47 protein-coding genes and 1 pseudogene (1 of these 48 running past the window's edge) are annotated in these 57,671 nt (G+C 67.1%); 20 read left to right on the top strand and 28 right to left on the bottom strand.

What is annotated here, in order from left to right; translation table 11 throughout:
• Positions 1-794: the 5' portion of a PBP1A family penicillin-binding protein gene (locus FHS82_RS02495; protein WP_166948328.1), read on the bottom strand. It extends 1,477 nt beyond the left edge of the window; the window shows 794 of its 2,271 coding nt (coding positions 1-794); its start codon is at positions 792-794; its stop codon lies off the left edge, out of view.
• 130 nt (positions 795-924) lie between these two features.
• Here FHS82_RS02495 and FHS82_RS02490 point away from each other — a divergent pair, with 130 nt between their 5' ends.
• On the top strand, positions 925-1,539 hold the full coding sequence (locus FHS82_RS02490; RefSeq protein ID WP_166948325.1) for a YcgN family cysteine cluster protein: 615 nt from the start codon (positions 925-927) through the stop codon (positions 1,537-1,539).
• Positions 1,540-1,588: 49 nt separating this feature from the next.
• On the opposite strand, the gene FHS82_RS02485 is transcribed toward FHS82_RS02490, so the two are convergent.
• Positions 1,589-2,104: a VOC family protein gene (locus FHS82_RS02485; protein WP_166948322.1), complete on the bottom strand. Its 516-nt coding sequence runs from the start codon at positions 2,102-2,104 to the stop codon at positions 1,589-1,591.
• A gap of 113 nt (positions 2,105-2,217) precedes the next feature.
• Complete coding sequence (locus FHS82_RS02480; RefSeq protein ID WP_166948319.1) at positions 2,218-2,619, bottom strand: DoxX family protein; 402 nt, start codon at positions 2,617-2,619, stop codon at positions 2,218-2,220.
• 166 nt (positions 2,620-2,785) lie between these two features.
• Here FHS82_RS02480 and FHS82_RS02475 point away from each other — a divergent pair, with 166 nt between their 5' ends.
• A complete protein-coding gene (locus tag FHS82_RS02475; RefSeq protein WP_166948935.1) occupies positions 2,786-3,706 on the top strand; it encodes a LysR family transcriptional regulator in 921 nt (306 codons plus the stop codon).
• 54 nt (positions 3,707-3,760) lie between these two features.
• On the opposite strand, the gene FHS82_RS02470 is transcribed toward FHS82_RS02475, so the two are convergent.
• Positions 3,761-4,105, bottom strand: a complete 345-nt coding sequence (locus tag FHS82_RS02470) for a DUF1491 family protein (protein WP_166948317.1) — start codon at positions 4,103-4,105, stop codon at positions 3,761-3,763.
• Positions 4,106-4,197: 92 nt separating this feature from the next.
• Here FHS82_RS02470 and galE point away from each other — a divergent pair, with 92 nt between their 5' ends.
• Positions 4,198-5,169: a UDP-glucose 4-epimerase GalE gene (gene galE / locus FHS82_RS02465; RefSeq protein WP_166948316.1), complete on the top strand. Its 972-nt coding sequence runs from the start codon at positions 4,198-4,200 to the stop codon at positions 5,167-5,169.
• A 28-nt stretch (positions 5,170-5,197) separates the two neighbouring features.
• Here galE and FHS82_RS02460 read toward each other — a convergent pair whose 3' ends face one another.
• Entirely contained in the window at positions 5,198-5,455 is a 258-nt protein-coding gene (locus tag FHS82_RS02460) for a hypothetical protein (protein WP_166948315.1), read from the bottom strand.
• Positions 5,456-5,608: 153 nt separating this feature from the next.
• Positions 5,609-7,147: a YifB family Mg chelatase-like AAA ATPase gene (locus tag FHS82_RS02455; RefSeq protein WP_166948314.1), complete on the bottom strand. Its 1,539-nt coding sequence runs from the start codon at positions 7,145-7,147 to the stop codon at positions 5,609-5,611.
• A 342-nt stretch (positions 7,148-7,489) separates the two neighbouring features.
• Here FHS82_RS02455 and FHS82_RS02450 point away from each other — a divergent pair, with 342 nt between their 5' ends.
• Complete coding sequence (locus FHS82_RS02450) at positions 7,490-8,023, top strand: Spy/CpxP family protein refolding chaperone (protein ID WP_166948313.1); 534 nt, start codon at positions 7,490-7,492, stop codon at positions 8,021-8,023.
• A 158-nt stretch (positions 8,024-8,181) separates the two neighbouring features.
• On the opposite strand, the gene FHS82_RS02445 is transcribed toward FHS82_RS02450, so the two are convergent.
• Both FHS82_RS02445 and FHS82_RS02440 read right to left on the bottom strand, forming a co-directional pair.
• Entirely contained in the window at positions 8,182-8,607 is a 426-nt protein-coding gene (locus FHS82_RS02445; RefSeq protein ID WP_166948312.1) for a universal stress protein, read from the bottom strand.
• Positions 8,608-8,709: 102 nt separating this feature from the next.
• Positions 8,710-9,030 carry a 2Fe-2S iron-sulfur cluster-binding protein gene (locus FHS82_RS02440; RefSeq protein ID WP_166948311.1) on the bottom strand — a complete coding sequence of 107 codons (321 nt, stop codon included), beginning with the start codon at positions 9,028-9,030 and terminating at the stop codon, positions 8,710-8,712.
• Positions 9,031-9,466: 436 nt separating this feature from the next.
• Here FHS82_RS02440 and FHS82_RS02435 point away from each other — a divergent pair, with 436 nt between their 5' ends.
• From FHS82_RS02435 to FHS82_RS02425, 3 genes are all read left to right on the top strand, one after another.
• A complete protein-coding gene (locus tag FHS82_RS02435) occupies positions 9,467-16,294 on the top strand; it encodes an apolipoprotein A-IV repeat region-like domain-containing protein (protein ID WP_166948309.1) in 6,828 nt (2,275 codons plus the stop codon).
• Between the two features lie 357 nt (positions 16,295-16,651).
• Complete coding sequence (locus FHS82_RS02430; RefSeq protein WP_166948307.1) at positions 16,652-17,062, top strand: NADH:ubiquinone oxidoreductase subunit NDUFA12; 411 nt, start codon at positions 16,652-16,654, stop codon at positions 17,060-17,062.
• Between the two features lie 14 nt (positions 17,063-17,076).
• Positions 17,077-17,709 carry a DUF2155 domain-containing protein gene (locus tag FHS82_RS02425; RefSeq protein WP_166948305.1) on the top strand — a complete coding sequence of 211 codons (633 nt, stop codon included), beginning with the start codon at positions 17,077-17,079 and terminating at the stop codon, positions 17,707-17,709.
• A 62-nt stretch (positions 17,710-17,771) separates the two neighbouring features.
• Here FHS82_RS02425 and aat read toward each other — a convergent pair whose 3' ends face one another.
• Together aat and FHS82_RS02415 are read right to left on the bottom strand one after the other, a co-directional pair.
• The gene (gene aat, locus FHS82_RS02420; protein WP_208394042.1) at positions 17,772-18,464 is read right to left on the bottom strand and encodes a leucyl/phenylalanyl-tRNA--protein transferase; all 693 of its coding nucleotides are present in this window, start codon (positions 18,462-18,464) and stop codon (positions 17,772-17,774) included.
• 171 nt (positions 18,465-18,635) lie between these two features.
• Entirely contained in the window at positions 18,636-19,640 is a 1,005-nt protein-coding gene (locus FHS82_RS02415; RefSeq protein ID WP_166948303.1) for an EamA family transporter, read from the bottom strand.
• A 366-nt stretch (positions 19,641-20,006) separates the two neighbouring features.
• Between FHS82_RS02415 and FHS82_RS02410 the strand changes: the two are divergent.
• From FHS82_RS02410 to msrB, 7 genes and pseudogenes are all read left to right on the top strand, one after another.
• Positions 20,007-20,723 (top strand): annotated as a pseudogene (locus FHS82_RS02410) (UDP-2,3-diacylglucosamine diphosphatase); the annotation flags it as partial.
• 227 nt (positions 20,724-20,950) lie between these two features.
• Positions 20,951-21,976, top strand: coding sequence for a glycosyltransferase (locus FHS82_RS02405; protein WP_166948299.1), 1,026 nt, complete (start codon positions 20,951-20,953; stop codon positions 21,974-21,976).
• Between the two features lie 118 nt (positions 21,977-22,094).
• Positions 22,095-23,240 (top strand): MlaE family ABC transporter permease, encoded by a 1,146-nt coding sequence (locus tag FHS82_RS02400; protein ID WP_166948297.1) that lies wholly within the window; start codon positions 22,095-22,097, stop codon positions 23,238-23,240.
• 136 nt (positions 23,241-23,376) lie between these two features.
• The gene (locus FHS82_RS02395; RefSeq protein ID WP_377592102.1) at positions 23,377-24,102 is read left to right on the top strand and encodes an ABC transporter ATP-binding protein; all 726 of its coding nucleotides are present in this window, start codon (positions 23,377-23,379) and stop codon (positions 24,100-24,102) included.
• 48 nt (positions 24,103-24,150) lie between these two features.
• Positions 24,151-25,266 carry an MlaD family protein gene (locus FHS82_RS02390; protein WP_166948293.1) on the top strand — a complete coding sequence of 372 codons (1,116 nt, stop codon included), beginning with the start codon at positions 24,151-24,153 and terminating at the stop codon, positions 25,264-25,266.
• 62 nt (positions 25,267-25,328) lie between these two features.
• Positions 25,329-25,895, top strand: a complete 567-nt coding sequence (locus tag FHS82_RS02385; RefSeq protein ID WP_166948291.1) for an ABC-type transport auxiliary lipoprotein family protein — start codon at positions 25,329-25,331, stop codon at positions 25,893-25,895.
• A 76-nt stretch (positions 25,896-25,971) separates the two neighbouring features.
• Entirely contained in the window at positions 25,972-26,373 is a 402-nt protein-coding gene (gene msrB / locus FHS82_RS02380; RefSeq protein ID WP_166948289.1) for a peptide-methionine (R)-S-oxide reductase MsrB, read from the top strand.
• On the opposite strand, the gene FHS82_RS02375 is transcribed toward msrB, so the two are convergent.
• Both FHS82_RS02375 and FHS82_RS02370 read right to left on the bottom strand, forming a co-directional pair.
• Positions 26,339-26,827, bottom strand: coding sequence for a DUF1284 domain-containing protein (locus FHS82_RS02375; RefSeq protein WP_166948286.1), 489 nt, complete (start codon positions 26,825-26,827; stop codon positions 26,339-26,341). The two genes, msrB and FHS82_RS02375, sit on opposite strands and share 35 nt — an antisense overlap.
• Positions 26,824-27,420, bottom strand: coding sequence for a biotin transporter BioY (locus FHS82_RS02370; protein ID WP_166948284.1), 597 nt, complete (start codon positions 27,418-27,420; stop codon positions 26,824-26,826). The genes FHS82_RS02375 and FHS82_RS02370 overlap by 4 nt, the downstream gene beginning before the upstream one ends.
• 181 nt (positions 27,421-27,601) lie before the next feature.
• On the opposite strand from FHS82_RS02370, the gene FHS82_RS02365 reads away from it, so the two are divergent.
• Complete coding sequence (locus tag FHS82_RS02365; protein ID WP_166948282.1) at positions 27,602-27,925, top strand: YnfA family protein; 324 nt, start codon at positions 27,602-27,604, stop codon at positions 27,923-27,925.
• Positions 27,926-27,937: 12 nt separating this feature from the next.
• Here the strand turns inward: FHS82_RS02365 and argE are convergent, their stop codons facing one another.
• Entirely contained in the window at positions 27,938-29,098 is a 1,161-nt protein-coding gene (gene argE, locus FHS82_RS02360) for an acetylornithine deacetylase (protein WP_166948280.1), read from the bottom strand.
• Positions 29,099-29,364: 266 nt separating this feature from the next.
• On the opposite strand from argE, the gene FHS82_RS02355 reads away from it, so the two are divergent.
• Positions 29,365-30,474 carry a 2'-deoxycytidine 5'-triphosphate deaminase gene (locus FHS82_RS02355; RefSeq protein ID WP_166948278.1) on the top strand — a complete coding sequence of 370 codons (1,110 nt, stop codon included), beginning with the start codon at positions 29,365-29,367 and terminating at the stop codon, positions 30,472-30,474.
• Positions 30,475-30,613: 139 nt separating this feature from the next.
• Entirely contained in the window at positions 30,614-31,627 is a 1,014-nt protein-coding gene (cysP, locus tag FHS82_RS02350; RefSeq protein ID WP_166948276.1) for a thiosulfate ABC transporter substrate-binding protein CysP, read from the top strand.
• 121 nt (positions 31,628-31,748) lie between these two features.
• On the opposite strand, the gene FHS82_RS02345 is transcribed toward cysP, so the two are convergent.
• The gene (locus FHS82_RS02345; protein WP_166948274.1) at positions 31,749-33,209 is read right to left on the bottom strand and encodes a hypothetical protein; all 1,461 of its coding nucleotides are present in this window, start codon (positions 33,207-33,209) and stop codon (positions 31,749-31,751) included.
• A gap of 142 nt (positions 33,210-33,351) precedes the next feature.
• Positions 33,352-34,770 (bottom strand): DEAD/DEAH box helicase, encoded by a 1,419-nt coding sequence (locus tag FHS82_RS02340; protein WP_166948929.1) that lies wholly within the window; start codon positions 34,768-34,770, stop codon positions 33,352-33,354.
• A gap of 379 nt (positions 34,771-35,149) precedes the next feature.
• Between FHS82_RS02340 and FHS82_RS02335 the strand changes: the two genes are divergently transcribed.
• Positions 35,150-35,740: an HdeD family acid-resistance protein gene (locus tag FHS82_RS02335; protein ID WP_166948272.1), complete on the top strand. Its 591-nt coding sequence runs from the start codon at positions 35,150-35,152 to the stop codon at positions 35,738-35,740.
• Between the two features lie 3 nt (positions 35,741-35,743).
• On the opposite strand, the gene FHS82_RS02330 is transcribed toward FHS82_RS02335, so the two are convergent.
• The 8 genes from FHS82_RS02330 to FHS82_RS02295 form a co-directional block, all read right to left on the bottom strand.
• Positions 35,744-36,907 (bottom strand): ABC transporter permease, encoded by a 1,164-nt coding sequence (locus tag FHS82_RS02330; protein ID WP_166948270.1) that lies wholly within the window; start codon positions 36,905-36,907, stop codon positions 35,744-35,746.
• 3 nt (positions 36,908-36,910) lie between these two features.
• Entirely contained in the window at positions 36,911-37,930 is a 1,020-nt protein-coding gene (locus tag FHS82_RS02325) for an ABC transporter permease (protein ID WP_166948268.1), read from the bottom strand.
• A complete protein-coding gene (locus FHS82_RS02320; protein WP_166948266.1) occupies positions 37,927-39,831 on the bottom strand; it encodes an ABC transporter substrate-binding protein in 1,905 nt (634 codons plus the stop codon). The genes FHS82_RS02325 and FHS82_RS02320 overlap by 4 nt, the downstream gene beginning before the upstream one ends.
• On the bottom strand, positions 39,828-41,741 hold the full coding sequence (locus FHS82_RS02315) for a dipeptide ABC transporter ATP-binding protein (protein ID WP_166948264.1): 1,914 nt from the start codon (positions 41,739-41,741) through the stop codon (positions 39,828-39,830). Before FHS82_RS02315 ends, FHS82_RS02320 begins: the two co-directional genes overlap by 4 nt.
• Positions 41,742-41,826: 85 nt before the next feature.
• On the bottom strand, positions 41,827-43,767 hold the full coding sequence (locus tag FHS82_RS02310; RefSeq protein ID WP_166948262.1) for a glycosyltransferase: 1,941 nt from the start codon (positions 43,765-43,767) through the stop codon (positions 41,827-41,829).
• Positions 43,764-44,975 carry a glycosyltransferase family 4 protein gene (locus FHS82_RS02305; RefSeq protein ID WP_343042483.1) on the bottom strand — a complete coding sequence of 404 codons (1,212 nt, stop codon included), beginning with the start codon at positions 44,973-44,975 and terminating at the stop codon, positions 43,764-43,766. The genes FHS82_RS02310 and FHS82_RS02305 overlap by 4 nt, the downstream gene beginning before the upstream one ends.
• A complete protein-coding gene (locus FHS82_RS02300; protein ID WP_208394041.1) occupies positions 44,972-46,282 on the bottom strand; it encodes a glycosyltransferase family 4 protein in 1,311 nt (436 codons plus the stop codon). Before FHS82_RS02300 ends, FHS82_RS02305 begins: the two co-directional genes overlap by 4 nt.
• Positions 46,279-47,562, bottom strand: a complete 1,284-nt coding sequence (locus tag FHS82_RS02295; protein WP_246224979.1) for a glycosyltransferase family protein — start codon at positions 47,560-47,562, stop codon at positions 46,279-46,281. Before FHS82_RS02295 ends, FHS82_RS02300 begins: the two co-directional genes overlap by 4 nt.
• 293 nt (positions 47,563-47,855) lie before the next feature.
• Between FHS82_RS02295 and FHS82_RS02290 the strand changes: the two genes are divergently transcribed.
• A complete protein-coding gene (locus FHS82_RS02290) occupies positions 47,856-50,555 on the top strand; it encodes an ABC transporter ATP-binding protein (protein WP_208394040.1) in 2,700 nt (899 codons plus the stop codon).
• Positions 50,556-50,679: 124 nt separating this feature from the next.
• Complete coding sequence (locus FHS82_RS02285) at positions 50,680-51,150, top strand: cyclic nucleotide-binding domain-containing protein (protein WP_166948258.1); 471 nt, start codon at positions 50,680-50,682, stop codon at positions 51,148-51,150.
• A 147-nt stretch (positions 51,151-51,297) separates the two neighbouring features.
• On the opposite strand, the gene FHS82_RS02280 is transcribed toward FHS82_RS02285, so the two are convergent.
• The 5 genes from FHS82_RS02280 to FHS82_RS02260 form a co-directional block, all read right to left on the bottom strand.
• Positions 51,298-52,488 (bottom strand): porin, encoded by a 1,191-nt coding sequence (locus FHS82_RS02280; RefSeq protein ID WP_377700230.1) that lies wholly within the window; start codon positions 52,486-52,488, stop codon positions 51,298-51,300.
• A 582-nt stretch (positions 52,489-53,070) separates the two neighbouring features.
• Positions 53,071-54,729, bottom strand: coding sequence for an arylsulfatase (locus FHS82_RS02275; protein WP_166948254.1), 1,659 nt, complete (start codon positions 54,727-54,729; stop codon positions 53,071-53,073).
• 41 nt (positions 54,730-54,770) lie between these two features.
• The gene (locus FHS82_RS02270) at positions 54,771-55,760 is read right to left on the bottom strand and encodes a formylglycine-generating enzyme family protein (RefSeq protein ID WP_246224977.1); all 990 of its coding nucleotides are present in this window, start codon (positions 55,758-55,760) and stop codon (positions 54,771-54,773) included.
• Between the two features lie 693 nt (positions 55,761-56,453).
• A complete protein-coding gene (locus FHS82_RS02265; protein WP_208394039.1) occupies positions 56,454-57,419 on the bottom strand; it encodes a helix-turn-helix transcriptional regulator in 966 nt (321 codons plus the stop codon).
• Positions 57,420-57,485: 66 nt separating this feature from the next.
• Entirely contained in the window at positions 57,486-57,626 is a 141-nt protein-coding gene (locus FHS82_RS02260) for a hypothetical protein (RefSeq protein WP_166948250.1), read from the bottom strand.
• Between the last annotated feature and the right edge of the window lie 45 nt (positions 57,627-57,671).

Raw genomic sequence — 57,671 nt, 5'->3', positions numbered from 1 at the left:
TTGACGTGGGGCGCGTACTTCGACGGCGCCTTGAACAGGCCCGCCAGCATCGCCGCCTCCGGCAGCGTCACGTCGCGCACCGACTTGCCGAAATAGAACTCCGCCGCCGCCGCCGCGCCGAACGTGCCGCCGCCCATATAGGCGCGGTCGAGGTAGAGCTTCAGGATGTCGTTCTTCGACAGGCGCGACTCCAGCCAGAGCGACAGGAATGCCTCGTTGACCTTACGCTCGATCGAGCGCTCGTTGCTCAGGAACAGGTTCTTCGCAAGCTGCTGGGTGATGGACGAGCCGCCCTGCACCACGCCATCCGCCTGCGCGTTCGCAGTCAACGCACGCATGGTGCCGATGACGTCGATGCCGAAGTGCTGGTAGAAGCGCCTGTCCTCCGTGGCGAGCACGGCCTTGATCAGCACATCGGGAAATTCGTCGAGCGCCAGCGAATCGTCGTGCAGGATGCCGCGCCGCCCGACCTCGTTGCCGTAACGGTCGAGAAAGGTGACGGCGAACTCGGGCTTTTTCAGCCAGTCGTCGCTCGTTTCCTGAAAGGCGGACTGGGCGAAGGCCAGCAGCAGCATGCCGCCGGCCACCGACAGCGTCGCCGCCTCGCTGGCGCACTCCACCAGCACGCGCCGCACGCCGGTGACGGCGAGCCTGTCCATGCGCGCGGAGATCTTCTGCCAGATTTCCCCGAACCCCGAACCGGCGCTGTAGAGGGAGGCGTCCAGCCACGAGTCAACAGCAAGCGCGGCGCGCTTCAGACGCTTGGAAAGGGATGGCCTGCCGAACCTGAACACCGCGATCGCTCCCCGGGGCGAGGCTGATGACTGCTCCTTTGGTAGTTCACATTTGGTCGCATCGCAATCGCATGCCGCCCATCAAAGATCGACATCCTTAACCGGGGTGTGCTTTGGCAAACATTGTTGTATGGAACTCACATCGCCGTCCCGATCCGCCGCCGGGCGCCCCGCGCCACGGCCGTCGCGACCGCCACGCCCTGTTCCCGGAGAAACCACGTTGAGCGGTTCCGACCTGCCTTTCTGGAAGACAAAGAAGCTCCACGAGATGTCGCCGGAGGAATGGGAACTGCTGTGCGACGGCTGCGGCCGCTGCTGTCTCGTCAAGCTGGAGGACGAGGACACCGGACGGGTCTACGCCACCGATGTTTCCTGCAAGCTGCTCGACGCCGGCACCTGCCGCTGCAGCGACTATGCCAACCGGCGCCAGAAGGTGCCGGACTGCATCCGCCTCACCCCGCAGGAGGTGGCGCGCATCACCTGGCTGCCGCCGACGTGCGGCTATCGCCTCATCCGCGAGGGTGCGGACCTGCCTTGGTGGCATCCGCTGGTGTCGGGCGATCCGGAAACGGTGCACAGCGCTGGCATCTCGGCGCGGGGGCGCATTTCCGCGACCGAGGAGGAGATCGCCGTCGACGACCTGCCGGCGCGCATCGTCGACTGGCCGATGGAGGATCCGGCGCCCAGTCCTTCTTCTCCCTCCGTCCGCAGGCGTCGCGCAGCGGCGCGGCACACGGACATGTGATCCCGCCGGCGCGCCTCTCCGCTTCGGAAAAACCGGAGAATGCCCGGAGTTACACCGCCGCCAGCAGCCCGCGCAGGTCGAGCGGCTCCGTCACCATGGTGAGCACGCCGTCGCGGTTGCGCGGCCATTCGTCCTGCGGGTGGTCCCAGTAAAGCTCGACGCCGTTCTGGTCCGGATCGCGCAGATAGAGCGCCTCGCTGACGCCGTGGTCGCTCGCGCCGTCGAGTTCGATGCCCGCCGCGATCAGCCGGCGCAGCGCATCGGCGAGGGCGGCGCGCGTGGGATAGAGGATCGCCAGGTGATACAGGCCCGTGGTGCCGGGTGCGGGCGGGCGGCCGCCGGCGCTCTCCCAGGTGTTGAGCCCGATGTGGTGGTGGTAGCCGCCGGCGGAGACGAAGGCCGCCCGCGTGCCATAGCGCTGGATCAGCTCGAAGCCGAGCACGCCGTTATAAAAGGCGAGCGCGCGGTTGAGATCGGCGACCTTGAGATGCACATGGCCGATACGCACGCCCGGATCGATGGGCCGTGGCGTCAGTTCGGGTTCGATGACGGGAAGTCTGGTCATGATCGTGGCTTTCTGTAACGTTGTTGTTGCCTTTGCCCCCCGGGACGCCGGGCATTCCGGAAAGGAAACGCCCGGCGAGATGTCATTCGCATTCTGTCACATCACGGCGCGTATCACGCCTCGCCGCGACGGCCGTCGAGGCTCCAGGCGCCGGGGCCGGCGAAAATCAGGTAGAAGAACACGAACGAGAACAGCGCCACCAGCTCGCCGCCGTTGAGGATCGGGAAGAAGCTGTGCGGGCTGTGGAACTGGAAGTACGCCACCGCCGCGAGGCCGGAAAGGACGAAGGCGGCCGCGCGCGTATAGAGACCAATCAGGATCAGGACGCTGCCCACTACCTCGATGATGCCGCCGATGCCGAATTGCGACAGCAGCGGGACATTCGCAAGCTGCTCGACATAGGGGAAGCGGATAAGCTTGGCGAGGCCATGCTGCAGGAAGAACAGGCTCGACGCGATGCGCAGGACGGCGAGCGCCTTCGGACGGAAATTGTCAAGGGTGGCGATCAGTGACATGGGTTGCTCCTTGCGGTGTCGGAAATGCGGCCGCCGGAGACCGGTGACGGAAGTGGCCGCAATGCTGCAAAGCAATATCGTTAATTTCACCCATGGTGTTAATCACGTCTGCGTGCATTATAATTATAACCAGGGGTGTGAGATTGATGACGACGAGGGGTGGACGATGCTCGACCGGCTGACGGGCATGAGCGTGTTCGCGAAAGTGGTCGCCTCCGGCAGCTTCACTGCCGCGGCGCGGCTTTCCGGCATGTCGCAAACCATGGTCACGAAACATGTCGCGGCCCTTGAGGCACGGCTCGGCACGAAATTGCTGCATCGCACAACCCGCCGCCTGACCTTGACCGAGGCGGGCCGGCGCTTTCACGACGCCTGCCTGCGCATCCTGCCGGAAGTGGACGAAGCCGAGGCCGAGGCGGGCGCCGGCAACGTCGAGCCGCGCGGGGTGTTGCGCCTCAACGTGCCATTTTCCTTCGGCATCCGCCAGATCGCGCCAGCCCTGCCGGCGTTCCTGTCGGCGCATCCGCAGCTCGACATCGAACTCGGGCTCAACGACCGTGTGGTCGATCTCGTCGACGAGGGCTGGGACGTCGCCGTGCGCATCGGCACGCTGGCGCCCTCCCGGCTGATTGCGCGCAAGCTCGCGCCCTGCCACAACCTGCTGTGCGCCGCTCCGGCCTATCTCGACCACCACGGCACGCCCCGCTCCATGGCCGACCTCGCCCGCCACAACTGCCTGGGCTACACGCTGTCCCAGCGCCTCGGCGCCGACCGCTGGCCGTTCGGCGATACAGGCGAGACGGTGCGCGTGTCCGGCAACCTGCGCGTCAACAACGGCGACGTGCTCGTCATCGCGGCGGAAGCCGGACAGGGCATCATCTACCAGCCAACTTTCCTTGTCGGCGACGCGATCCGCGCCGGCCGGCTGAAGCCGATCTTCCTCGACCGGCCGCTGGTGGACACCGGCAACGTCTACGCCGTGTTCCCGCACGACCGGCAGCCGCCGGCCAAGGTGCGCGCGCTGATCGATTTCCTGGGCGAGCGCTTCTCCCCCTCCCCGCCTTGGGACGGGGAACTGCCGGTCTGATGCGAAGACAGACGGGTGGAGCGGCGGGGTGCTTCCGGCTTCGCTTTCGCTACCCTATTCCCGCGCCAGATCGAGGAAATGTCGCCCCTCGCGATCCTCGACATCGACAATCCACAGATCGGAATCGAAGTCGATCTCGCGCCGCAACCGCTCTTCCGCGGCAGCCGGCGTCGGCCCGGACTTCAGGGGAACAGGCGCGAAGAGGCGCACGCCCGCATCCTCGTCCGCCAGGCTCTGCGGCGCGGGACCGAAAAGCCGGGCCGTGCCGTCGAGCCGGTCGACCAGCACGAAGATCGCGCCCGCCTCCGCCGCGCCGCGCCGGCGCAACACCGCGAAAGCCCCCTCCACCGCGCAGCGGCGCAGATAAGCCGACACCCAGATTTCGCTTTTCAGCCGCATGGCGCACCCTTCACAAACCTGCTGACTTTCGGGAACCTCCGACATATATGTCGGAGATTCGCCACGTCATCTATCCTGGACATGGAGTTCAAATGGCCGTTCTCGTCACAGGCGCAGCTGGCTACATCGGCAGCCACATGGTGCTCGAACTCGCCGACCGCGGCGAGGCGGCCGTCGCGCTCGACGACCTCTCCGTCGGCCGCCGGGAGGCCATTCCCGGCGCCACGCCCTTTTACGAAGGCAACGCTGGTGACGCGGGGCTGGTCGCGCGCATCGTCCGCGACCATGCCGTCGACACGATCATCCATTTCGCGGGCAGCATCAGCGTGCCGGAATCGGTCGCAGATCCGCTGGGGTACTATCTCAACAACGTGGTCGGGACCCGCGCGCTCATCGAGACCGCCGTCCGGCAGGGTGTGAAACGCTTTATCTTCTCCTCCACCGCCACCGTCTATGGCGATGCAACGGTGTCGCCCATTCCCGAGACGACGGCGCTGGCGCCGATCAACCCTTACGGCTGGTCGAAGCTCATGGTCGAGCAGATGCTGCGTGACACGGCGGCGGCGCACGGCCTGCAATTCGCCATCCTGCGGTATTTCAACGTCGCCGGGGCCGACCCGCTGGGCCGTGCCGGCCAGTCGACGCCGACCGGCCATCTCATCAAGGTCGCACTCGCCGCGGCGCTCGGCCGCCGGTCCCATATCGATGTGTTCGGCCAAGATTATCCGACGCCCGACGGCACCTGCCTGCGCGACTACGTCCACGTCTCGGACCTCGCCGGCGCCCATATGCTGGCGCTCGCGCATCTGCGCGACGGGGGCGGCAATCTGACGCTGAATTGCGGCTACGGGCACGGCTCGTCGGTGCGGGACGTCGTCGCCACGGTGCGCGCCGTCACCGGCCAGGCCGTCGAAACCCGCGATGCGCCGCGGCGCGACGGCGACCCCGCCTCGCTGATCGCCGCCAACGGTGGCATCCTCGCGCTGGGATGGGCGCCGCGTTTCGACGACCTCTCCACCATCATTCGCCATGCATGGACGTGGGAACGGCGGCTTGCGGGCTGAGAAGCTTCCCTGAAAACGCACCCGGCCTTCAGTGGCGGGGGCGGGACGAGAAGCAGCCGGCGCGGACGCGGTCGGGCAGGCGCTCGGCGAAATCCGCCACGGCTTCCTCGCCGTAGGTGGCGACCAGCGTATGAAAAGCGGCGAACAGCGCCGCATGCGCGATGCAATCCTCGTCCAGACCGTCGAGTTGCGCCTCCGCGAACGCCTCCTTCAGATAGAAGAGCGCTGCCCGCTTCTCGTCCATCACGTCATGGAGATCGCCTGTTTCGTTTACGTCTATGATCATGCTCACGCTCACCAGACTGCGTCGACTGTCCCTTGCCTGTTACCATAGGGCCATGACGCGCCCGCCGCCAGCAAGTTATTGCAATGCGGTTAACACCGGGCGGAATATGCATGTTGATAAAAAACTGTTGCATGCACGCAACAACCATTCCTCTCACGCCGCCGCCGCGATCCGCCCGACGCCGCCGCGATAGGACAACGCTTCCGCCAGATGCCGCCGGCCGACTCTCTCCTCACCGTCGAGGTCGGCGAGGGTGCGCGCCATGCGCAGCACGCGGTGATAGCCGCGGGCCGACAGGCGCATGGAGTCGGCCGCGTCACGCAGCAGGACGAGGCCCGCGCCGTCCGGCTGCGCCACCTCCTCCAGCAGCGGCGGCGGGCAGTGGGCGTTGGTTCCGCCGGCGGCGAGGCCGAGGGCGCGATAGCGGCGCGCCTGCATGTCCCGCGCCCGCGCCACCCGCGCGGCGACGGCGGCCGAGCTTTCCGCCGCCTGCGGCTGGATGAGATCGGCGGCCGTCACCGCCGGCACCTCTATGGCGAGATCGATGCGGTCGAGCAGCGGGCCGGAAAGGCGCGCCTGATATTGCGCCATGCAACGGTCGTTGGGCTGGCGCCGGCAGGCGAAGCCCGGTTCCGTCGCATGGCCGCAACGGCAGGGGTTCATCGCAGCGACGAGCTGGAAGCGCGCTGGATAGACCGCCCGCCTGTTGGCGCGGGAGATCAGCACCTCGCCGGCCTCCATGGGCTGGCGGAGGCCGTCGAGCGTCTGGGGCGCGAACTCGGGCAATTCGTCGAGGAACAGCACACCATTGTGCGCCAGCGACACTTCGCCGGGCCGCGCATGCACGCCGCCGCCGACAAGCGCCGCCATGGAGGCGGAATGATGCGGGGCGCGGAACGGCCGCCTGTCCGTGAGCGCGCCTTCGGCAAGGAGACCCGCGACCGAATGGACCATCGACACCTCCAGCAGTTCGCGCGGCGTCAGTGGCGGCAGGATCGACGGCAGGCGGCTCGCGAGCATCGACTTGCCGCTGCCGGGCGGGCCGTGCAGCAGCAGGTTGTGGCTGCCGGCCGCGGCGATTTCCAGCGCGCGGCGCGCGCTCTCCTGCCCGCGAATGTCGCCGAGATCGGGCATCGGCGCGCCTGCCCGCTCCACCGCCGGCGAGGGACGCGCCAGCACCTGCGTGCCCCTGACATGGTTGGCGAGCTGCACGAGCGAGGCAGGCGCCACGATGTCGAGATCGCCGCCCGCCCATGCCGCCTCCGGACCGCAGGCCGCCGGGCAGATGAGGCCGAGCCCGCGTTCCGCCGCGGCCATGGCCGCCGGCAGCGCGCCCGCCACCGGCGCCAACGTGCCGTCGAGTGCCAGCTCGCCGAGCACGACGTAACCGGCCAGCGCATCGGCCGGAATGGCGCCGATCGCCGCCATGACCGCCAGCGCGATCGGCAGGTCGTAGTGCGAGCCCTCCTTCGGCATATCCGCCGGCGCGAGATTGACGGTGACGCGCTTCGCAGGCATCGCCAGCCCGGAGGCCGCAAGCGCGGCGCGTACGCGCTCCCGCGATTCGCCGACCGCCTTGTCCGGCAGGCCGACGACGGAAAACGCCACCACCCCCGACGACACGAGCACCTGCACGTCGACGGGGCGCGCCTCGATCCCCTCGAAAGCAACCGTCGCAACCCGCGCAACCATCCATCATCCCCGAAAACCGCACACCGGCGCTCCATGTGCGAGCACAATAGTACAGGCATCAGCGCCACTCAAGAACAATTAATGAACATAATTCAAAATTCCTTTATTTTATTATTTAAAGAAAATCAAAATACGTAATTAATAAAAAAATTCTATATTATTTGATGATTTTTTAATAAAAAATTTAGATATTTAACTACAATTTCTCTTTATTATTTCATATGTTACATAAACTTAATAATGGCTTCTGCCACCTTAAGGAAAGTTAACTTGAATGCGGGCCGGGGCGGCGGCATATTTTTTTGCATCGCAACCGAGAGTGATCCGAAAGGACGACCGGATATGAAAAAAGCAATCGTTGCCGCTTCCACCGCCCTGCTTCTCGCCGGCCTGACGCCCGCGTTCGCCCAGGCCGACCAGAAGGACGGCAAGCCCGCGGTGGAGAAGGTCGAGCGCGACCGCCAGCAGGGTCCGCGCTTCTCCGCTGAGGACCGCGCCGCTTTCGTCGCCGCCCGACTCGCGGCCCTGAAGGCCGGACTGCAGCTCACGTCCGAGCAGGAGCCCCACTGGACCGCTCTTGAAACCGCGCTGCGTGGCATCGCCGACGAGCGTGCGGAACGGTTCGCCGAACGTCGCGCCGGCCGCGACGAGGATGACAGCGAGGCGGATAGCGGGGAACGCCGCGAGCGCCGCGATGTGCTGCAGGTGCTCTCCTGGCAGGCCGAGGGCCTGCGGGCGCGTGCGGACAATCTCACCAAGGTGGCCGAGGCGGCCAAGCCGCTCTATGACAGCCTGAACGATGCCCAGAAGCGGCGTTTTGGCGTGCTGCTGCGCGATGCGCTCGGCGGCCCCGGCGGGCCTCGCCACCAGCGCTGACCGCCTCTTCACCCTGTTCATAGGAAGGCCGGCGCCCGCGAGGACGCCGGCCTTCATCGTTTCCGAGTCGCTTACCGGCTCGGCGGCTGGCGTGTCAGATCATGCCTCAATTCACGGAAACCGGAATCTGTCCTGTTTACGTTGAAACAAGGCAGCCTCTAGTCGCGCAGCACCAGCACGGAACAGGTTGCATGGCGCACGATGGTCGCGGCGTTGGAGCCGATGAGGTAGGTCGAGACGCCCGGCTGGTGCGAAGACACGACGATCAGGTCCGCGCCCATCTCCGACGCCTCCTCCAGCACCTCATTGTAGACCGCGCCGAGCCGCACAGCGGTCGAAACACGCTCGGGCGGCAGGGGAACGCTCTTGGCGAACTCCGTCAGGTCGTCGGCCGCCTGCTTCGCCTGCTCCTCGTCGAAATCCGGCGGCACGAACTCCACAAACGACACCGGCAGCACGGAGCGCACATAGACGAGCCGCACGGTGCCGCCCGATTCCCGCGCCAGCGCAGCCGCCCGCGCGACAGCCTTGCGCGCGATATCGAGATCCGCCAGGTCGACCGGAACGAGAATCTTCTTGAACATGGTCCGCTCTCCTTCGCTCAACAGGCTCACTATCGCGGCGATGGCCGCCTGCGGCCTTGTCCTGCATCAATCGCACGCATGAATCGCGCGCCGTCCATATTATTACGCCTGACGTTCCGGCGTGTGAACAACGAGCCCGTCGAGCGCGTCGCTGACGCGAATCTGGCAGGAGAGTCGGGAGTTCGGCCGCACGTCGAGCGCGAAGTCGAGCATATCCTCCTCCATGTCCACGGGTTCGCCGACGATGTCGACCCACATGTCATCGACATAGACGTGGCAGGTGGCACAGGCACACGCGCCCCCGCACTCGCCCACGATTTCCGGAATGGCGTTGCGGACGGCGGTCTCCATGACTGTGGAGCCTGAAGCGGCATTGACGCTGCGCGCAGCCCCAGTCGAATCGATATAGGTAATGATCGGCATAAAACTTCCTGACTGTTCTGCACACGGCATCCGGATCGCGGCTTTTCTGCAACACCGGCTCACAACACTGCCGGCGGAAGGCGTTTATACCCTCGCTCCCGGTCTTCGACCGCTCGCGCGTGAGTTTTGCTCAAGCACCGTACGGGCTTGACCGCCCCTCGGTGAGCCAGGCCCATCGAGGGGCGGTATGGCGTGCCCTTGTCGCCGCGCAGCGTTATGCAGCGTATTGACAGGCAAAGGCATCGTTCAATCCCTACCGCGGCGTTTACCATAAGCTTAATATTTGATTAACGATGTCCGGCAAAGGCGTCGGAGCGGGTTTTCATCCGGCGATGCAAAGTTTAGGGTGAGCGCAGCGTTAGAGTGTTTTCAGATGGGCCAACTCCCTCGGGGCCTTGGCATAGTTGTGCTTCAATCGCACGAATGGGGCGGCAAGATGGTTCAGACAAGCAAGCGTATCGATGCAACGGCGGAAGCCCTTTCCGCCATTGAGGAAGCGCTTAACCTGAAGTCGCCGCCCAAGAGCGCCGGGGAAAAACCCGTCTCCGCGGAAAAATCCGGCGTTGCCGACAGCAAGGCTGCCGCGCCGGAAAAGCCGGCTCCCGCCGAGAAAGCCGCGCCGCCAGCACCCGCCGCCCCCGCTCAGGAGGCTGCCGCCCGGGCTCCCGCGCAGCCGGCAACCGGCGCTGCCCAGCCCCGGGCCGCGTCCGCGCCGCCGCAGGGGCAGACCTCCACAAGCGGCAACGCGGCCGCCGGCGATGGCGCCGCTTCAGCCGCGAAGGCCAGCCTGCCGCGCGCCGATGCAGTGCTGCCGCGCACGGACGGCCAGCACGCCCGCCCCGCTCCCTCCGCCGAAGCGCGCGGCAACGCGCCGCGCGAGGCCGGCGAGCCCGAGGGCCGGGAAAGCCACGTCGCGGAAAGCAGCGCCTTCGTGCGCGACCCGCAGAGGGGCGTCATCGTCGCCCCCGATACCGCGCGCGTGGCGAACGATGACAAGGAGGCCGTCGGCGCCCTCCTCCAGCTGCTGCAGCGCAAGCCCTCCGCCGGGCCGTACTGGATCGCCGCCGCGCTGTCCGTCATCTGGGCGTGCATCGTCGCGAGCTTCTTCTATGTGCAGCGCGATGTATCCGGCACGGGCCTTTCGGCCGCCGTTGCGTCGCTCGATCCGCAATCGTGGGCGCTCTATGCGGCGGCTGTCGCGGGCCCGGTCATCTTCGCCTTCGTGCTCGCGGCGCTGCATGCGCGCACGCAGGAGATTCGCCACGTGGCGCGCGCCATGACGGGCGTGGCCGTGCGGCTGGCGCAGCCGGAGACGCTCGCCTCGGATTCGGTGGCGAGCCTCTCGCAGGCCGTCCGGCGCGAGATGGTGGCGATGGGTGACGGCGTCGAGAGGGCACTCGCGCGCGCGGGCGAACTGGACACGCTGGTGCGCACCGAGATCGCCACGCTGGAGCGTTCTTATTCCGATAACGAGGTGCGCATCAGGGGCCTGATCGACGAACTCGTCGCCCAGCGCGACGCCATCGTCGGCAGCGCGGACCGGGCACAGGCGGCGATCACCAGTTCGCAAGGCGCGCTGGTGAAGGACCTCGAATCGCGCAGCAACGCGCTGACCGTGTCGCTGTCCATCGTCGGCACGCGCATCGCGGAATCCATCGCCGCGCGGGGCGAGCAGCTCTCGCAGTCGCTAACCCAGGCGGGCGACCGGGTCGTTCAGGATATCGAGGCGCACGGCACCCAGCTCCTCGACAAACTCACGGGCGTCAGTAAAAACGTCAACGAGCGGCTCTCGAGCGCGAGCGGCGATCTCACGCAGGCCCTCGACGACAAGGCGCGGGAAATCGGCGAAGGGCTGACGCGCACGGGCAAGCACCTTGCCGGAGTGCTCGGCGAAAGCACCGAGAAGGCCGCGCAGGCCTTTGCCGAAGCCGGCACCACGGTGGCGGATTCCATCGCCGCACGCGCGGGCGAGGTGAACAAGACGCTGAAATCGACTGGCGATTCGCTTGCCGTGTCCCTCAGCCTGCACGGCGCGGAAGTGAGCCAGCGCATCGCGCAGACAGGCCATGAAATCGCCGAGGCTATCGATGTGAACGGCACCGGGCTGGCCGAGCGCCTGACGCGCACGGGCGATGTCATCCGCAAGGTCATCGTCGACGACGGCAAGGCGCTGGAAACGGGCCTCGCGCAGACGGGCGAACGGCTGTCGAAGGCGATCGCCGAGCAGACCGAGACCGCGCGCGCGCAGTTCGCCGACGGCACCGGGCAGATGCTGACGGCATTCCGTGAGCAGGCGGAAACGCTCGACAACACGATGCGCGAACGTGTCGAGGCCACCCACGCCACCCTCACCTCCGTGGGCCGGGACGTCGTCCTCGCCATCGCCACGCAGGGCGTGCGCGTCAACGAATCGCTCGCCTCCAGCGCCGAGGACGCGGCACGCACCATCGACGTCCGCGGCCAGGCGGTCGACGAGGCGCTCGGCGCGCGTCTCGTCGCCTTCGAGGCCACCGTCTCCTCCGGCGGCGAACGGCTCGACCGGACGTTGGCGCAGCATCTCGATGCGTTCCAGGGCGTCATCGGCGAGCGCACGCAAGACCTCGACAAGACCATCGGCCAACGCACGCAGACCCTGCGGGATGCGCTGGAGACCGGCGGCAAGACGCTGGAAACCGCCTTCACAAGCCAGCTCGACGGACTGCGTTCCGTCATCGGCCACAGCGCCCGCGCTGTCGACCAGCTCTTCGACGCCCGCCTGCAGGGCTTCTCCCGCTTCGTCGGCGATCTCAACACCACGCTCACCGGGCTCGGCGAAACGCTCGGCACTCTCACGAGCACGCGCAGCGGTCTGGATGACGCTCTCGGCAACCTGAAATCGACGCTCGGCGGCTTCGACGCCGCACGCGATCGCTTTGAAACCGCATTCGATGCAGGCAAGAAGGAACTCGACACGCTGCTGACGAACCGCCTCACCGGCATCGGCGAGGTGCTGGAGACGCGCGGGCGGGATATCGACGGGCAGCTCGGCGGCCACGTCGCGGCATTGCGCCAGACGCTCGACCGCGGCACCGGCGCATTCGAGACCTCGTTCGCGAACCTGCTTTCGTCGGTCGACGGCTCCGTCAGCGCTGGCGCGAACAGGATCGAGAACATCATCGAGACGCGCCTGTCCGGGTTCGGAGAGGCGATCGCGACGCAGGGGCAAGCCGTGGACGAGAAGCTCGCGGGGCGTCTCGGCGAACTGCGCACGACCCTCGACCAGGGCGGCGCCACGCTGGAGAAGCTCGTCGGCGGCCTCGCAACCTCCGTCGACGGTACCGTGGCCAAGCTTGTCAACGCGGTCGACGACAGCGTCGAGAGCGGTGCCGCCAGAATCGAGGGCACGCTCGGCAAGCGCCTCGCCGGCTTCGAGGAGACCATCACGACACGCGGGCAGGCCCTCGACGACAGGCTCGCGGGACGCCTCGGCGAACTGCGCACGGCCCTCGACCAGGGCGGCGCCACGCTGGAGAAGCTCGTCGGCGGCCTCGCAACCTCCGTCGATGGCACCGTGGCCAAGCTCGTCAGCGCTGTCGACGGCAGCATCGAGAGCGGCGCGGCCAGAATCGAGGATACGCTCGGCAAGCGCCTCGCCGGCTTCGAGGAAACCGTGGAAACCCGCGGGCAAGCGCTCGACGGCAAACTGGCCGAACGGCTCGGCAACCTGCGCGAGACGCTCGACGGCGGCGCGCAGACGCTCGATGCCGCCTTCACCGGCCGCCTCGCCGCGCTGCGCAAGGCCATTGACGAGGGTTCGACGACGCTCGACGGCGTGCTCTCGGCGCGCTTCGACAGCCTGAAGGACATCGTCGACAATGGCGGTTCGGCGCTCGACGCGACGCTTTCCACCCGTTTCGACAGCTTCCGCACCACCTTCGACGACTACGGGCGCAAGACCGACGAGCAACTGGCAGCACGGCTCGCCCAGTTCCACGAGGCAATCAACAAGGGCGGCAGCCAGATCGACGCGGCGCTGCTGTCGCGGCTGGGCAGCTTCAAGTCCGTCATAGACGCCGGCCGGTCGTCGCTGGAGGCGGGCATCGACACGCGCGTCGAGACGCTGCAGACGGCGGTCGAGGCAGGCGCGGCCGCGATCAGCGAGGCGTTCGCCGCCAGCAGCAGCAAGGTGGAAGGCCATCTGGAGCACGTCGGCAAGACGGTTTCGGAACAGCAGACGGCGATCAGCGGCCTGCTGACGAACCACCTCGAAACCTTCCGCCACGTCTTCGACCGGCGCAGCCGCGCGCTGGACGAGACCATCAGCGGCCAGCTTTCCACCTTCGGTGAAAGCATCGCCCGGCACGGTGCGGAACTCAACACCGTCCTGTCCGCCCGGCTGGGCGAGTTCCAGGAAACCATCGTCGAGCGCGGCGCGACGCTGGATGCGCAGCTCGGCGAGCGCATCGCGGCATTCCAGGACGGCGTGTCCGCCTTTGGCAAGGAAGTCGAGGGCACGCTCGCCAACCGCCTCGACCATTTCAACACGCTCGTCTCCCGCACGGGAGCGACGCTCGACACGGCACTCGGCGCGCGCATCGAGGGCTTCCGCAGCAGCATCGAGATGCACAGCCAGTCCTTCGAGGCCGGCATCGCCTCGCGCCTCGACGCCTTCCAGACGGCGATCGCCACGCGCGGGCAGGAACTCGACTCCTCGCTGATGGCGCGTCTTGCGGCGCTGCGCGAGATCGTCGACACGCGCGGCCAGCATCTCGACAACCTGCTCGGCGAGCGGCTCGCGGCGCTGGAAGACACCGTCGTGCGGCGCGGCGGCGAGGTGGCGCAGCGCATCGAGCGCGACACGCAGGCGCTGGCCACCATCGTCGAAAACGGACTCGACGACGTCGAGAAACGCCTCACCGGCCCTGCGCGCGATGCAGCGGAGCAGATCGGCGCGAGCGCGCGCCAGTCCGCCGGCCTCATCGAGGAACGGATCACGACATTCGAGGAGCGGACGCGGGCGCGCACCGCGCAGGTCAGCGAGGCGCTCGAAACCCTCATCGACGGCATCGACACGCGCATCGACGCCCGCGCCGCCGCCCTCAACGAGGCGCTCGTCAGCCGCACGACCGAGCTGGCGCGCACGCTCGCCGACGGCGGGCGCGCCGCTGCCGAGGCGCTGGAGACGAAGGTGGCCGCCATCGGCACCGCCGTGTCCGAGAGCGGCGAGGCCGTCGCGCAGCGCATCGCCGAACAGGTCTCGTTCGTGGACACGACCCTCGGCGAGCGCACGCGCACGATTGCCGACACGCTCGATACCGGCGTATCGCAGTTCGAGCAGCGGATCGTCGGCCGGCTGGAGACGCTGGGCACGCGCCTGACCGACCGCGGCAACGCGCTCGACGAAAGCCTCGCACAGCGCGCGCAGGCTATCGACGCGACGCTCGGCAACCGCACACAGGAACTCACCGCCCTGTTCGACGGCCGCAGTGCCGATCTCGTCTCGGCGCTGAGCGAGCGCGGCGACGCGATCGCAACCGAGATGGCGTCCGTCGGCGAGGCCGTGGTGCGCACCATAGAGGCACGCGGCGGCTCCATGGTGGACGCGCTGCGCGAACGCAGCGAGGGCATGGCCGACCTGTTCATCCGCTCCAGCGAGACGCTGCAGAAGGCCATCGACGAAGGCACCGCCCGCTCCATCGATGCGCTGGTGGGCGCCAACGAGCGCATCCGCGGCGAGCTGTCGGACGTCATCCACCGCATTTCGGAGGCCAACACGGCGCTGGAGCGGCTGGCGAGCACGGCGGGCAGCAACCTGTCCGAGGTCGAGAGCGGCCTTTCCGAGCGCGTTGCATCGCTGCGGGACGTGGTGCAGGCGCTGTCGCAGGAAAGCGAACGGGCGACCTACGGCGTGCGCGAGCAGGTGGAAGCGCTGCAGGCCGTCGCCACGCGCACCATCGCGGAAACGGCGTCCGTCGCCAGCAACCTCGCGGAGCAGGGCGCCGACGTATCGCGGATCACGCATGAGCATGTCACGGCGCTGGCAGGCGCGGCGAAGGCGCTCGCCGCCGTCGAGGGCAAGCTCGGCGACGCCGTGGAGAGCCGCCGCACCGCGCTGGAGGCGGTCGTTGCCTCGGTCAACGCCCGCACGGACGAGCTTGCGGCGATCACCCGCAACTTCGACACGGCGCTGACGCAATCGCTGGACGCGGTCGAGGAAAAGGCGCAGCGCATCGGCGCGACCCTGTCCGGGAGCAGCGAGGCGACGAGCGCCCATGTCGCCGCGCAGCTGGCCCAGCTCGATGCGCTGGCCACCGACCAGCGCGAGCGCACGGTCACGGCCCTGCGCCAGTCCTACGAGGCGGTCATCGCGGCGCTGCGCGCCGATCTTGACCGCGCCACGGAGAACTTCCACGAGGTGGCGCACAGCATGCAGGCCACCACCAGCGTCATCCAGCGCGAACTCGCCGACACCCGCGCCGTGCTGCACGCCGGTCTGGAGGCACTGCCCCGCGAGACGCAGGAAAGCACCGCCGCCATGCGCAAGGTGGTCACGGACCAGATCAGGGCGCTGAACGAATTGACGGATATCGTCACGCAGGCCGGCAACGCCAGCCAGCTCTCCCGCGCGGTGGCAGCGCCTCGCGAGGCAATTGGACAGGCCGTCACCCCGGCCGAGCCAGCCGGCGGCGCGGTTGCCACTGCCTCCAGCCAGGACGCGCTGGCGGCCATCCGCGCCGCAACGCTGATCGCGGCGCCCGCCCGCTGGCCGGCTCCGGCGCCGCAGCCCGCCACGGCGGAACCGGTGGCCGAGACCGTCGTGCACACGCCCGTCGCCGGAACGCCCGTCGCGAGCACCGGCAGCTGGCTGAAGGACCTGCTGGTGCGTGCCTCCGACGACAATGAGCCCGTCGCGACCGGCCGGGAGGGCCGCAGCCAGCGCAACACGCTCGCGGTGCTCGACGCCATCTCCGGCGACATCGCCCGCATGATCGATCACGATGCGGCCGTGGAGCTGTGGGAGCGCTACCGCGGCGGAGAGCGCAACGTGTTCACCCGCCGGCTCTACACGCTGCAGGGCCAGCAGGTCTTCGACGAAATCGGCCGCAAGTACCGGCAGGAGTCCGAATTCCGGGACACGGTGGACCGCTACATCGGCGAGTTCGAACACCTGCTGGCGGAAGTAGCGCGCAAGGATCAGGATCAGGTGCTGACGCGCACCTATCTCACGTCGGAGACCGGCAAGGTCTACACGATGCTTTCGCACGCGACGGGGCGCTTCGACTAAACGTTGGAGTACTTCTGTTTTTAACAGAAGTACTCCAACGTTTGCCTCTGGCGGAAAAGATTCGCTTTTCAAATGCTCAAGCACCGCGCTGCCTCAGGAGCTTTTCGGCTTTCTGCTTCAATCGAAATGCGGAAAACTCCAGAATCGTTCGGGAATGGAGGCGGTCCGGCGCTTGCGCGGACAGCTGAACCGCCCGGGCACCCCCTCCCCCGCGGGGTCCGGTTCCGCCGAAATTCCGGCGGCGATCTGGACATCGCGCGGGGGAAGCGTCATAAGGATGCGGACGGATTTCATCTGCTTCTGGCGTCGCCCGCCGGCGCCTGATCGGCTGCAGTATGCGGTAACCGGGACCAGTTCATGAAAGATTTCCTGCTGCGCGTCTTCACCTGGTGGAACGGCCCCACCTTCGGTACCCTGCGCACGACGCGCCTTTACGGCGAGCTGGTCGGTGAGGACCAGTTCGGCAACCGTTATTACCGCACGCGCAACGGCAAGAAGGACCCGGCGTTGGGCATCGAGCGCCGCTGGGTGATCTACAACGGCTACGCCGAGGCGTCGAACGTTCCGCCCGGCTGGAACGGCTGGCTTCACCACACGGTGGACGTGCCGCCCAGCAAGGAAGAATACGTGCCGAAAGAATGGGAACTCCCCCATCAGCCCAATCTGACCGGCACGCCCGATGCCTGGCGCCCGAGGGGCTCGACGCTGTCGACCGGACACCGCCCGCCCGCAACAGGCGACTACGAGGCGTGGGTTCCCGGGAATTGAGCGGGAAGCCGTTGATGCCCATCGTCAGGAAGTGGTCAGGGTTCCGGCGCGGCGCGCGGGGTGTCGTGCCGGCATTCGTGGCAGCGCTGGCGTCGTTCGCGCCGCCAGCCGCGCACGCCGACGCGATTCCCAATCCGGTCGCCGTCTTTAATGGCCTCGACAAGATCACCGGCCGTATCGTGGCTTTCGAGGTCGGCATCAACGAAACGGTTCAATTCGGTTCGTTGCAGCTGACGCCGCGCATCTGCAACACGCGCCCGCCGACGGAAGCGCCCAACACGAACGCTTTTCTGGAAGTCGACGAAGTGGGCGCGGGCGGCAAGGTCGAGCGCCTGTTCACGGGCTGGGTCTTCGCATCGAGCCCCGGCCTGCACGGCATTGAACACCCGGTCTACGACATCTGGCTGACGGACTGCCGCGGTGGTACCAACGGCAACGGGACGGCCGCCGGCGCGCCGGAAGCAACGCCGCCGGAAGCCGATGGCGCCGGGATCGACCCCAACGCACCGCCGCCGCCGCCTCCCCGTCGCCTGCTGGGCGGCGATGCGGATGCACTGGTGGACGCTCCGCCCCCTCCGGAAGAGGAAGCTCCTCCCGGCGAAGAAATGATTCCCGCAGATCCGCTGTTCGCGCCCATCAGGCAGTAGGGCCCTGCGGGCTGCGAGGCCGTGCGGGCATTCCGCACCGCGCCCGCCCGCTTCTGGCTGCATCACTGCCCCTGACCGGAGGCGGCCCTATTGCCGGCGCACGGCTCCAGCGCTGCCAGCACCTCGGCGCCGCTGACGACGGCGCCGCGCGGCCACACCCACCAGTCCGCGTGCAGCGGCAGCGCCTTCGCCAGGCGCTGCATGTAGTTGCGCCGTCCGATGGCGACGGCGCCGAAGCGGGCGAGATGCGGCGTCACGAACTGCGTATCGAGCAGCCGGAAGCGGCCCAGCCGCAGGCGCGCCACGAGATGCGCGAGCGCCACCTTCGAGGCGTCGCGGTCGCGGTGGAACATGCTCTCGCCGAAGAATGCGCCGCCGAGTTCCAGACCATAGAGGCCGCCAACCAGCTGTCCGTCGCGCCAAGCCTCTACGGTGTGGACCTGATCGCGATCGAACAGTTCGCCGTAGAGAACGCGAATGCGGTGGTTGATCCACGTCTCCTCGCGGCCGAGGGCGGGCATGGCACAGCCGTCGATCACCGCCTCGAAATCCGTGTCGACGCGGATTTCGAACCGGTCGCCGGCGATGGTGCGCGCCAGGCGCGACGGCACATGAAACGTATCGAGCGGAATGATGCCGCGCTCGCGCGGCTCGACCCAGAACAGGCCGGGGTCGTCGGCGCTTTCCGCCATGGGAAACAGGCCCGCCGCATAGGCGCGCAGCAATATCTCCGGCGTGATCAGGTCGTCAGACAAACGAATCGCATCCCCCTTGCACGCCGGTCCGCTCCGTCTCTTTGATGTATGCACCGGATCCGTCCGGGAAAGGGGTTCCGTTTCCCGATTCGATGCGGAGGAGACCGTGGGCAGACATATTTCCCGCTCGGGAGCGTCCGATCAACCGGTTTCGGCAACCGCGCTATCCGGTCACACGGCGCGCGGAGGCGTGGTGGGATTGACCGCTACGGCGATGGGCGCCACCTGATGTTCGTCCGCCGAGGGCGTATGTGTCAGCGCGGTGTAGGTCAGCGTCGAATGGGCGAGTGCGTGGCGCTGGGTCTCCACACGCTCGCGCCACACGATGAACAGCCCCGAGGCGATGACGATGGCCGCGCCGACGAACACCGCGGGAAGCGGCCAGTCGGAGAAGATCAGCCAGCCGAAGAGGCAGGCCCACAGCATCGTCGTATAGTCGAACGGCGCCAGCAGCGACGCATCGCCATAGCGGAAGCTCATGGTGAGCAGAATCTGCCCGACGCCGCCGATGATGCCGATCGCGATCAATACGGCCATCTCTTCGGCCGTGGGCACGACCCAGCCGCCGAGAATGGTGACGAAGCCCAGCGCCGATGTCATCACCGACATGTAGAAGATGATGGCGCCCGTCGTCTCGGTGTCCACCAGGCGGCGGACCTGGATCAGCGCGCCGGCCGTCAGGATGGCCCCGGCGAGCGCGATCATCACGCCGACGGAAGCCGCGCCGCCCGCCAGCAGGGTGCCGCCGCCGAGATGCGGCGCCAGCATCACGATCACGCCGGCGAAGCCGATGCCCGTGCCTATCCACCGGTAGGCCTGCACATTCTCCCGCAGCACCACGGCCGCGAGCACGACCACGATCAGCGGCGCCGTATAGCCGAGCGCGACAACGTCCGTCAGCGGCAGGTAGGACAGCGCGAGGAAGTTGAGGAACATGCTCGAACTCGACATGATCCCGCGCCGGAAGTGCCCCATGACATTGCGCGTGCGCAGCGCCGCCATCACCTGCCCCTGCCAGGCGAGCCAGACGAGGAGCGGCAGCAACATGAAGAACGAGCGGAAGAACACGATCTCGCCCACGGGAATGCGGTCGCTGACATACTTGATGCTGGCGCTCATGACGGTGAAGACGAGCGCCGAAAGCACCTTCAGGACGATGGCAAGGGGGGGATTCACGGCGTGACACCACGGAAAAGCCGTCGCTGGGGTATTCCAGCTCCGGCGTTGCGTGTGGTTATATGTCGCAACACCCTTCAATTGAAGGGCCGGCCGGGCAAGGCAGTCATGCGCCCGCCGTCGGTCTCTCTCGATTCGTGCCTAACGAATCGTGTATGCGCCCGCCGCCGGCCCGGCCCCCGCTGGCACCGCAGCCTTGCGCGCGGCGCGGAAGCCTTTGTCACGAGCGGGTTACGCACCTCATGCGCCGAAAAAATCCGCTCGTCATCAAACTGCAATGGTAATAAGGTTCCGATAGCGAACCTTAACGACAAGTGATGGATAGATCCGGTGTCGACAGAGCCAGAAGTCATCCGCGTCAGAAGCCTGTTTCTGTCTGATGTTCATCTCGGTACAAAAGGGTGTCAGGCGGACCTTCTGATCGACTTCCTGCGCCACTACGATGCCGATACGGTCTATCTCGTCGGCGACATCGTGGACGGCTGGCGGCTGAAGTCCGGCTGGTACTGGCCGCAGAATCACAACGACGTGGTGCAGAAGCTGCTGCGCAAGGTGCGCAAGGGCACGCACATCGTCTATGTGCCCGGTAACCACGATGAATTCTTGCGCGACTACGTCGGCAGCTCCTTTGGCGGCATCGAACTCGTCGATCACGCCATTCACGAGGGGGCGGACGGCAAGCGCTATCTCGTCATCCACGGCGACCAGTTCGACATGGTGGTGCGCCACGCGCGCTGGCTCGCCTTCCTGGGGGACTGGGCCTACGGCGCGGCGCTCGCCACCAACACCTACGTCAACATCGTCCGCCGCCGCCTGGGGCTGACCTACTGGTCGCTGTCCGCCTGGGCGAAGCTGAAGGTGAAGAACGCCGTCAATTTCATCGGCCGCTTCGAGGAGCTTCTGTCGTCGGAGGCGCAGCGCTATGAAGTGCACGGCGTGATCTGCGGCCACATCCACCATGCCGCGATGCACGACAAGTTCGGCGTGCGCTACATCAACACCGGCGACTGGGTCGAGTCCTGCTCGGCCGTGGTCGAGCACTACGACGGCAATTTCGAGATCCTGCGCTGGACTGACCGGCAGGTGCAGGTGTCGGCCGAGCGCCGCGCCACGCGCAAGCGCACCCGCGGCCAGGCGGCGCTGCCCGCTCCGTCGCCGCTGCCGCCCGTCATGCACGACGACGATGGTGACCACGCCGCCGCGCTGCCGGTGGCCGATACGCTGAAGGCGGCGCTCGGCCTGACGTCGTCCGACAGGCCGGCGGCCGAAGGCTCCCGTTCCAAAGGCCCTGACAACAAGCGTGCAGCCTGATGCGTGTGCTGATCGCAACGGACGCATGGCGTCCACAGGTCAACGGCGTGGTACGTTCCCTGGAGCATCTGGCGCAGGAAGCGCCGGCGCTCGGTGCCTCCATCGCGTTTCTCACGCCCGATGCCTTCCGCACGGTGCCGATGCCCACCTACCGGGAGATCCGGCTGGCCTTTGCCATGCCCTGGGCGGTGCGCCGCGTCGTGGACGAGGTGAAGCCCGACTTCATCCACATCGCCACGGAAGGGCCGATCGGACTGAGCATGCGCTACGTCTGCCTGTCCGACGGGCACACGTTCACCACGAGCTATCATACGCGCTTCCCCGAATATCTCTCCGCCCGCATGCCCGTGCCGGAGCGTTGGTGCTATGCCGCCGTGCGCCGCTTCCACAACGCGGGCGCGGCGACGATGGTGAGTTCGCCCACGCTGGAGCGCGATCTCGCCGAGCGCGGCTTCCGCAATCTGGTGCGCTGGTCGCGCGGCGTGAACGCGGACCTGTTCTGCCCGCGGGAGGAACGGCCGCTCTCCTTCCCTGGCCCGGTGTTCCTCTATGTCGGGCGCGTGTCGGTGGAGAAGAACGTCGAGGCGTTCCTGGCGCTCGATCTGCCGGGCACCAAGGTCGTGGTGGGTGACGGGCCCGCCCGCGCGGCGCTTGAGGCGCGCTATCCCGAAGCCCGGTTCCTGGGCGTGAAAACCGGGCAGGAACTGGCGGATGTCTACGCCTCGGCGGATGTTTTCGTCTTCCCCAGCGTTACCGACACGTTCGGGATCGTGCTGCTGGAGGCGCTCGCCAGCGGCCTGCCCATCGCCGCCTTCCCCGTCATGGGGCCGCTCGACGTGGTCGGCGACAGCGGCACGGGCGTACTCGACAACGACCTGCGCGCTGCGGCGCTGGCGGCGCTCGACATTCCGTCCGAGATCTGCCGGGCGCATGCGCTGACCTTCAACTGGCAGGCCAGCGCACGGCAATTCCTCGACAATATCCGCCGCGTGCAGACGAGCCCGCAGACGGACCTCGCTGCCTGACCAGCGGCCGGGATATCCCCCGCCCTCGACAGCGCCATAAGTTGCCTGCTATTGAAGGCGGCAATGGCGCGCTCGCGCCCCCTGACAATATCCAGCGCGACGGTTTGAAAAACGCTTCATGACGACGGACCCGAACGTTGCGATAGACGAGTCGAGCGGTGCGACCAGGCTGGTCGTGACAGGCGACTGGGTGTCGACGCAGGCGACGGCCGTCGAGGAACAGGCGGCGCTCCTCGCCAGGCAATTGGCCGGCGACGGAAGCCGCACGCAGGATGTCGCCATCGACCTCGGCGAAATCGGACGCCTCGACACCGTCGGCGCATGGGTGCTCGACAGGGCGCGGCAGGAAGGCGCTGCAGACGGCCGCAAGGCGCCGTTCGTCAACACCCGCCCCGACCATCTGCTCCTGCTCGAAAAGGTGCATTACCGGGAGGTCGAACGCCCGCCGGCGGCCGGGCACTGGCGGTTGATCGACTTTCTGGCGAGCGTGGGCGAGAGCGTGGTCGATTTCGGCCGCGAGATGGGGCGTGGCGTCAGCTTTCTCGGCGAGGTAGTGGCCGGGCTCGCACGCCTTGTCGTGCATCCGGGGCGCTTCCGGTTTCCCGCCTTCGTCAACCAGATGGAGCAGACGGCGTTCCGCAGCGTGCCGATCGTCACGTTGATCTCCTTCCTGGTCGGCTGCATCGTGGCGCAGCAGGGCATCTTCCAGATGCAGCGCTTCGGCGCGGCGATGTTCGTGGTCGATCTGACCGGCATCCTCGTGCTGCGCGAACTCGGCGTGCTGCTGACCTCGATCATGATCGCCGGCCGTTCCGGCAGCGCGTTCACGGCGGAACTCGGTTCGATGAAGATGCGCGAGGAGATCGACGCGCTGCGGGTGATGGGGCTCGATCCCGTCGAGGTGCTGATCGTGCCGCGCGTGCTGGCGCTGCTCGTCGGCCTGCCGATGCTCACCTTCCTTGCCTCGATGGCGGCGCTGCTCGGCGGCGGGCTCGTGGCGTGGATCTACGGCGGCATCACGCCCGACATCTTCCTGGCGCGCCTCAAGGCCGCTATCGACTTTTCGACCTTCATGGTCGGGCTGGTCAAAGCGCCGTTCATGGCGCTGGTGATCGGCATCATCGCCTCGCATGAGGGCATGGCGGTGGGCGGCTCGGCCGAATCGCTCGGCCGGCAGGTGACGGCGTCGGTCGTGAAGGCCATCTTCATGGTCATCGTCATGGACGGGCTGTTCGCCGTGTTCTTCGCCGCGATCAATTTTTGAGGCCATTATGCAACAGCCGGCCGAAAAGGTGACTACCCCCCAGCAGCCGGAAACGCCGGCGCGGACCGGGCATGCGGAGCGCGAGGTTCTCATCGGCGTGCGCGGTCTGGAAGTCGGCTTCGGCCCAAAAACCATTATGAAGGGGCTCGATCTCGACATATACCGGGGCGAGATTCTCGGCTTCGTCGGCGGCTCGGGCACCGGCAAATCGGTGCTGACGCGCACGATCCTGGGGCTCATCCGGAAGCGGGCCGGCACCATCACCGTTTTCGGCAAGGACATCGACAGGATATCGGAGGCCGAGCACCGGTTGCTGGAGCGGCGCTGGGGTGTGCTTTTCCAGCACGGCGCGCTGTTTTCCGCGCTCACGGTGAAGCAGAACGTGCAGATGCCGATGCGCGAGTACCTGCACATGTCCGAGGAGCTGCTGGACGAGATCGCCATGATGAAGATCGAGATGGCGGGCCTGAACCCGGACGCGGCGGACAAATTTCCCTCCGATCTGTCGGGCGGCATGATCAAGCGGGCGGCGTTGGCGCGCGCCCTGGCGCTCGATCCCGAAATCGTGTTTCTCGACGAGCCGACCTCGGGCCTCGATCCTATCGGCGCCGCGGAGTTCGACGACCTGATCGCCACATTGCAGAAAACTTTGGGGCTGACGGTTTTCATGGTAACCCATGACATGGACAGCCTTTATTCCGTCTGTGACCGGATCGCGGCGCTTGGCGAGGGCCGGATTCTCGCGGAAGGCCCGATTGCCACCATGCTGGCGTCGGATCATCCGTGGATCAGGGCCTACTTCCACGGCAAGCGCTCCCGCGCCGCGGCGGGCGAAGCCGTGCGCGCAGGCGAAGAGGAATGAGGGCGATGCGAAGAGGCACACCTCGCGAGAGGGCCGACGGATAGAGAGATGGAAACACGCGCCAATTACGCCCTCATCGGCCTGTTCACGCTCGCCGTTATCTTCGCCGGTTTCTTCTTCGTCTACTGGTTCTCCGGCGCCAACACCGCGAACACGCGCGAGCTTTACCGAATCATTTTCTCCGGCTCGGTGGCGGGACTGTCGCGCGGCTCGCTCGTGCTGTTCAACGGCCTGCGCGTCGGCGAGGTGGTGAGTGTCGAGCTGCTGCCGGAGGACCCGCGCCACGTTGTCGCCATCGCCTCGATCGACCGATCGACGCCGATCAAGCAGGATACGCGCGCGCAGCTCGAATTCCAGGTGGTGACCGGCATCGCCTCCGTGCAGCTTTCGGGCGGCGCGCCGGACGCGCCGCAGCTCGAAGCCGGCCCCGGCCAGCCGCTGCCGACGCTTTACGGCGAGCGGTCCGACTTCCAGGACATGCTCGACACGATCCAGAGGCTCGCGACGCGCGCCACCGCCATGATCGACCAGTTGAGCGGCGTCGTCGAGCAATCGCGCGAGCCGATCACCAACACGGTGCGCAATGTCGAGAAGTTCTCGAAGGCGCTGGGCGACAACTCGGACAAGGTGAGCGCACTGCTCGCCAATTCCGGCGAACTCGCCTCGCAGCTTACCGGGCTGACCTCCAATCTCGACGCACTGGTGAAGTCCATCGAGCCGCAGCGGGTGGACCGCATCGTCGACAATATCGAGAAGTTCACGACCTCGCTCGGGAATTCGAGCGGCGACGTCGAGACCGTCGCGGCCAACGCCGCCGAACTCACGGCGAAGCTCAACAAGGCGGCCGAAGGGATTACCGGCCTGATGGACAGCATCTCAAACTTCGTATCCTCGACGGGGGGCAACGGCGCGTTCGATCAGGTCGCCGAGGCGGCGCGTTCCATCCGCACGCTGGCCGACAACCTCGACAAGCGGACGGCCCAGATCACCTCCGGCATCAACAGTTTCGCGGGCCCGGGCCTGCGCGAGTATCAGGCGCTGGCGGTGAAGGGCCAGCAGGCGCTCGCGCAGCTCACGCGCCTGCTGCAGGACGTGCAGCGCAATCCGCAGCAGTTCCTGTTCGGCAACCGCCCGCCCTTGCCGCAGTATCAGGGGCAGCGTTGAGCCGTGTCAGTTGACCACGACACCGAACCCATGACCGAAAGGGGGCGACCTTGGCGACCCGGATGACGAAACTGGCCGCGCTGTCGCTCGGTCTCGCGGTTGCGGCCTGCGCTTCGCCGCCGGTCGCCACGTTCGACCTCGCGGCCTCGTCCGCCGCCCGCAGCAGGGGCAGCGGCGCGCGCGCCGGCGAGGCGCTGACCGTGACCGAGCCCGTCGCGTTGCAGTCGCTCGATGGCAACACCATCGTGGTGCGCGGGCGCGGGGGCGAACTCACGATGCTCAGCGATGCGCAGTGGGCGGATCGCCTGCCCCGCCTCGTGCAGGCGCAACTCCTGCGCGCCTTCGAGGACGCAGGGCGGCTCGGTCGCGTCACGCGCCCCAATGACGGTGTCGTCACGGTCCGTCAGCTCAACACGGAGCTGCGCCAGTTCAATATCGACAGTGCCACCGGCGAGGCGGTGGTGGAGATTTCCGCCCGTGTCGTCGACACGCTTTCCGGCAACGTGTTGCGCGCGCGCGTGTTCACCGGCCGGGTGCCGGTGCCCGGCACTGTCAATGGCCCTTCGGCGGCAGCGACGCTCGACGCCGCTCTCGCAAAAGTGCTCGCGGAAGTCGTCGGCTGGGCTTAACGTCCACGAGAAACGTTCCTACCTGTAAGCGATCCACGGGAGGTCCCCTCCCGCCTGCCGATCGACGGAGGTCATCATGGCGCAACCGATTCAGGGATTTTGCGGCGTTCTGTCGCCGGAGCAATTTGCCGTCCTGCGTGAGCACGGCACCGAACGGCCGTTCACGAGCCCGCTGAACGATGAGAAGCGCACAGGCACGTTTCACTGTGCCGATTGCGGGCAGGCGCTGTTCGAATCAACGACGAAGTATGAAAGCGGCTCAGGCTGGCCGAGCTTCTGGACGCCGATTCCGGGCGCCATCGGCACGAGCGAGGACGATTCCTACGGCATGCGCCGCATCGAGGTGCATTGCAGCCAGTGCCAGGGTCACCTCGGCCATGTGTTTCCGGATGGGCCGCAGCCCACGGGCCTGCGTTACTGCATCAACGGCCTCGCGCTGACCTTCACGCCCGCGCAGGCCGATTCTGCGGAAGCCTGACCCGGCCGGTCATGCGCACCAACGCGCCGTCATAGCCGCGCTCCGCGATGCCGGTGCACAGAGCGGCCCACTCGCAGCCGGCACAGGCGCGGCGGAGTCCGGCTTGTGCAATGTCGGCAGGAACTGCCCGGGAGAATGCCTCCCGCAGGTTGGTGAGGGTGGCGGGCGTCAGGCACAGTCGCGTGCCGATCCGCAATTGCAGCGCCAGCTGACGGCCAGCGGTGGCCAGCGCCGTCCTGTCACGCCGCGAGGCGCTTTCACCGAAGCAATGCGTATCGTCCTCGGCAAGCAAGGGCGCGCAGATATCGTCCGGCCCATCGACGAGGAGGATGTCCTCCCCCTCGGACAGACGGGTCGCGATGGCATTGAAGTTAGCGGCGAACGCGGGCGTATATCCCCTGCCGACATAGGTAAGCATGCACAACAGATGATGCCCGCGCAGCCGGACGGTCACACCCGGCGATTTCCGGCCTGCACGCGGTTGAGGCCCGCGAGCGTCGTGGCCGACAGGCCGGCCTTTAGCACGCCGCCGACGATGAACGGCAGCACGCCAGCCGCGATTGCCTTCTCCGCGCCGATCAGCGTGGCGAGCCATGTCGCGCCGATCGCGAGGCACAGCGCGTTGGCGGCGAGCGCCGCAGCGAAGGCAAGCCAGGGGCGCCGGCCGTTCCAGCCGCGTTCGGCGAGCCAGCCGGTCAGCGCGGCGGCAACCGGGAAGGCGGCGAGATAACCGGCCGTCGGACCGACGAAGGCCGCGAGGCCGACCTTGCCTTCCGCGAGCACCGGAAAGCCCACCGCCGCCTCGAACAGCCAGGCCGCGACCGTCACCGCGCCGAGACGCCAGCCATACAGCGCGCCGATCAGGGTGACGGCGAAGGTCTGCATCGTCACCGGCACGGGATACATCGGCACCGTGATGTAGGAAGAGGCCGCCAGAAATGCCGTGCCGAGCACGACGGCGGCGATCTGCAGCACGAGGGTGCGTTCCTGCAGCCGCAGCGGGCTGAAAGACGGCTTGCTAAGCTGAGCCGAAACGGTTCCTGACATGGGCGTCCTTTCCGCTGGCGCGTCCCGCGCCGAGCTTTGTCATGTTTCTCGCCGAGGACCCATTTATGGACGGCGAAACGATTTATTGAAATTGTGTTATATCAGGTTCGTGCGCCACGCCAGCCCCTGCTTGCGCCGGTGCATTTTCCTTTTGCCTCTCCATTCTATCCGGCGATTCCCGATGTTCAAGACAGCGCTGATCTATCCCCTCGCGGCGCTTGCCGAAATCGCCGGCTGCTTCGCCTTCTGGGCGTGGCTGCGTCTCGGCAAGCCGGTCTGGTGGCTCGGGCCGGGCATGCTGTCGCTCGCGGCCTTCGCCTGGCTGCTGACGCAGGTCGACAGCGACGCGGCCGGGCGTGCCTTCGCGGCCTATGGTGGTGTCTACATCGCGGCTTCGCTGGTATGGCTCTGGGGGATCGAAGGTGTGCGCCCGGACAGGTGGGACGTGGCGGGCGCAACGATCTGCCTTGCCGGCGTCGCCGTCATTCTCGCCGGCCCCCGGTAAACGCCGCGCCGCTCAGGCCAGTTCGTCGATGAGCCGGCGCAGGAAGGCCTCGCCCGCCGCCAGTTCGTCGAGGGTGATGTACTCGTCCGCCTTGTGTGCCCTATCGATGGAGCCGGGCCCGCAGACGACGGTCGGGATGCCCGCGTTGTGGAAATGCCCGGCCTCGGTGCCGAACGGCACGGTGCGTGTGCTGTTGCGCCCGGCGAGCTTCAGCGCCAGCGTTTCCGCCCGCGAACCCGGCGAGGAGCCGAGCGCCGGCACGATGCCGTCGAGAACGGTCTCCACCCGGAAGCCGGCGAAGGTGGCGCGGAAACGGGGCAGCACCTCCGCCTCCGCGAAGCGGGAGAGCCGGCTCGGGATCTCGTCGAGGTCGAGGTCCGGCAGCCCTCGCACCTCCCACTGGATCGCCGCGTCGCGGGCGAGGATGTTGCGCGCCGTCCCTCCGCTGATGCGGCCGATGTGGACCGTGCTGCACGGCGGGTCGAAGCGCCCCGAGGCATCGCCACGCGCGGCGTACTCCAGCGACAGGCGATCAATCTCCGCGCCGATCAGCACGGCCCCGTGCACGGCGCTCGCGCCCAGCTCCGGCTTCGAGGAGTGGGCCTCCGCGCCGAAAACCGTGGTGGTGAACATGGAGATGCTCTTGTGCCCGTCCACCACCTCAAGGTCTGTCGGCTCGCCGACGATCACCGCCACCGGGCGCGGCAGATCGGCGCCGAATCGCGCGATGCCGTCGACGGCGCCGAGGCACGAGACCTCCTCGTCGTAGGAGAGGAAGAGATGCACCGGCGTCGCGAGCGGGCGGGCGAGGAATTCCGGCACCAGAGACAGCGCCAGCGCACAGAACCCTTTCATGTCGACCGCCCCGCGCCCATAGGCCCGGCCCTGCTCGATGCGCAGCGCGAACGGATCGCTCGTCCACATCTGTCCCTCGACGGGAACGACGTCGGTGTGGCCGGAGAGCACGACGCCGCCGCGGTCCGCCGGGCCGAGTGTGGCGAACAGCGCCGCCTTCCTGCCCGTGGCGTCCGGAATGCGCACGGAAGCGACGCCCCAGCCGCGCAGGTAGTCCTCGACGAAGGCGATCAGGTCGAGATTCGATTCGGAGCTGACCGTGTTGAACGCCACCAGGCGGGCCAGCATGTTGACGGGGGTCAGGTGTTGGCCGGTCATGGTCGCTCCGTTGTCGTCGGTGTTCGGGCGCGGCGCGGTTGCCCCGCGAAAAGAAGTGCGGCGGTGCCGGTCAAGATCGTTTATGGATTCTGTCCGCTCTGCATGATAGGCGGCAGTGCGGACAGAATCCATAAGCAGGACCAGCGCTTGTATTTCATGGCAGAATGAACGCAGCGCAACAGTCTTCCGAAAGACAGCACTTTCACGCACCGGATTTTTCGCAAGAACCGGACCCTTCGCAGCGAACCGATCTTCCCGAGGCAATCATGACCGCCCTTCTCCCCGGAATCCAGTCCGCCCAATCCATCAGGGAACTGGCGGCGGCTGGCGTTATCAACAGCCCCCTCCCTTTCGTGGCGGGGCAGGTGCAGCCGGCAAGCCTCGACCTGCGGCTCGGCGCACGGGCGTGGCGCGTGCGGGCAAGCTTCCTGCCAGGGCAGGGCAGCGCCGTCGCCCGCCGCCTCGGCGACCTCGCGCTGCATGAGATCGACCTGACGCGCGGCGCGGTACTGGAGACGGGCTGCGTCTACATCGCCGAAATCGCGGAGACGCTGGCGCTGCCGGAGGGCCTTTCCGCCTCCGCCAACCCCAAAAGCTCGACGGGCCGGCTCGACGTGTTCACCCGCGTCATCACCGACGGCGCGCGCGAGTTCGACGCCGTGGAGGAAGGTTACGCAGGGGCGCTGTTCGCGGAAATCTCGCCGCGCACTTTCCCGGTGCTGGTGCGCACCGGCTCCCGCCTGTCGCAAATCCGGTTCCGCACCGGCGAAAGCCGCCTCAGCGACGCGGAACTCCTGCTGCTGCAAGAGCGGGAGACCATCGTCGCGAGCGCCGGCGCCTCCATCCAGGGTGGCGTGGCCGTCAGCGTCGACCTCGCGGGGTTCACAGCCGGCAGCGGACAGACGCTCATCGGCTACCGCGCCAAGCGCTACACGGGCCTTGTCGATGTCGACCGCGTCAACGCCTATGCGGTGCGCGACTTCTGGGAGCCGCTCGATGCCGACGGGCGTGGCCAGCTCATCCTCGATCCCGGCCAGTTCTACATCCTTGCCTCGAAGGAATCGGTACACGTGCCGCCGGACTACGCCGCCGAGATGGTGCCCTTCGATCCGCTGGTAGGCGAGTTCCGGGTCCATTACGCGGGCTTCTTCGACCCCGGCTTCGGCCATGCGGGCGCTGGCGGCGCCGGCGCCCGCGCCGTGCTGGAAGTGCGCTCGCACGACGTGCCCTTCCTGATCGAGGACGGGCAGATCGTCGGCCGGCTGATCTTCGAGCGCATGGCGCAGCGGCCGGAAACGCTCTACGGCGCCGAAGCCGGCTCCAACTATCAGGCGCAGGGCCTCAAGCTGTCGAAGCACTTCATGGCGCCCGGATGAGATAAATCACATGAAAATTATGTGATAATCTTTATTCACCGCCACAATGGCGATTAAAGTTGACCTTTCCGACAATCTGTCGTGAATTAAGCGGCGACATCAATGGCGCCGCTCGCGGCTTTTCGGAAGGGGCAATCGTATGAGGTGGTTAGGAGGGGCAACCGTTGCAGCGCTGCTGGTGCTGTCGGGGCAGGCGGGAGCGCAGGAGGTGAAGCAGCCGGTCGAGCTGCTCAATGCGTCCTATGACATCGCGCGGGAACTGTTCGCCGAGATCAATCCCGTCTTCATCGAGGAATGGAAGGCGAAGACTGGAGAGACGATCTCCATCAAGCAGTCGCACGCGGGCTCTTCCGCGCAGGCGCGCGCCATTCTGGAGGGCCTGAAGGCGGATGTCGTCACCTTCAACCAGGTCACCGACGTGCAGGTGCTGCACGACCGCGGCGGGCTGGTGAGCGCGGACTGGCAGAAGCGCCTGCCCAACAATGCCTCGCCCTATTACTCCTTCCCCGCGTTCCTCGTGCGCACCGGCAACCCCAAGGGCGTCAAGGACTGGTCGGACCTCGCGCGCGAAGGCGTGCAGCCGATCTTCCCCAACCCCAAGACTTCCGGCAACGCGCGCTACACGTACCTCGCGGCCTATGCCTCGCTGCTCGAAACCCACAAGGGCGACGCCGCGAAGGTGGAAGCCGACATCAAGCGCATCTTCGCCAACGTCCCGGTTTTCGACACGGGCGGACGCGGCGCGACCACGTCCTTCGTCGAGCGTGGGCTGGGTGATGTCCTCATCACCTTCGAGTCGGAGGTTAACGGCGTGCGCCGCGAATACGGCGACAAGGGCTTCGAGGTCGTGGTGCCGCCGACGAGCATCCTTGCCGAGTTTCCGGTGAGCGTGGTCGACAAGGTCGCGGAGGCCAAGGGCACGACGCGGGAGGCGACGGCCTATCTCGAATTCCTCTACAGCGAGAAGGGGCAGGAGCTGCTGGCCAAGAACTTCTACCGCGTTCACAACCCGACGGTAGCCGAGCGTTACAAGGATGCCTTCCCGCCGGTTCGCCTGCTCAAGGTGGAGGACGTCTTCGGCGGCTGGAAGAAGGTCGCCGAAGAGCATTTCGCCAGCGGCGCAACCCTCGACAAGCTGTTCGCGCGCAACTGACATCGCGGACCGCCGGGCCTGACCCGGCGGTCACGCCAAGGGGCGCTCCGCTCCGATCCGATGGAATCATCCGATCGATAGGAAACCGCCCGAAAACAACGAGTCAGTGTGCGAATACCCGTCACGGGCAGCGGAGAGCCTTCCAGCCGAAATAAGCTTTCCAGAAGTCGGCGATGCTGCCTGGCGGCGTGATGGCGATCAGGCCGTCGGGATCGACAGCCGCCCGGATCGCCGCTGCCTCCTGCGGCGGGGCGGCGGTGCAGGCGAGCCGGTCGGCGCGCTCCCACACCTGATGGATGCGCCGCATGTCCCGTGCCTTGCCGGCATTGTAGATGGAGGTCAGCGCCGCCATGACGCCGAGCAGAACGCAGCAGATCGCCAGCGCCTGACGCGCGGTCGCACGGCCCAGCGGATGCCGGCAGGCAAAGGCGACAGCGCAGGCAACAGCGACCGTCACCGCCAGATAGGAGATGCGGCTGTCGAGGTACGCGCACGATCCCCTGTCCATGCAGGCGGCCTGATACTTCGTGCTGATGGCGACCGGCAGGGTGACCCACGCCGCGAGCAGCAGCGTGGCGAGGCCGGTGGCAGCGGGCGCGGCGAGGCGCAGCAGCCCGCCTGCGGCAGTGAAAAGCGCGGCGGCCACGGCGACGCCGGTCGCGGCCGCGACCAGGAGTTCCCACGCCTCCGCCGACGACAGGCCGCCACCCAGACGCGGAAAGGCCGTGCCGTCGCGGACATGGCCGAAGATGGTGCCCGCGACCTTGAGCGGATGCGCGATGCCGCCCGCCGAGTTGCCGTCGTAAACGCCCGGATTCCACCAGCGGAACAGAAGATAGGGCCCGACGGCCGCGAGCACGGCGAGACCGTCCGCATGCACGAAGCGGCGTGCCAAGGCGAGCTGGAGCGCCTGCCGCCAGCCCCGCCCCTCCTGCCGGGCCACGCCGGCGCGGGCCGCGTATTCCGCCAGCAGCAGCGCCGTGCCGAACGCCACCGCGAATTCACTGACCAGCATGCCGAGTGCGAAGACGACCTGCGCCGGCAGTTCCGCTGCCGCGCGCAATGCATGCCGCTGCCGCAGGCGGACGATCGCGATGCGCGCACCGAGGATGGCGATGAGGGGAACGGTGTTCTGCAGCGGATAGGCGTTCGGCGGCATGAAGGCGAAGGCCAGCGGATGCAGCGCCACCAGCAGCACGAACAGGAAGACACGTAGGTCCGTTTGCAGGACCGTGCTGACGAAGACCGCGAAAAGCAGCAGCTGCGCGACATAGAGCGCCACGAAAACCGCCCGCCAGACGGGATCGCCCGACAGATAGGCGCCGAGCACGTTGAGCGGCAGCATCAGCAACTGGCCGACGCGCCCCTGCTCGATGGCCGCGTGCATGGCATTGTCCGCCACCGCCTCGCTACCTTCGATGGCGAGTTGCAGAAACCAGATGTCATCGCCAGACAGACGATAGCCGGCGAGATACGGCAGCATGGCCATGAGCGTGACCGCCGCGACCATGGTCGCCAGCGCAAGCATGGGCGGGCCCGGCCGCCGCGACGCACTCATACGGATGGGCGCGGTGCTGTCCATGCAGTTCTTCCGTTGCGGTTGCGGCGCGACGCCGGCGCCACGCAAGCCTTGATTCAGAGCGCCCGATGTTCTGATCGATCAGACGATTTCATCCGGTCGGAAAGCGCTCTGAAGGAGCGCCCGGCGGGCGCTCCTGCGGCATTCAGCGGCCGCGCGCGGGCTTCATGAACGACATGTCGCCGATGCGCTCGCCGCCACGGTTGTCGCGCCGGGCGTTGTGGCCGCCGCGGGCGCGCTGCTCGCCCGCGTGCGGGCGATCGTGGCGCTCGCCACCGGCTTCCGTGCGCGGCTTCGCGCGCTGGCCTTCACCGGGCTTGCCGGGGCGTGCCTGCCCCCGGCCGGGTGCGGCGGGGCGCCCGCCATTACCGCCGGGCCTGCCGGCACGGCCAGGCTTCGGCGCGGGACGGGCGCTCTCCTCCGCCTCGGCGGCGCCGGGCAGGCGGCGATCCTCGCTCGGGATGCTCTGGCGCGTCAGCCGTTCGATGTCGCGCAGGTATGCGCGCTCCTCGGCGTCGCAGAACGAGATGGCAGAGCCCTCCGCCCCCGCGCGCGCCGTGCGGCCGATGCGATGCACGTAGGATTCCGGCACGTTCGGCAGGTCGAAGTTCACCACGTGCGTGACGCCCTCGACATCGATGCCGCGCGCGGCGATATCGGTCGCCACCAGAATCTTGCGCTTGCCGGAGCGGAAGTCGGCGAGCGCGCGCTCACGCTGGCTCTGGCTCTTGTTGCCGTGGATGGCGGAGGCGGGAATGCTCGCTTCCTCCAGATGGCGCACGATGCGGTCCGCCCCGTGCTTGGTGCGGCTGAACACCAGCGTGCGGCCCATGTCGTCGTCCCGCAGGATATCGACCAGCAGGTTGCGCTTGCGCGCCGTCTCGATGAACAGCACCTTCTGCGCGATACGCTCGGCAGTGGTGGCGACGGGCGTCACCGACACCTGGACCGGGTCACGCAGCAGGTCCGCCGCGAGCGCGCCGATCTCCTTCGGCATCGTGGCCGAGAAGAACAGGTTCTGGCGCACCTTCGGCAGCAGCGGCACGAGGCGGCGGATGGCGTGGATAAAGCCCATGTCGAGCATCTGGTCGGCCTCGTCGAGCACGAACACCTCAACATGGCTGAGGTTCACGGCGCGCCCGTCGAGATGGTCGATGAGGCGGCCGGGGGTGGCGACGAGGATGTCGACGCCGCGCGCCAGCTCCTGCGCCTGCGGGCGGGCGGAGACGCCGCCGAACACGACGGCCACGCGCAGCTTCAGATGCCGGCCGTAGGAGCGGATGCTTTCCGCGATCTGGCTCGCGAGTTCGCGCGTCGGGCTCAGCACCAGCGCGCGGCAGCCGTGGCGTGGCGCCGGCTTCCTGTCGCGCGACAGGCGGTCGAGAATCGGCAGCGAGAAGGCTGCCGTCTTGCCGGTACCGGTCTGGGCGATGCCGAGCAGGTCCCTGCCCTGCAGCAGATGGGGGATGGCCTGGGCCTGGATGGGCGTGGGCTTCTCATAGCCCTCTTCAGCCAGCGCCGACAGGAGGGGAGCGGCCAGACCAAGTTCCTGAAAGGAAGTCAATTCGATAATCTTTCGCATGAAGCGACATCTCCGCCCCGGCGGAAACCGACGGGCAGAGCGATCGCGGGGTGGTGGACGCCCCGCGTGATCCGGGCTGTTCCTGAAAATAACCGTGTCCGGCAGGACGATCCGCACGAGGGGACCGCTCACGCGACCTGAACACAAAAGCGCCCGACCGGGCGCATGGCAGCCATATGGGCTTTTCTTCGCCATAAGTCAAGCGCCGATGCGCGGACCGCCGCCGCCGGGCGGCGCGGAATGCAGCATAAATATATTGTAAAAATTCGCGAATTGACCTTGCTGCTATGCAATACGGCCGAATGATACTAGAGTGCCGCAAGTAACGTCCACCCGGACAAAGCATAAGGAAAGGGCTGCCATGCCTACATCCGTTCAGCACAATCACGAACCGGCCATCAACGCCATTGCGGAAGAAGTGCGCTCCAAGTGGGTGTGGTTCCTGCTGCTCGGCATCATCCTGCTCGTCCTCGGCGGCATCGCGCTCGGCAACCTGCTGGTGGCCACGCTGGCGACCGTCTACTACATCGGCGCGCTGATCCTCATCGGCGGCGTGCTGCAGATCGCGCATGCCTTCCAGGTCAAGGAATGGGGCAACTTCCTCGTCTGGCTGCTGAGCGGCGCATTCTATGCGCTCGCGGGCTTCTTCGCCTTCTACAACCCGCAGCTCGCCTCGGTGGCGTTCACGCTGGTGCTGGCGGTCTCGCTCATCGCCTCGGGCGTGCTGCGCATCTGGACGGGCTTCGCCGCCCGCCCGCGCGAGGGCTGGGGCTGGCTCGTGGCGGCGGGCGTGGCGGCGCTTGTCGTCGGCATCGTCATCGCCGCGCGCTGGCCCGTGAACTCGCTCTACCTGATCGGGCTCATCCTCGCCATCGAACTCATCTTCGAGGGCTGGTCCTTCATCGCCGTGGCGCTTGCGCTGCGGGCGCGGAAGGGCAAGCCGCTCGTCTGAAGATCATTCGTGATAGGGGTCGGCTGCGTCGCGCAGGCCGTCCCCCACGAAGTTGAAGGCCAGCACCACGAGCACCACCGGCACGATCGGCCACAGCAGCCACGGCTGCAGGCTGACGGCGGCGAGGTTCTGCGCCTCGTTGAGCAGCACGCCCCAGCTCGTCACCGGCGGACGCAGCCCGAGCCCCAGGAACGACAGCGCCGTCTCGCCGAGAATCATCGACGGGATGGACAGCGTGGCCGAGGCGATCAGGTGGCTCATGAAGTTGGGGATGAGATGGCGCGCGATGATGCGCGTCCGCGAGGCGCCCATCAACTCCGCCGCCTTGACGAAGTCTTCCTCCCGCAGCGCCAGCAGCTTCGAGCGGACGGCCCGCGCCAGCCCCGGCCAGTCGAGCAGGCCCAGAATGATGGTGATGCCGAAGAACACGGCGACGGGCGACCAGTTTGCCGGCAGCGCGGCGGAAAGCGCGAGCCACAGCGGCAGCTCCGGCAGCGAGCGGAGGATCTCGATCAGCCGCTGGATGGCGCTGTCCACCCAGCCGCCGAGATAGCCCGCGACGCCGCCGAAGAACAGCCCGAGCGCGAACGACACGCCGATTCCCACCAGCCCGATGACGAGCGAGATGCGCGCGCCATAGATGATGCGCGACAGCAGATCGCGGCCGAGCCTGTCCGTGCCCATGAGGAAGAACGTACCTCCCTCCGGCGGGCAGACGAGGCGGAAGCGCATTTCCACGAGCCCCCAGAAGCGGTAGGGCGAACCCTGACAGAAGAAGCGCAGCCGCTGCGGCGCCGTGCGGTCCACGACATAATCGCGCGTGAACGTCTCCTTGTTGAAGGTGAAGCTGTAGGGATAGACAAACGGCCCGACGAACTCACCGTCGTGGAACAGGTGCACGGGCTGGGGCGGCGCGTAGAGGAAATCGCCGTTGCGCTCCGACTGCCCATAGGGCGCGATCACCTCGACGAAGGGCACCATGGCGTAGAAGAACAGCAGCACGAAGGCCGAGACGACCGCGAGCCGGTTGCGGCGGAACTTCCACCAGATCAGCGCCAGCGACGAGGCGCGGTAGAAGCGCTCGTCCTCGTGCCGTCCGGGATCGGAAACGCCCGGATCGAACGGCTGCGCATCGACGAAATGGGGCGTCGCGAGCTGTTCCCTCATGCCTCAGCGCCCCCCGAGCCGGATGCGCGGATCGAGCCACGCGAGCAGGATGTCCGAGATCAGCATGCCGACCACCGTCAGCACCGCCACGAACATCAGGATAAAGCCGGCGAGGTACTGGTCCTGCGCCTTCAGCGCCGCGAGCAGGATGGGCCCCACCGTCGGCAGGCTCATCACCAGCGACACCAGCACCGAGCCGGAGACGAGTTGCGGCAGCAGATTGCCGATGTCTGAAATGAACGGGTTGAGCGCCATGCGGAACGGATATTTCAGCAGCGCCTTGCCCGGCGGCAGCCCCTTGGCGCGGGCGGTGACGTAGTACTGCTTGCCCAGTTCATCGAGCAGGTTGGCGCGCATGCGCCGGATCATCGCCGCCGTGCCGCCGAGCCCGATGACGATGGTCGGCACAATGAGATGCTCCGCGAGCGAGCGCACCTTCTCCGCCGTCCACGGCGCGCCGGCGAATTGCGGGTCGTAGAGCCCGCCGATGGAGATGCCGAACCAGCGGTTCATGTAATAGAGCAGGATCAGCGCGAGCAGGAAGCTCGGCGTCGCGAGCCCCAGATAGCCGAACAGCGTCACCACATAGTCGCCGATCGAATACTGGCGCCGGGCGGAATAGATCGCGATGGGGATCGCCACCACATGCACGAAGATCACCGTGGTGAGGTTGAGCAGCAGCGTCAGCCACAGCGCGTCTCCCACCACCTCCCGCACCGGACGGTCGTATTCGAAGGACCAGCCCCAGTTGCCCTGCAGCAGGCCGGCATGATCGCCGCCGGGTCCGGGCCACACGCCCACCCAGGCGAGATACTGCTCCCACGCGGGCCGGTCGAGGCCGTATTGCGCCACGAGGAATTCCGCCCGCGCCGCTGCCGAGGCATCGCCCTGCGCACGCAGTTCCGCGATCTGGTTGGTGAGGAAATCGCCGGGCGGCAACTTGATGATGATGAAGATCAGGGCGCTGATGATCAGCAGCGTCACCAGCATGGTCGCGAGGCGGCGGGCGAGATAGCGGATCATGACGGCGCCTGCCCGCGCCTGCCCGCGTCGTCCCAGAACAGCGCATCGATGCGGTAGACGCCGATCATCGCCGTCGGCTCCCAGCTATAGACCGCGTCCTCCGGCAGATTGCGCAGGCCGTCCCGCAGCACGATGGGCTGCAACGCACCCGCCACGGTGCCGATGATCCACTGCTCGTCGGCGTGCATTTCGAGCATCTGGTGCCAGATGCCGGTCTTGACGGCGTCCCTGCTTTCCTCCAGCCATTCGCCGTAGAGCGCGAGCAGCCGGCGCGGCACCTCCATGTCGCAGGCCTCGCCGACCTTGCCGCCGGTCTCCATGTACTGCCCCCATTTCGGCCAGGCGTAGTTGTCCTGATACACGGGCGCGAGCCCCGTCGGCGGCATGATCTCGGTCGGCATGGCGTTGTCGAGACCGGGTGCGGCGATCATCACCGGCAGGCCGGAATAGGAGCGGTTGCGCAGCACGGTGCGGTCCTGCGGCTTGATGAACAGCTTGACGCCGATATCGCGCCAGAACTCGGTGATGAGCTGCAGCGCATCGACCGCCACCGCCGCGTCGCCCTCCACCTCGACCACGATCTCCAGGATGCGCCCGTCCGGCAGCAGGCGCACGTCGCCCGGCCCGCGCGCGGCGAGCCCCGCCTCGTCCAGCAGCGCGTTGGCGGCCGCCGGATCGTATTGCGCGAAACGGCTGCGGTACTCGGGCCGGAACAGGCGAGACCCCTCGCGCACCGTGTTGTTGCCCTCGGTGCCCAGCCCGAAGAACAGCGCGTTGTTGAGGGTGTTGCGGTCGATGCCGAGCGACAGCGCCCGACGGAAGCGCACGTCCCGGTTCAGCGCCCGCCATACCGGATCGGCCGCCGTGAGGTTGGGATAGAGCGCCACTTCCGAGCCGCGCGCGATGGGCCACATCAGCGTGCGGTAGCCATGCGCCTTCTCGCCCTGCTTCAGCACGGGGATATCCGCCATGTTGAGCCCGCGCGACATCAGGTCCACCTCGCCTGCGTTGGCCTTGGCGGCGAAGAGGCCCGGCGAGGCGAGATCGACGACGATCTCATCCACGTAGGGCAGTTGCTGCCCCGTCGGATCCACGCGGTGGTAATAGGGGTTGCGCCGGAAGACGAACCGGCTCGCCGGCCCGGCATTCGTCACCCGCCACGGATAGACGGTGGGCATGTCCGGGTCGGCCTCGTCGCCCATGGCGTCGTAGCGGTTGTGGAGCGCCGCCCAGGAGCGCACGTTCGCCGACGCCACCCGCCGCGCCAGTTCCGCGTCTCCCGCATAGCGGCTGTGGAACTGCCGCAGGTAATGGGCGGGCGAATAGATCAGCGCATCGCGCGGCCCGGCCAGCGCCGGCAGGAAACGCGGGTTGGGAACCTCCCACGTGTAGCGCACGGTCAGCGCGTCGAGCACCTCGAAGCGGGGCGGCTCGCCCGCCGCCAGCATGAACATGGGCGGCCCGGCCGGGTTGAGGTCCCGATGGAGCGCCACATCCTCCCACCAGTAGCGGAAGTCCTCCGCGGTGAACGGCGCGCCGTCCGACCAGCGGTGGCCCTTGCGCAGGTGCAGCGTGAACACGCGCCCGCCCTCGCTGTCGACGGCGCGCAGCAGGTCGGGCGTGAGATCGAGGTTGCGGTCGTAGCCGACGAGGCGGGTGTAGGCCATCGTTGACAGATAGCGAATGTCGCGCGCTCGCGGCACGAGCGTGACGATGCGCCCGCCGCGTACGCCGATCCTGCCGCCTTCCGCGCGCGGGTCGTAGACCAGCGGCTCCTCCGGCGGGCTGCCCGTCTCGCGCGTCTGCGTCAAGTCCTGGGCCGCACCGGCATCGACGCCGAGCAGCGCGGCGGTGGACAGGCCGCCCAGTCCGAGGAGTATCTGCCGGCGATCGATCGTCATGCTGCCTCCTCGACTGTGTGCACGCCGATGCGCACGCGGTGGCCGTTGCCGAGGTCCTGCATCGTCCCGACGTGTCCGGGCTGCAGGCGGAACGGCATCGGCCATTGCGCGGGGTCGGAGAAACTGCCGGAGCGCAGGGCGGCGAAATCGAGCGGATGGTCGAGATCGGGGCTCGGCACCGCCGCGAGCAGCGCCCGCGTGTAGGGGTGATGCGGATTGGAGAACAGCACCTGCTTCGGCGCCTGCTCGACGATATAACCCCGGCACATCACGGCGATCTCGTCGGCGATGTAGTCGACCACCGCGAGGTTGTGCGAGACGAACAGGTACGACAGCCCCATCGCCGTCTGCAGGTCCTTCAGCAGGTTGAGCACTTGCGCCTGCACCGAAACGTCAAGCGCCGAGACCGGCTCGTCGCACAGCAACAGGCGGGGACGCAGCGCGAGCGCGCGGGCGATGCCGAGCCGCTGCCGCTGGCCACCGGAAAACGAATGCGGATAGCGGCGCAGATGGCGGCGTTCCAGCCCGACGCGCTCCACGAGTTCGACGGCCCGCCGGTAATGCGCGTCGCTGTCGCCCACGCCGTGAATGACGAGCGGCTCGGTCAGCAGTTCGTAAACCGTCATGCGCGGATTGAGCGACGAGAACGGGTCCTGAAACACGAACTGCACATCGCGGCGGAACGCCATCAGGTCGTCGCCCGTGAGCGTGGCGATGTCGCGCGGCCCCGTGTTCGCGCCTTTGCCGTCATCGAACAGCACACGCCCGCCGCTGGCCGGGATGGCGCGCATGACGATCTTCGACAGAGTCGTCTTCCCGCAGCCCGATTCCCCCACCAGTCCCAGCGTGCGGCCCGGCGGCAGCGACAGGCTGACATGCGAGACGGCGCGCACCTCCCCCACGTTCTTCCGGAAAAGACCGGCGCGGCGCGTGTAGGTTTTCGACACGTCGTCGATGATCAGGATCGGCCCCCGGGCGGCGGCGGGCCGCTCCGCCGCCGCGACCGGCGCAATCGCCACGGCCTCGCGGATGGGCGTCAGGCGTTCGCCGGGCTGCATGCCGAAGCGCGGCACGGCCTTCAGCAGCGCCTTGAGATAGGGATGGCGCGGATCGCGGAACAGCGCATCGCGCGCGCCCGATTCCACGATCCGGCCGCGATACATCACGGCCATGGTGTCGGCCATGTTGGCGACAACGCCGAGATCATGCGTGATCAGCAGGATAGCCATGCCGGTTTCGGCCTGCAGGTCGCGCATCAGGTCGAGAATCTGCGCCTGTGTGGTCACGTCGAGCGCGGTCGTCGGTTCGTCGGCGATGAGCAGCGCCGGGCGGCAGATCAGCGCCATCGCTATCATCGCCCGCTGGCGCATGCCGCCCGACAGCTCGAACGGATAGGTGTCGAACACGCGCGCGGGATCGGCGAAGCCGACGCGGGCGAACACCGCCTCCGCCTCCCGCCGCGCCTCCTTCGCGGTGATGTCCCGATGCAGCGTCACCGCTTCCGCCACCTGGTCGCCGACCGTGTGCAGGGGCGACAGCGAGGTCATCGGTTCCTGAAAGATCATGGCGATGCGCCCGCCGCGCAGCCGGCGCATGGGCTTGCCGTCCGCATCCAGTCGGGCGATGTCGATGCGCTTGCCGCCTGCCGGATCGGCGAAGACGAGCGAGCCGCCGGTGATGGCCGCCGATCGCGGCAGGATGCGCAGGATCGCCTGCGCCGTCACCGATTTTCCGGAACCCGATTCGCCGACCAGCGCCAGCGTGCGCGCGGCCGGAATGTCGAAGGAAACGCCGTGCAGCGCCCGGAACGGCGTGCCCCCGCCGGCGAAATCGATCACCAGATCGCGCACCGTGAGCACGGGCGACGCCTGAGACGCTGAATTAGGGAACCGACGCTCGTCCTCCGCCACGCCGCATCACTCCAGCCCGACAATTGCAGCCTAGTCTAGCACCGCCTGATCCAGTGAATACCGATTTTTGCATGACGTCCTCATGTCACGCGGCACACCAGGCTTCTTCCTCGCCCGCTTCCCGGAATAACCGCCGCGCGTCCGCACGCACCACCGCCGGATGATCGAGGAGGAAGGCCAGCAGATCGTCGCAGAACGCCCAGGTCGCCTCGTCCTGCGCCAGATGGTGGGTCAGCAGCCCGAGCACGATCTCGCCGCCCGCCGCCGCCCGGGCGCGCACCGCGAGCGCCGCACGGTCGTCGATCTCCGCCAGCGGCAGCAGGCCGCCGCCGCCATGCCAGTCGATGGGGTCGATGTGCGTGTGGGCGATGGCGAGGCCCCGAGCCCGTCGCGCATCGGGCCGGGTGGCCTTGCCCGCCGCCGAAAGGCCGGCGAAGCCGCAGGCGGCGAGTTGCGCGGCAAGGTCGTCGCTGACACGGTTCCACGGCGGCACGAAGACCGGCAGCAGCGGCGCGCCGAATGTCTCGCCGGCACGGCGCAGGCCCTCGGCGGCGTCCTTGCACAGCGCGGCGAGCGGCCGGTGCGGGCCGAACTCGGCTTTCTTTTCCCCTTCCGGCGCGTGGTTTGCGTGCGACAGCCCGTGCACGAGCACACTGGCCAGCGGCTCACCCGCGAGCCGGTCCGCCAGCGCTTGCGTCGCGTGGGCGGGAATGGCGGCGATCGCCACGGGCAGGGCATGTTTCGCGGCGAGCGACAGCAGGCGGTCAAGCGCCGGCGTCGGCGCCACCGCATCGTCGTCCCGCCACCACAGCGCCACGCTGCCTCCGCCAGCGGCCACTTCGTCGAGCGCCCGCGACAACGCCGGAAAGCGCCGGCACCGCGCCTGCGCGAAGCACGCGACGAGAGCGACGCTCGCCGCCACGCCGTCCCGGTCGATGGCAGCCCCCGGCGGCAGCGGGCGCGCCAACGTCTGCGTCACAGCCTGCGCCAGCGCCTGCGCCGAAAGCCCGGCCTCCGGCACCACGGCGAACGGCCACACGCCCGCCTCGGCGAGACTTTCCGCGCGCAGGCGCTGTTCCGTCTCGCGCCCGGCCTCGAAAGGCACCACGACCGCACGCACGCGCGCGCGCACGATGTCGATAACGGTGTTGTATCCCGCCTGGCTGACCGATAACGCCGCCCGCGCCAGCAGCGCCGGAAAATCGGCCCGCGCCCGTTCGACCGTCATATGGGCGGGCGCCTCCCCGGCCAGCGCGGCGAACGCTTCCTCCGGGACGCCGCGCCCCACGAGCAAGCGCCAGCGGTGCCCGGCAACGGACCGCGCCGCCCCGAGCGCGGCGCGGAACAACGGCAGCGAGGCCGCGCTGCCGCCGCCGGAGACGACGATCTCGCCAGCGCCGTCGGCACCCTCGCCGGCCGGCGTGACAGGACGGTCATCGATGTAGCCGGTGTAGTGCAGCAGCGGCGCGATCTCCGCCGCGACAGGCCACGACCGCTCCAGCGGCAGCACGGCGGCGTCGCCATGCACCAGCACGCCGTCGTAAAGCGCCAGAAGCCGCGCATGCGCTTCCTCCAGCCGCCCCGGTTTGGACGGCACGACCAGCACGTCGCGGACGGAAGACAGGATGGCCGCACGCGGCACCAGCGCGCGCGCCGCTCCCGCCAACGCCAGAAACTCGTCCGCCAGCACCCGCCGGCCGAAGGGAAACAGTTCGGTGATCACGACATCAGGCCGCAGGCCCGCCACGGCCTCCATCATCAGCCGCCGCCGTTCCTCCATGATGGTGTCGCCCGCCGGCGCGCCGTCCGATCCGAGCAGCGCGGAAAAGGCCGTGCCGACGATATGCACCGGCGGGAGCTGCACCAGCCTCACCCCATCCATGGCGACGAGCGGCGCGGGCGCGCCGCCGGAAATAAGCGTCACCTCGTTCCCCGCCGCCGCGAGGCCGCGCGCGAGCGCCGCCGCCCGTGCCAGATGGCCGACGCCCAGCAGATGGGTGACGGCGATGAGCACCCTCGATGTCATACACCTTCCCTCCCGGAGCTTTTTCCGATTTCAGGAAGTCGGAAAAAGCTCCGCGATTCTTTGCCTGGAATGAATGCTGATCGATCAGCATTCATTCCAGGCAGCGGCGACAGCGCGGCGCGCAGCGTATCGGCGGCATGATCCAGCGTGCGCGATCGCGCCACCAGCGCAAGGGCGCCACCGCCCAGAACCGCCCGGCGGGCGGGATTTTCGATCAGCGCCGCGAGCGCCTGCGCGAAAGCTTCGACGTCGCCAGGCGGCGTAAGCACGCCCGTTTCCCCGTCGATCACGACGCTCGCCACACCGCCCCATGCACCGGCGAGCGACGGACAGCCCTGCGCAGCCGCCTCCAGAAAAATCATGCCGTAGGCTTCGTTGACGGCCGGCCAGACCAGCAGATCCGCCCCCGCGTAGAGCGCGGCGAGTGCCGCCGCGTCGTCGACAAGGCCGAGGAAGACGACCTCGCCGGCAAGCCCCGCGAACAGCGCCTCCACCTCCGCGCGTGCCTCGCCGTCGCCCGCGACGGTCAGCCGCCACGGCTTGGCCACCCGCGCGAGGGCGCGCGCCAGCAGGCGGAAGCTTTCCAGCTTGTCGCCCCGGCGCATCATCGCCACCGTCAGCAGCTCGGCGACCGGCCGCGGCGGGCGCGGCTCCCGGCGCCCCGGGACGGCATCGATAAAAGGCGGCAGGTCGACGAGCCGCTGCCCGCCGGCGTGCAGCCGCTCCAGCATCGCGCGGTCCTGCGCCGTCATGACGAACAGCACGTCCGCCGCCCGCAGCGCCGCCTCGTTCGCCGCATGGGCCCGCGCGAAGGCGCCGGCCGCACGGCGCGGCGCGTGCGACGCCTCGGCGATGCAATAGGGAATCGACAGCGCCCGTGCCACCGCCGGGCCGATACGGTCCACCGCCTTGTAATAGCTGTGATAGGTGAACCACAGGGCGGGCCGCGCGCCCGGCTCCCGCGCATAGAGCGTCAGCAGCCGCGCCGCCTCCGCCTCCGCCGCCTCGGCCAGCGCGTCCTGCGCGCCGTCCGCGCCTGTGGGTTCATAGGCGCGCAGCCGGCTTTCCAGGCGCGGCCGGAAACCCGCGTGCGACAGCGCGGCGAAGAGCAGCCGCGCCATGCGCCTGTCGCCCGACGCCACCGGATGGTCCGGCGCCTTCATCGGCGCATAGTAGGCAACCGCCCTACCCCCGCCGGCTGCCGTCACGTGACGGGGTCCCGCTGCCCATGCGCGAAGGAGACGGCAACGCCCAGCGCAGCCCGCAGCCGCGCCTCGATGGTGTCGATACCCGCGTCCAGCGAGAAATCCTCACGCAGGCGATCGGCCGCGGCGAAGCCGAGCACCTCGCGCCGGGCGGGATCGCGCGCCAGCAGGTTGATGGCGTTGGCGAGCAGGTCCCAACGCGCCGGGGGAACGAGCACGCCCTCGCGCCCGTCACGAATAAACTCCGGAATGCCGGCAAAATCGGTCGCCACGATGGCGAGCCCCTGGCTCGCCGCCTCCATGATCACGTTCGGCAGGCCGTCGCGGTCGCCGGCTTCGCCCGGTTTGGAGGGCAGCACGAACAGGTCCGCCTCCCGGATGAGGGCTATCACGTCCGGCTGCGCGCGCGGCCCCAGGAACGCAACCTTGTCGGCGATGCCCTCGCGCAGCGCCTGCGCCTTCAACTCGTCGAGCAGCGGGCCGCCGCCGAGATGGGCGAAACGCCAGTGCAACCCCTCCGGCAACGCAGCCAGCGCCGCGAGCAGGTCGTCGAAGCCCTTCTTCGCCACCGCCCGCCCGACGGACACGATCCGCACCGGATCGGCGGGATCGGAGCCATCCCGGTGCGAGGGCTCGGGCGGCGCCGGGAAGCGGCACAGATCGAGCCCGTGATAGGCGAGCGCCACATGGTCGCGATGCGGCGCAAGCGCGTTCAGATGCTCGCGGCCCGTGCGCGTGCAGGTGACGCCCCACAGCGCATCGGCCAGCTTCTCGCGCTTTTCCCACTCCGGCGTGGTCCAGATGTCCTTGGCGTGGGCCGAGAAGCTCCAGCTTATGCCGCGCAGCAGCGCCGTGTAGCGGGCGACGGATGCCGGCGTGTGCAGGAAATGGACGTGCAGGTGGCCGATGTCGCCGGGCAGCTCCCGCGCCATGACGAACGCCTGCCCCAACCTGCGGATGCGGCTGATGGTGCCATCGCGCGCGAAATCACGCCAGAACTGGCGTAGCACCGCGCCGAACCCCGGCAGGCGCGCGCTGGCGAGAAAGCCGCGCAGCACCCGCAACGGCGCGTTGTGCAGATATTCCGGCAAGTAGGTGACCGGCGCATGGATCGCCTTGTGCATGGGATGCACGGCCTTGTCGGTGGGATAGCGCAGCGACCAGATCTCGAACGGCAGATCGCGCTGCTGCAGGGCGAGCAGCTCCTGCGCGACGAACGTCTCGGAAAGGCGCGGGTAGCCCTTCACCACCATGGCGATTCGTCTGTGAGGCGCTTCCCGGCGCCGGATGGTCGATAGGGCCTCGGTCATTCAGCCGCCTGAGTGGGTACGGATTGCAGATGGTGCGCCTCCTTGAGGAAGGATGCAAGCCGTGTCTTGATGACCTCCAGCCCGTCGAGCAGTCCCGGCACCACGACGTCGGAGGGGCGCGGCTGCTGCTGCAGCATCCTGATCGCCGACGCCATGCGCGCCGGATCGCGCCCGCTGCCATCCTCGCAGAGCATGCGCGCCAGCCCGAGCTTCTCGGCCTGCACGGCGCGGATGTACTGCTCCAGCCGCGGGCGCGTGCGCGGCACGATGAGCGCGCGCTTGTCGAAAGACAGCAGTTCGCAGAACGTGTTGTAGCCGCCCATGGCCACGACGCCTGCGGCGCGGTCCATCAGCACCTCCAGCTTGGCGTCGAAGCCGAGCGCGTCGAGCTGCGGAATGCGGGCGATGCGCGCCATGAAGCCGTCGCGCCGCTCCCGGTTGAGAAACGGCCCGAACACGATCAGCGCGGGGATGTCCGGCGCATCCTGCGTTTCATAGGCGGAGATCACCCAGTCGATCACGTCCTCGCCGTCGCCGCCGCCGCCCGTCGTCACCAGCACGAAGCGGTCGTGCGTGAGTTCGGGATAGCGCGCGAGCCGCGATTCGCGCGGCACTTCACGGCGCAGGTAGCCGGTGTAGATGATTCGCCGCCTGACCTCCTCCGACAGGCCCAGCGCCTCCAGCGGCTCGTGGATCTGCGGCAGGCCATAAATCCAGATCTCGTCGTAACAGGCGGCGAGCGCCTCGGTCGCGCCCTTGCGCGTCCATTCCGGCACCAGCAGCGCCGGCTCGTCGAGAATGTCGCGGATACCCAGCACGAGCCTCGCGCCGCGCGCGCGCAGCAGCTCCAGCGCCGGCATCACCTCGCCGCGAAAGCCGGTCGGCTCCTTGTCGACGATGAACAGGCCCGGGCGGAAGGATTCCGCCGTGCGCGCGATGATGGCGGCGCGCAACGCGACCGCCTCATCGATGCTCATGTTGAGATTGAGGCTGCGGTAGCCTCCGTCCGGCTGCTTCACCACGCCGGGGATGCGCACATAATCGACGCCCGGATCGAACTCATAGTTGCCGATCACCGGCGAGCCGGAGACGATCAGCACCGATACCGCCGGGTTATGCGCCACGATGGCGTTGGCGATCGCGCACGCGCGGCGCAGGTGGCCGAGGCCGAACGTGTCGTGGCTGTAAATCATGACCCGGTCGGCCAATGGCCATGCTTCCCCGGCGCCTACGCCATTGGACCGTCCCGGCCCCGACACCATATCATTGACCGCTGCCATCACGGACAGCCTCCCGTAACCATGATGACAATAGCTCGCGCCCTGAACGGACAGGGTACCAGCATGAACGGAATCCCGCCGGCAGGCAATCGCCCGAATGTCGCGCCGGCGCAAGAAAATCGGACCGCCGGCACACAGCTTATCGGGCGTTCCGCGCAGCTTGTCCACAGCGGCGCCATTCGCCCGCAAGCGCAGCCGGAGCCCTTGCGCCACACGCCGCAGGTCGCATACTGCTGTCGGCGCGGGACATCGCGGGATGGCAACGTCGCGGGGAAATGCTCTTGGACAGGTCGTTGTTCCGATACATATGGCGGTATTCGAAGCGCGACCAGATCGCGATATTCATCGTCGTCATCGCGTCGCTGCCGTTCTATTTCCTGTCGCTCGACCTGCCGAAGCAGATCGTCAACGACGCCATCGTGGGGCAGGCGTTCCGCGACGGCGTCACGCACACCACGTTTCTCGACCTCGGCTTCGACCTGCCCGCCTTTCTCGGCGGCGGCACGGTGACGCTCTTTCCCGGCATCTCCGTCAACCAGATCGGCCTTCTGCTGGGGCTCTCCTTCCTCTTCCTCGCCTTCGTCTGCATCAACGGCGCCTTCAAGTACTGGATCAACATCGCCAAGGGCGCGCTGGGCGAACGCATGCTGCGGCGGCTTCGCTTCGATCTCTTCTCCACCGTCGTGCGCTTCACGCCGGATACGCTGCGGGCCGTGCGGCCCTCGGAAACCGCGACCATCATCAAGGACGAGGTCGAGCCCATCGGCGGCTTCATCGGCGATGCCTTCGTGCAGCCGCTGCTGCTCGCGAGTCAGGCGGCGACGGCGATGACCTTCATCATGATGCAGAGTGTGCAGCTCGGTCTCGTCGTGCTCTTCATCGTCGGCATCCAGTTCACCGTCATCCCGCGCCTTCGCCGCATCCAGTTGCGGCTCGGCAAGGAGCGCCAGCTCGCCTCCCGGCTGCTGGCGGGGAGAATCGGCGAGGTGGTGGAAGGCATGGACGCCGTCCACGCCCACGGCACCGGCCGCTGGGAAAAGGCCGAGATCGGCGAGCGCCTCTACCGGCTGTTCGACCTGCGCTTCCGCATCTTCAAGTGGAAGTTCATGGTCAAGTTCCTGAACAATTTCCTGTCGCAGCTCACGCCGTTTTTCTTCTATTCCGTCGGCGGCTATTTCGCGCTCACCGGCCGCCTCGATATCGGCCAGCTCGTCGCCGTCATCGCCGCCTACCGCGACCTGCCCCCTCCCCTCAAGGAGCTGATCGACTGGGACCAGCAGCGCCTCGACGTGCAGATCAAGTACGACCAGATCATCCAGCAGTTCGTGCCGGAGCATCTGCTGCCGGAGGAGCCCGGCATTTCCGCCGGCATCAACACGACGCGGCTCGCAGGCCCCGTCAGCATCGAGAAGCTGCGCGTGCTGGACAGTAACGGCGCTACGCTTGTCGACGACATTTCCGTCTCCTGGGAATATCCGGCGAGCGTCGCGCTCGTCGGCAACCCAAGTCCGGCGCCACACGCCATCGCCGATGTGCTGGCGCGCCGCATCATCCCCGCCGCCGGCACCGTCACCATCGCCGGGCAGGACTTCCTGCGCCTGCCGGAGGAGGTCACCGGCCGCCGCATCGCCTGCGCGGGCGCGCAGCCGCGTCTCTTCCCCGGCAGCCTGCGCCACAACCTGCTCTACGGCCTGCAACACAAGGTGACCCCGGCCGATTCCCGCCTGCCGGACACCGCCGACGCGGCCGAATACATCCGCATCAGGGAGGCGCTGCGCACCGGCAACCCGCTGGACAGCCCCGACGACGACTGGCTCGACCACGCCACCATCGGCATGCTCTCGGACAAGGAAATCGACGACATGCTGCTGGAAAATCTCGCGCTCGTGGGCATGGGCGACGACGTCTTCAACTTCGGCATCAACGGCTGGGTCGACACCGCGCGCTATCCCGCGCTCGCGGACAAGATTGTCGAGGCGCGCAACCACCTGCGCGCGCGGCTCGCCCAGTGCGACATGAGCGAACTGATCGAGACCTTCGACGAAAGCCGCTATGCGAACCTCGCCAGCATCGGCGAGAACCTGCTGTTCGGCGCCTCGCGCGATCCGCTGTTCAACGGGCGCGGGCGGGCGCGCAATCCGCTGCTGCTGCGCGTGCTGGACGCGGAGGGGCTGACCGGCGACCTCGTCGGCATAGGCGCGCGAATCGCCTCGACCATGATGGAGATCTTCGCCGACCTGCCTCCGGATCATCCCCTGGTGACGCAGTTCTCGTTCCTGGCATCGAACGAAATGGACGACTACGAGCGCGCGCTCTCCCGCTGGTCGCAGCAGGGCCTGCGCGGCCTGGGCCCGGACGACCGCGAGCGGTTGCTGGCCCCCTCCTTCGATTATATCGAGCCGCGACACCGTCTCAGCCTGCTGGACGACGCCCTGCGCGCGCGCATCCTGAAAGCGCGGCGGCACGTGCGCGACGAGATAGCGCGCACGGACGGCCAGTGGAATCTTGAGCCCTACGACCCCGACAAGCTTTGTCACAATGCGATGTTGCGGGACAACCTGCTCTTCGGCCGCGTCGACCTGCGCATCGCCAACGCGCGGGCGCGGGTCACGAAGGTGGTCGTCGATGTCGTCAACGATCTCGAACTGCGGCCGGCGATCAGCGCCGTCGGCCTCGATTTCGAGGTCGGGCCGGGCGGCCGCATGCTCACCGCCCGCCAGCGGGGGGGCGCCGATCTCGTGCGCTGCATCGTCAAGAAACCCGATATCCTCGTCATCGACGGCGCGCTGTCCGCCTTTTCCGATACGGATGCCGACGCCATTCTCGAATGCCTGCACACCCTGTTCAGCGACCGCTGCCTCGTCATGATCGGCCGGGACGAAACCGGCCTCAGCGGGTTCGACACCGTGATCACCTTCAACGACGAGGGCTCGTTCTCGCAGCGGGAGGATGCGGCGGGGGCGCCGCCGCGCCGGCAATCGGCACTGACCTGAAGGCGGCCGGGAGGGCGCGTCCGATTCGGACGCTTTATTTGTTCGCCCGACCGCCTTATCGTTCCGGCATTGTCGCGGGCGGATGGATCGGGCGTGGCGGGGAACGGTCACCGGAGGGCGGACCATGACTCTTGAAACGGAAGTGCAGGTGCTGCGGCGGGTTCCCATGTTCCGGGGCCTCGACAAGGGACGCCTCAAGCTCCTCGCCTTCACCAGCGAGCGCGTGAGCTTTCCGGGTGGCCAGATCCTGTTCAACCGGGGCGACACGTCGGACGCCGCCTACGTCATTCTCGACGGCCGCGCCGATGCGCTGCTGGACACGCCCGCGGGTGCGTTCAAGGTGGCCGAGTTCGGCGCCCATGACATCGTCGGCGAGATGGGCGTGCTGGCGGATACGCCGCGTACCGCGACAGTGCGCGCCGCGACGGACCTGCTGGTGCTGCGCATCGACAAGCAGGTGTTTCTGGAACTGCTCAACCAGTTCCCGCAAATTTCCATCGCCGTCATGCGCGAACTCGCCCACCGGCTGGAGCGCACCACGATTCGCCTTGCCGAAACGGCGCCGGCGGACGGTGCCTCCCCGTCGCACGATTGAGGCATCGGCACAAAGCGAAAGCCCGCCGGTGCGGACCGGCGGGCTTTCGCTTTTTCATGCCCCGCGTCGTCATGCCCTGCATCTTCGCAAGGCCCTGTCCCATCCTGCCGCAGCGCCGGCAGCACGAGGCGGCCGGCGCAACCGCAATCAGAAGTCGCGCTGCAGGCGCAGGCGGGTCTGGATCGAGTCTTCCGAACGCTTCACGTAGATCGGCGCGTTGTAGTCCACGACGTCGAAGCGGTTGCGCTCCAGACGGCCGTAGAGGACCTCGACACCGATGTCGAACTTGGACACCGGCGACCAGATGAGGGCCGAGCCGACCTGCCAGACATTGAAGTCGCGGAACAGCGCGTTATCGAGCTTGACCGGCGAGTCGTAGGACACGTTCGTGTAGGAGCCCCAGAGGGTCGAACGCACGGACGGCGTCCAGTAGTGAACACCCGCGGCGGTGATGTTCCAGCCGGCGGTGGTCTTGATATCGCCGTTGACGATATAGCCGTCCGCAATGGTGTTGACGACCTTGCCCGTCGTATTGTTACCGGTGATGCCGAGGTAGCTGAGGGCACCGTCCGCGTAAGCGGCCTGCAGCCACAGTACGTCGCCCGCGCCGAGCTGCGGGAGCTTGAACTTCACGCCGCCCTGAACGGCCCAGCCGTAGGCCGTGTCGACGCGCGTACCCCAGCTGCCGCCCCACGGATTATAGATCGTGCCGGAGTTGAGCTGGTGCAGGGCGCCCGACAGCTGGGCGGAGCCCCAGTCCTGATCGACGCGCAGATTGGCGACGACGTCCGGCAAGCGCTGGCCGGCAACATCGTAATAGTTCGCATTGATCTGGCGGTTGCCGCGGTCTTCGAGCGAGATGGTGGCCGAGAAGCCCGAACCGAACGTGGCGGTGTAGGCCAGCAGGTTGGTGGAGGCATCCGAACCGGCATTGCCGCCGAAGCTGCCCCAGTTCAGGTCATCGGCGTAGAAGTCGAAGAACGACTGTGCCTGACCGGCGGTGATGCCGGCCCACTGGATATAGGCCTTGTCGACCAGCGCGCCGCTGCCGGTGCCCTGGTTGCCGGTGTTCTTGTCGATCTGGAAGCGCAGATAGGCGCGCAGCGTGCCGAAGTCGGTCGGCGTGCGGACATCGACGTTCAGACGGGCGCGGGCCTTGATGCCGGTGGCATCCTTGTAGCGGCCGTTGCCCACGCCATAGGCGTCAGTCCGGCCGTTCTTCGGTTCGACATAGACATAATCGGCGCGCATGCGGCCGGACAGCTGGATGCAGCTATCCGTGCCGGGAACGTACCAGAAGCCAGCCCCGTATGTGGAGCAAACACGAACATATTCCACGGGCGCAGCCTTGGTTGCAGGCAGATCGGCAGCCTGCGCACCCGAGAAAGCAAAGAGTCCGGCTGCGGAACAAAGAAGAAGGCCTTTTGCGATCTTCATAATCATCAATCTCCCAAATGTCATATCTTGCGGCTTCATATGGAAGCCAAAAACCGCAAGCCGAGGCTCGCCGGAACGTATCCGATCCCGCCGCCATATCCGGCTTCGGACTGGGCAAACACGATCCATGTCCGCAACCTGTTTCATAACGCGCGACAAGACAATACCACTTTCCGCAAATATGTCGCAATTCGAACCATTCTTGCCTGATGTTGCACAAATGACGCTTCATATGTCGTTATGCATGGGGAATATGTCACGGATGTCGGCGCGACATGGAAACCGCGACGGAAACGGCGTCGGGAATGCGACATCCGAACAGGCAGCCCGCCAGCGCGGGGGAGGCAGCCTGGATATTGCGTGAACGCGGCCGAGGGGGGCAGCAAAGCAGGCCGATACGCCATCGATATGAATCGCGGTGAGCGGGATCCGGCGGAGGAAGAGGAGCCCCGGAAGGCCCCTCTTCCTTGTCCAACGCGCGACTTATCGTGCCGGAGTCAGCCGTTCGACATCCTGCAGGCGCTTCAACGCTGCCTGCTGGCGCAACATGCCGTAGTTGATGCCGCCCGCGTTCAGCGAGCTGCCTTCCTGATAGGGGAACTTGTCGAAATCGGTGAAGAACTCCTTGATCTTCCCCTGAATGGGAACGAGCAGCCACATGTTCCGGGCCAGGAACTCGGTGGCGCCGCCGCCTTCCCTCATCCCGCGCTCATAGGGATCCATCCGCAGGTTGGTGATCAGCGCCCAGGCCGGGGTCTCTCGCGTCGCAGTCGCGATGTTGCCCTCGCCGGCGATGGCGAAGCTCAGCTTCCAGTCGTTCCAGCGGATGGCATTCAGGTTGCCGCCCTGATCGAAGTAATACATCGCATCGCGAGGTGGCGTCTTGGCCTCTCCCTTCAGCAGGGAGGTGAGATCGTAGCCGTCGAGATGGACCTTGAACGTCTTCGTGCCGGAGGTGAAACCCGTCTTCAATGTCTCCTTCAAATCCAGAATGCCTGCCGCCGCCGCGAAGGTGGGCATCCAGTCCATGAGCGTGACGATGTCGTTGATCTGCGAACCCGGCTTCACCACACCGGGCCAGCGCACCAGCATGGGAATGCGCATGCCCCCCTCCCAGGTGGTGCCCTTCTCGCCGTGGAACGGCGTCATGGCGCCATCCGGCCACAGGGCCAGTTCCGCGCCGTTGTCCGTGGTGTAGAGGACGATGGTGTTGTCGGCGATGCCGAGGTCGTCCAGTTGCTTGAGGAGCTGGCCGATATGTCCGTCGTGCTCCACCATGCCGTCCGCCTCGATGCCCTTGCCGGTCTTGCCGTCGCTCTCGGGCTTCAGGTGGGTGAAGACATGCATGCGGGTCGAATTGAACCACACGAAGAACGGCTTTTCGGCCTTGTGTTGCCGGTCGATGAAGTCTTTCGCGGCGGCGAGGAACTCTTCATCCACCGTTTCCATGCGCTTCTTGTTGAGAGGGCCGGTATCCTCGATCCGCCCGTCCGCATGGGAATGGATGACGCCGCGTGGGCCGTACTTCTTCCGGAACTCGGGATCCTTCGGATAGAAATAGCCCTCCGGCTCCTCCTCGGCATTCAGATGGTACAGATTGCCGAAGAATTCATCGAAGCCGTGATTGGTCGGCAGGTGCTGGTCCTGGTCGCCCAGATGGTTCTTGCCGAACTGGCCCGTGGCATAGCCCCTGGTCTTCAGGACATCGGCGATGGTCGGCATCCAGTCGGTGATGCCGTGGGGATCGCCGGGCATGCCGATGGTGAGCAGGCCGGTGCGGAACGGCTCCTGCCCCAGGATGAAGGAGGCGCGCCCTGCAGTACAGCTCTGCTGGCCGTAGGAATCGGTGAAGATCGCACCCTCGGCTGCGATGCGGTCGATATTCGGCGTGCGATAGCCCATCAGGCCCATGGTGTAGGCGCTGATCTGCGATACGCCGATGTCATCGCCGAAGATGACGAGGATGTTCGGCGGCTTGCCGCCGGCGCCGGACGCCGGAGCGGCGTTCGGAGAGGACTGGGCAGCGGCCCGCGATCTGGACCCGAGCGTCGCCGCCGCGGCAACGAGCGCGGTCGAGCCCGCAAGAAGCGAGCGGCGCGACCAGGCGCCGGGTTCCGGAGAATTGTTCTGATCCTTCGACATGGATTTTCCTTTCTCATGGATGACGTCTTGCATCGCGACAGTCAGCTTTCTTCACGGTGCCGTTCGCGCCGCACGCATCGGAAGCCGACATGGCTCATGGCGCTGTCGATCGGCTGAGCATGCCGGGCAGCCGGGCGATATCGGCGGCAATAGTTGGGCGCACACAGGTGCGAGCCACCTTTGACCACCTTTCTGGGAATGCGGATGGTCGGAAGCGCGGGATCGAAGCTCGCCTCTTCATTGCCGCCACGGGGGTTCTGGGGAATGCAGCAAGCCTTCCCTGCATCTTCCGGATGATGGGTGGACCAGAAATCGGCGGTCCATTCCCAGACATTGCCGATCATGTCGTAAAGGCCATAGCCGTTTGCCGGGAAGGATTTCACGGGCGACGTCCGCTCGAAGCCGTCGAGCGCGAGGTTCTGGAACGGGAACTCGCCTTGCCATGTATTCGCCATCTGGCGGCCGTCGGGGTTTAATTCGTCGCCCCATGCGAATTCGGCGCCGTCGAGGCCGCCGCGCGCCGCGAACTCCCACTCCGCTTCCGTCGGAAGTTCCTTGCCGGCCCAGCGGGCGTAGGCTTCCGCATCCGTATACGCGACATGCACCACCGGGTGATCGTCCAGCCCCCTGAGGGACGAGCCGAGACCATACTGGCGTCGCCAGCTCGCGCGGGAGCGAAACTCCCACCATCGGCTCCAGTCGCGCAGGTCCACCCACCCGTCGGGCGGCGAGAACACCAGCGAGGCGGCCTTCAGCATCTCGGGACGCGCGCCCGGATAATCCTTCGGATCCGGCGCGACTTCCGCGACGGTGACATATCCGGTCGCCTCGACGAAGGCACGAAACTGGATGTTGGTCACCGGCGCGGCGTCTATGAAGAAGCTGTCGACCGTCACCCGATGGACCGGCCGCTCCTCCGGATAATGCCGGTCAGAGCCCATGCGGAACGTGCCGCCGGCGATGAAAACCATTTCGGAGGGAGGGTCGGCAACAGGTTCGGATAAACCTGCGCGGCGGACCGTATGGCTCATTTCGTCACCATCAGAGAACGGGAGACAGCAAGGAAGGCGGCAGGAAACCGACGCTCCGGCCGGCCCGGAACTACACGCAGGCATGCCGCCACAGGGCGACCGCGCACGTCGCGGAGCCAGGCTCCCAAGCACGGCTTCGCGTTCCGGCAGCCGGTACAGGAGCTGCGGGAGCGCCGAGAACACGACACTCATTCGCCCGCTCGACCAGCCCGGGCTTCAGCTGTCGGTCAGCTCAGGGTAATGGATAATGTGTGAAACGATCGTCGCGATGCGTAACGCTTCTTCGCGCACAGCGGAGTTCAAGCTCCGCCGCGCTGTTGGTTTTTTAAGTGCAGATGCCACTTTTAGGTTTATACCCAACTTTTAATATTATAGTCGACAACTAATGACGGGGTCAATACAGCTCCCGTCAAACCGCTCACATCCCTTGAAGTCGCCAGCGACGAAACTCGAAACCAATTGAATTCAACAATCTCTGCTGAACCCGGACAGAGTGTACCAATATACCGTCGCCGTGCTACTCAATAAGCGGAACGGACTGGCCGGATCCTGCAAGGAAAGCGGCTGCCGGCCTTAAAGGCCGTTAGAGCAGCTAGAATCTGTCCTGTTTCAACGTAAACAGGACAGATTCCAGATTCCTTGTTTTGAGCGAATTCTGATCGATCAGACGATTCCATCTGATCGGAACGCGCTCTAGCGATGGCGTTTCAGCGTCTCGGACGGCTTCTCACCGTAAGCCTCGTAGTATCGCCGCGCGAAATGTCCCATGTTGCCGAAGCCGCAAAGCAACCCGACGGAGGTGACGCTGGTATCCTCCGCCGGGGCGCTGAGCAGCGCATGCGCGTATCGCAGCCTGACGCGGCTCACATAGGTCATTGGCGAGATCCCGTAAGTTCGCCGGAAAAGATGGAACAGGCTCCGGGCCGTCGTCTGTGTTTCCTCGACTATCGCCTCGATGGTGATGGCACGGTTCCAGTTCGCCTCGATATAGTCGACAGCGCGGCGTATCTGCCAGGGCGCTGCCGCACGCGGCGTGCCTTCCAGCCAGTGGCTGTAATTGTGCCGATTGCCATAGAGAAAGTGCACGATGATCGCCTGCTCGATTTCCTCCACGACCAGGGGTGGCAGGAGCGCATCGCTGCGGTCGAGTTCCCGCGTGAGGTAGTCGATCAGCCGGACCTGCGATGCGGAGTGCCGGGGATTGCCGGTCGGACCGCCGATGAGCTGCAGGGGTGGATCAATCGATTGGCCGACCAATGCGGCAAGCTTGCGCGTTAGCGCGGCGGCCCCCATCCGCAAGACGATATGGGCGAAATCTTCGCCGTACGTCAGTCTTCCTCCGGCCCCCGGGCCGCCGACGACCCCGATCGCCCCGTCTACCGTCACCGTGTGGTGATTCCAGTCAACTTCTCCAGCCCCTCTCAGGGGAAAGCCCTGAACGAAGCAGTCAAGCTGCAGAACGCTCGCGCGCAGAGGCGCTCCGTAGCTCATGTACGCAAGGCCGATCGAGCCCAGTGCGCAATGGTTCACGACGCTGTCGAACGCTCGTCCTCTGGCGGGAATGTCAACGGAACGCACGGAAAAGATCGGGCTGAGCCATTGCCGCAGTTCATCCGGATCCCGCGTGCGCAGGCCAGGATGCGTATGGAGCGGTGGCATTGCAGATACCAAGCCTCGATCCTCCAGTTAGCCTTTCAGCGAAAACCAATATACAAACTGGACAACTTATAACCAACCTGCGGTGCCGGCGATGAGGCCAACCCGGCCGGTTCGGACGCCGACCGGATCAAGGGCAGCGCGGACCGCGATGTCTTCGCGTTCGAAGCCTGCGGCGAAGCGTATCACCGGGCGCGTGAGCTTGCGCACCCAGTTGCCTCCTGATCCGGCATCGCGCACCAGACCACGTGATCA

Source organism: Pseudochelatococcus lubricantis (assembly GCF_011762225.1).
In the GTDB taxonomy this organism is placed as follows: domain Bacteria; phylum Pseudomonadota; class Alphaproteobacteria; order Rhizobiales; family Beijerinckiaceae; genus Pseudochelatococcus; species Pseudochelatococcus lubricantis.
The sequence above is the reverse complement of the archived record's forward strand: the minus strand, read 5'-3'. Positions and strand labels throughout refer to the sequence as shown.

Coding starts and splice junctions, on each gene's coding strand:
- FHS82_RS02490 (WP_166948325.1), top strand. CDS start 925: ATGGAACTCACATCGCCGTCCCGATCCGCCGCCGGGCGCCCCGCGCCA.
- FHS82_RS02485 (WP_166948322.1), bottom strand. CDS start 2,104: ATGACCAGACTTCCCGTCATCGAACCCGAACTGACGCCACGGCCCATC.
- FHS82_RS02480 (WP_166948319.1), bottom strand. CDS start 2,619: ATGTCACTGATCGCCACCCTTGACAATTTCCGTCCGAAGGCGCTCGCC.
- FHS82_RS02475 (WP_166948935.1), top strand. CDS start 2,786: ATGCTCGACCGGCTGACGGGCATGAGCGTGTTCGCGAAAGTGGTCGCC.
- FHS82_RS02470 (WP_166948317.1), bottom strand. CDS start 4,105: ATGCGGCTGAAAAGCGAAATCTGGGTGTCGGCTTATCTGCGCCGCTGC.
- galE (WP_166948316.1), top strand. CDS start 4,198: ATGGCCGTTCTCGTCACAGGCGCAGCTGGCTACATCGGCAGCCACATG.
- FHS82_RS02460 (WP_166948315.1), bottom strand. CDS start 5,455: ATGATCATAGACGTAAACGAAACAGGCGATCTCCATGACGTGATGGAC.
- FHS82_RS02455 (WP_166948314.1), bottom strand. CDS start 7,147: ATGGTTGCGCGGGTTGCGACGGTTGCTTTCGAGGGGATCGAGGCGCGC.
- FHS82_RS02450 (WP_166948313.1), top strand. CDS start 7,490: ATGAAAAAAGCAATCGTTGCCGCTTCCACCGCCCTGCTTCTCGCCGGC.
- FHS82_RS02445 (WP_166948312.1), bottom strand. CDS start 8,607: ATGTTCAAGAAGATTCTCGTTCCGGTCGACCTGGCGGATCTCGATATC.
- FHS82_RS02440 (WP_166948311.1), bottom strand. CDS start 9,030: ATGCCGATCATTACCTATATCGATTCGACTGGGGCTGCGCGCAGCGTC.
- FHS82_RS02435 (WP_166948309.1), top strand. CDS start 9,467: ATGGTTCAGACAAGCAAGCGTATCGATGCAACGGCGGAAGCCCTTTCC.
- FHS82_RS02430 (WP_166948307.1), top strand. CDS start 16,652: ATGAAAGATTTCCTGCTGCGCGTCTTCACCTGGTGGAACGGCCCCACC.
- FHS82_RS02425 (WP_166948305.1), top strand. CDS start 17,077: ATGCCCATCGTCAGGAAGTGGTCAGGGTTCCGGCGCGGCGCGCGGGGT.
- FHS82_RS02405 (WP_166948299.1), top strand. CDS start 20,951: ATGCGTGTGCTGATCGCAACGGACGCATGGCGTCCACAGGTCAACGGC.
- FHS82_RS02400 (WP_166948297.1), top strand. CDS start 22,095: ATGACGACGGACCCGAACGTTGCGATAGACGAGTCGAGCGGTGCGACC.
- FHS82_RS02395 (WP_377592102.1), top strand. CDS start 23,377: ATGAAGGGGCTCGATCTCGACATATACCGGGGCGAGATTCTCGGCTTC.
- FHS82_RS02390 (WP_166948293.1), top strand. CDS start 24,151: ATGGAAACACGCGCCAATTACGCCCTCATCGGCCTGTTCACGCTCGCC.
- FHS82_RS02385 (WP_166948291.1), top strand. CDS start 25,329: ATGACGAAACTGGCCGCGCTGTCGCTCGGTCTCGCGGTTGCGGCCTGC.
- msrB (WP_166948289.1), top strand. CDS start 25,972: ATGGCGCAACCGATTCAGGGATTTTGCGGCGTTCTGTCGCCGGAGCAA.
- FHS82_RS02370 (WP_166948284.1), bottom strand. CDS start 27,420: ATGTCAGGAACCGTTTCGGCTCAGCTTAGCAAGCCGTCTTTCAGCCCG.
- FHS82_RS02365 (WP_166948282.1), top strand. CDS start 27,602: ATGTTCAAGACAGCGCTGATCTATCCCCTCGCGGCGCTTGCCGAAATC.
- argE (WP_166948280.1), bottom strand. CDS start 29,098: ATGACCGGCCAACACCTGACCCCCGTCAACATGCTGGCCCGCCTGGTG.
- FHS82_RS02355 (WP_166948278.1), top strand. CDS start 29,365: ATGACCGCCCTTCTCCCCGGAATCCAGTCCGCCCAATCCATCAGGGAA.
- cysP (WP_166948276.1), top strand. CDS start 30,614: ATGAGGTGGTTAGGAGGGGCAACCGTTGCAGCGCTGCTGGTGCTGTCG.
- FHS82_RS02345 (WP_166948274.1), bottom strand. CDS start 33,209: ATGGACAGCACCGCGCCCATCCGTATGAGTGCGTCGCGGCGGCCGGGC.
- FHS82_RS02335 (WP_166948272.1), top strand. CDS start 35,150: ATGCCTACATCCGTTCAGCACAATCACGAACCGGCCATCAACGCCATT.
- FHS82_RS02330 (WP_166948270.1), bottom strand. CDS start 36,907: ATGAGGGAACAGCTCGCGACGCCCCATTTCGTCGATGCGCAGCCGTTC.
- FHS82_RS02325 (WP_166948268.1), bottom strand. CDS start 37,930: ATGATCCGCTATCTCGCCCGCCGCCTCGCGACCATGCTGGTGACGCTG.
- FHS82_RS02320 (WP_166948266.1), bottom strand. CDS start 39,831: ATGACGATCGATCGCCGGCAGATACTCCTCGGACTGGGCGGCCTGTCC.
- FHS82_RS02310 (WP_166948262.1), bottom strand. CDS start 43,767: ATGACATCGAGGGTGCTCATCGCCGTCACCCATCTGCTGGGCGTCGGC.
- FHS82_RS02300 (WP_208394041.1), bottom strand. CDS start 46,282: ATGACCGAGGCCCTATCGACCATCCGGCGCCGGGAAGCGCCTCACAGA.
- FHS82_RS02295 (WP_246224979.1), bottom strand. CDS start 47,562: ATGGCAGCGGTCAATGATATGGTGTCGGGGCCGGGACGGTCCAATGGC.
- FHS82_RS02285 (WP_166948258.1), top strand. CDS start 50,680: ATGACTCTTGAAACGGAAGTGCAGGTGCTGCGGCGGGTTCCCATGTTC.
- FHS82_RS02275 (WP_166948254.1), bottom strand. CDS start 54,729: ATGTCGAAGGATCAGAACAATTCTCCGGAACCCGGCGCCTGGTCGCGC.
- FHS82_RS02270 (WP_246224977.1), bottom strand. CDS start 55,760: ATGAGCCATACGGTCCGCCGCGCAGGTTTATCCGAACCTGTTGCCGAC.
- FHS82_RS02265 (WP_208394039.1), bottom strand. CDS start 57,419: ATGCCACCGCTCCATACGCATCCTGGCCTGCGCACGCGGGATCCGGAT.